At 48.8% G+C, this 57671-nt stretch carries 34 protein-coding genes (2 of these 34 only partly in view); 21 read left to right on the top strand and 13 right to left on the bottom strand.

Annotated features, from left to right (window positions below; translation table 11 throughout):
• Nucleotides 1-441 carry part of the coding region annotated (locus tag L4D19_RS11820; RefSeq protein WP_428452639.1) for a hypothetical protein on the top strand (this coding region is incomplete at its 5' end). 478 nt of the annotated region lie to the left of the window's left edge, so 441 of the 919 annotated nt are shown.
• Nucleotides 442-775: 334 nt separating this feature from the next.
• Here the strand turns inward: L4D19_RS11820 and L4D19_RS11815 are convergent.
• Entirely contained in the window at nucleotides 776-1450 is a 675-nt protein-coding gene (locus L4D19_RS11815) for a fructose-6-phosphate aldolase (RefSeq protein ID WP_428452638.1), read from the bottom strand.
• A 154-nt stretch (nucleotides 1451-1604) separates the two neighbouring features.
• Between L4D19_RS11815 and L4D19_RS11810 the strand changes: the two genes are divergently transcribed.
• The 5 genes from L4D19_RS11810 (at nucleotide 1605) to L4D19_RS11790 (ending at nucleotide 7663) form a co-directional block, all read left to right on the top strand.
• Nucleotides 1605-2504 (top strand): glycyl-radical enzyme activating protein, encoded by a 900-nt coding sequence (locus L4D19_RS11810; protein WP_428452637.1) that lies wholly within the window; start codon nucleotides 1605-1607, stop codon nucleotides 2502-2504.
• Between the two features lie 2 nt (nucleotides 2505-2506).
• Entirely contained in the window at nucleotides 2507-4930 is a 2424-nt protein-coding gene (locus tag L4D19_RS11805; protein ID WP_428452636.1) for a formate C-acetyltransferase/glycerol dehydratase family glycyl radical enzyme, read from the top strand.
• Nucleotides 4931-5016: 86 nt separating this feature from the next.
• Nucleotides 5017-5757: a DeoR family transcriptional regulator gene (locus L4D19_RS11800; protein ID WP_428452635.1), complete on the top strand. Its 741-nt coding sequence runs from the start codon at nucleotides 5017-5019 to the stop codon at nucleotides 5755-5757.
• Nucleotides 5758-5943: 186 nt separating this feature from the next.
• Complete coding sequence (locus L4D19_RS11795) at nucleotides 5944-6831, top strand: DMT family transporter (RefSeq protein ID WP_428452634.1); 888 nt, start codon at nucleotides 5944-5946, stop codon at nucleotides 6829-6831.
• A complete protein-coding gene (locus L4D19_RS11790) occupies nucleotides 6824-7663 on the top strand; it encodes a bifunctional helix-turn-helix domain-containing protein/methylated-DNA--[protein]-cysteine S-methyltransferase (protein ID WP_428452633.1) in 840 nt (279 codons plus the stop codon). The genes L4D19_RS11795 and L4D19_RS11790 overlap by 8 nt, the downstream gene beginning before the upstream one ends.
• A gap of 79 nt (nucleotides 7664-7742) precedes the next feature.
• Here L4D19_RS11790 and L4D19_RS11785 read toward each other — a convergent pair whose 3' ends face one another.
• A complete protein-coding gene (locus L4D19_RS11785; RefSeq protein ID WP_428452632.1) occupies nucleotides 7743-9119 on the bottom strand; it encodes an L-serine ammonia-lyase in 1377 nt (458 codons plus the stop codon).
• Between the two features lie 266 nt (nucleotides 9120-9385).
• Between L4D19_RS11785 and L4D19_RS11780 the strand changes: the two genes are divergently transcribed.
• Both L4D19_RS11780 and L4D19_RS11775 read left to right on the top strand, forming a co-directional pair.
• Nucleotides 9386-10009: a DJ-1/PfpI family protein gene (locus L4D19_RS11780; protein ID WP_428452631.1), complete on the top strand. Its 624-nt coding sequence runs from the start codon at nucleotides 9386-9388 to the stop codon at nucleotides 10007-10009.
• A complete protein-coding gene (locus L4D19_RS11775; RefSeq protein ID WP_428452630.1) occupies nucleotides 10006-10443 on the top strand; it encodes a MarR family winged helix-turn-helix transcriptional regulator in 438 nt (145 codons plus the stop codon). The genes L4D19_RS11780 and L4D19_RS11775 overlap by 4 nt, the downstream gene beginning before the upstream one ends.
• On the opposite strand, the gene L4D19_RS11770 is transcribed toward L4D19_RS11775, so the two are convergent.
• The gene (locus L4D19_RS11770) at nucleotides 10440-11408 is read right to left on the bottom strand and encodes a helix-turn-helix domain-containing protein (RefSeq protein WP_428452629.1); all 969 of its coding nucleotides are present in this window, start codon (nucleotides 11406-11408) and stop codon (nucleotides 10440-10442) included. The genes L4D19_RS11775 and L4D19_RS11770 overlap by 4 nt on opposite strands.
• 117 nt (nucleotides 11409-11525) lie before the next feature.
• On the opposite strand from L4D19_RS11770, the gene L4D19_RS11765 reads away from it, so the two are divergent.
• Nucleotides 11526-13532 carry a TonB-dependent siderophore receptor gene (locus tag L4D19_RS11765; protein WP_428452628.1) on the top strand — a complete coding sequence of 669 codons (2007 nt, stop codon included), beginning with the start codon at nucleotides 11526-11528 and terminating at the stop codon, nucleotides 13530-13532.
• Nucleotides 13533-13776: 244 nt separating this feature from the next.
• The gene (locus L4D19_RS11760) at nucleotides 13777-14826 is read left to right on the top strand and encodes an alpha/beta hydrolase family protein (protein WP_428452627.1); all 1050 of its coding nucleotides are present in this window, start codon (nucleotides 13777-13779) and stop codon (nucleotides 14824-14826) included.
• A 4-nt stretch (nucleotides 14827-14830) separates the two neighbouring features.
• On the opposite strand, the gene L4D19_RS11755 is transcribed toward L4D19_RS11760, so the two are convergent.
• Nucleotides 14831-15871, bottom strand: a complete 1041-nt coding sequence (locus tag L4D19_RS11755; RefSeq protein WP_428452626.1) for a helix-turn-helix domain-containing protein — start codon at nucleotides 15869-15871, stop codon at nucleotides 14831-14833.
• 224 nt (nucleotides 15872-16095) lie between these two features.
• On the opposite strand from L4D19_RS11755, the gene L4D19_RS11750 reads away from it, so the two are divergent.
• The 6 genes from L4D19_RS11750 to L4D19_RS11725 all read left to right on the top strand — a co-directional run bounded on the left by L4D19_RS11750 (nucleotide 16096) and on the right by L4D19_RS11725 (nucleotide 28703).
• Nucleotides 16096-17961, top strand: coding sequence for an MFS transporter (locus tag L4D19_RS11750; RefSeq protein WP_428452625.1), 1866 nt, complete (start codon nucleotides 16096-16098; stop codon nucleotides 17959-17961).
• A gap of 737 nt (nucleotides 17962-18698) precedes the next feature.
• Nucleotides 18699-19553, top strand: a complete 855-nt coding sequence (locus L4D19_RS11745; RefSeq protein ID WP_428452624.1) for a hypothetical protein — start codon at nucleotides 18699-18701, stop codon at nucleotides 19551-19553.
• A 27-nt stretch (nucleotides 19554-19580) separates the two neighbouring features.
• A complete protein-coding gene (locus L4D19_RS11740) occupies nucleotides 19581-23294 on the top strand; it encodes a zinc-dependent metalloprotease (RefSeq protein WP_428452654.1) in 3714 nt (1237 codons plus the stop codon).
• Between the two features lie 351 nt (nucleotides 23295-23645).
• Nucleotides 23646-25877, top strand: coding sequence for a M9 family metallopeptidase (locus L4D19_RS11735; protein ID WP_428452623.1), 2232 nt, complete (start codon nucleotides 23646-23648; stop codon nucleotides 25875-25877).
• 228 nt (nucleotides 25878-26105) lie between these two features.
• Nucleotides 26106-26918: a GGDEF domain-containing protein gene (locus L4D19_RS11730; protein WP_428452622.1), complete on the top strand. Its 813-nt coding sequence runs from the start codon at nucleotides 26106-26108 to the stop codon at nucleotides 26916-26918.
• Nucleotides 26919-27326: 408 nt separating this feature from the next.
• Nucleotides 27327-28703, top strand: a complete 1377-nt coding sequence (locus tag L4D19_RS11725) for a hypothetical protein (RefSeq protein ID WP_428452621.1) — start codon at nucleotides 27327-27329, stop codon at nucleotides 28701-28703.
• 107 nt (nucleotides 28704-28810) lie between these two features.
• On the opposite strand, the gene pfaD is transcribed toward L4D19_RS11725, so the two are convergent.
• The 5 genes from pfaD to L4D19_RS11700 form a co-directional block, all read right to left on the bottom strand.
• Complete coding sequence (gene pfaD / locus L4D19_RS11720) at nucleotides 28811-30448, bottom strand: eicosapentaenoate synthase subunit PfaD (RefSeq protein WP_428452620.1); 1638 nt, start codon at nucleotides 30446-30448, stop codon at nucleotides 28811-28813.
• 16 nt (nucleotides 30449-30464) lie between these two features.
• Nucleotides 30465-36290, bottom strand: a complete 5826-nt coding sequence (locus L4D19_RS11715; RefSeq protein ID WP_428452619.1) for a hotdog fold thioesterase — start codon at nucleotides 36288-36290, stop codon at nucleotides 30465-30467.
• Nucleotides 36287-38377 (bottom strand): PfaB family protein, encoded by a 2091-nt coding sequence (locus L4D19_RS11710; protein WP_428452618.1) that lies wholly within the window; start codon nucleotides 38375-38377, stop codon nucleotides 36287-36289. Before L4D19_RS11710 ends, L4D19_RS11715 begins: the two co-directional genes overlap by 4 nt.
• Nucleotides 38377-46251: a phosphopantetheine-binding protein gene (locus L4D19_RS11705; RefSeq protein WP_428452617.1), complete on the bottom strand. Its 7875-nt coding sequence runs from the start codon at nucleotides 46249-46251 to the stop codon at nucleotides 38377-38379. Before L4D19_RS11705 ends, L4D19_RS11710 begins: the two co-directional genes overlap by 1 nt.
• Nucleotides 46252-46832: 581 nt before the next feature.
• Entirely contained in the window at nucleotides 46833-47234 is a 402-nt protein-coding gene (locus L4D19_RS11700; protein ID WP_428452616.1) for a thioesterase family protein, read from the bottom strand.
• Nucleotides 47235-47496: 262 nt separating this feature from the next.
• On the opposite strand from L4D19_RS11700, the gene L4D19_RS11695 reads away from it, so the two are divergent.
• From L4D19_RS11695 to oleD, 4 genes are read left to right on the top strand one after another with little or no spacing between them, the layout of a single operon-like run.
• Nucleotides 47497-48546: a 3-oxoacyl-ACP synthase III gene (locus tag L4D19_RS11695; RefSeq protein WP_428452615.1), complete on the top strand. Its 1050-nt coding sequence runs from the start codon at nucleotides 47497-47499 to the stop codon at nucleotides 48544-48546.
• Nucleotides 48547-48585: 39 nt separating this feature from the next.
• Nucleotides 48586-49476 carry an alpha/beta fold hydrolase gene (locus tag L4D19_RS11690; RefSeq protein WP_428452614.1) on the top strand — a complete coding sequence of 297 codons (891 nt, stop codon included), beginning with the start codon at nucleotides 48586-48588 and terminating at the stop codon, nucleotides 49474-49476.
• A gap of 5 nt (nucleotides 49477-49481) precedes the next feature.
• On the top strand, nucleotides 49482-51254 hold the full coding sequence (gene oleC / locus L4D19_RS11685) for an olefin beta-lactone synthetase (protein ID WP_428452613.1): 1773 nt from the start codon (nucleotides 49482-49484) through the stop codon (nucleotides 51252-51254).
• A 21-nt stretch (nucleotides 51255-51275) separates the two neighbouring features.
• On the top strand, nucleotides 51276-52361 hold the full coding sequence (oleD, locus tag L4D19_RS11680; RefSeq protein ID WP_428452612.1) for a 2-alkyl-3-oxoalkanoate reductase: 1086 nt from the start codon (nucleotides 51276-51278) through the stop codon (nucleotides 52359-52361).
• Between the two features lie 40 nt (nucleotides 52362-52401).
• On the opposite strand, the gene L4D19_RS11675 is transcribed toward oleD, so the two are convergent.
• The 3 genes from L4D19_RS11675 to yccS form a co-directional block, all read right to left on the bottom strand.
• On the bottom strand, nucleotides 52402-52668 hold the full coding sequence (locus tag L4D19_RS11675) for a GNAT family N-acetyltransferase (protein WP_428452611.1): 267 nt from the start codon (nucleotides 52666-52668) through the stop codon (nucleotides 52402-52404).
• 15 nt (nucleotides 52669-52683) lie between these two features.
• Complete coding sequence (locus L4D19_RS11670) at nucleotides 52684-53001, bottom strand: antibiotic biosynthesis monooxygenase family protein (RefSeq protein WP_428452610.1); 318 nt, start codon at nucleotides 52999-53001, stop codon at nucleotides 52684-52686.
• Nucleotides 53002-53086: 85 nt separating this feature from the next.
• Nucleotides 53087-55258: a YccS family putative transporter gene (gene yccS / locus L4D19_RS11665; protein WP_428452609.1), complete on the bottom strand. Its 2172-nt coding sequence runs from the start codon at nucleotides 55256-55258 to the stop codon at nucleotides 53087-53089.
• 191 nt (nucleotides 55259-55449) lie between these two features.
• Between yccS and helD the strand changes: the two genes are divergently transcribed.
• Nucleotides 55450-57540, top strand: coding sequence for a DNA helicase IV (helD, locus tag L4D19_RS11660; protein ID WP_428452608.1), 2091 nt, complete (start codon nucleotides 55450-55452; stop codon nucleotides 57538-57540).
• A gap of 59 nt (nucleotides 57541-57599) precedes the next feature.
• Here the strand turns inward: helD and L4D19_RS11655 are convergent, their stop codons facing one another.
• A protein-coding gene (locus L4D19_RS11655; protein ID WP_428452607.1) for an alcohol dehydrogenase catalytic domain-containing protein crosses the window boundary here: on the bottom strand, nucleotides 57600-57671 show its 3' portion. The gene runs 909 nt beyond the window's last position; only the last 72 of its 981 coding nucleotides appear in the window; the start codon falls outside the window, past its right edge; it ends in the stop codon at nucleotides 57600-57602.

Genomic DNA, 57671 nt, shown 5'->3' with positions numbered 1-57671 from the left:
GAGGATGTTAATTCGTATATCTCTTATTTTGGTGATAAGAATGTAAAGTCAAGAAAGATGCTTTTAGTCCATATTGAAAGAGGGGGAAAGGTGCAAGACTATTACCCTTGCCCTCAGGAGTCAGTCATCGAATTACAAAGAATATATCATAGTGAATTACATAGAAAATTATTCGATTTTATTGAGGAAGAAATAATTTCTAGTCAAATGGATGAAGAATCTCCATCGATGAAGGAAGATTTTATAAGAGAACTAGGAGTAAAAGAAGGGACTAAAAAGTATAATGAGTTTATGAGGGAAATATCTATGCCTCCTCATGTGTTTGAAACTTGGAATAACAATTTGACTTATGATGACCCACAAAGCGCCAAGAAGGCTAAAATTGAAAAAGTAAAAAAAATAAGAAGATTAGGTTTATTCAATTACATATCTATATCATGAAAATTGGTAACCTGGTTGCTTTAGAAACATAACAAGGCTAGCCGAGAGCCCAGAAGCCTTTTCATGAATAAACGCTTCATATAATTGACCGAGTAATTTAAACAACTGCGCTTGGACTGCACCACCAAAACTAGAAAGTTACTTAAGCGACTTTGCAATACCTAAAGTTATTCATGATTTGCTAAATTAGCAAAGTCGCTGGCTCGGTTCTGTCCAATTCCACGTTAGCCATATACTAAAAAGGTCTCGATAGTCGCATTCTATAGTCGCACACCAAAAGCCACAATAACTGTTTTTAGTAGTTATCGTGGCTTTTGTTTATTCAAATTTTCAATTAACTTTCAAATGAAAGCTTGTCGCCAAACGTGCCTTTCCAGTCTTGATCAAACTGATCCACAGCTGGTTGTACTGCCGGGTGGGCGAACATCTGAGCGGCAATATCGACAGGCAGTGTGATGGCCTCGATACCTAGCTTCATCACTTCCATCGCTTGTTGGGTATTCTTAAAGCTAGCGGCCAGGATCTTGGCCGGTAACTGGTTCTGATCAAGCAGCAGTTGAAGATCGGCAACCACTTCCACACCGTTACCATTCATGGCATCGATGCGGTTTACATACGGGGCGAGGTAGTCAGCGCCGCAAAGTGCCGCCAGAAAACCTTGCTGAGCGGAGTAAATTGCCGTAGCTAGTACCTGAATACCTTCTTTTTTCATCAGCTTAATAGCGGCAAGGCCGACTTCTGTTGCCGGTACTTTTACCACCATATCATAAGGCATTTCATTGAGTTGGCGTGCTTCTTCAACCATTCCCTCTACATCTGTACTGACTACCTGGGCGTGAAACCTTGGTGTTGTACTTAATGCTTCACTCATTCCTTTTAGGGTTTCGTTAAGCCCTTGCTTCGACTTGGCCAGAATGCTCGGGTTGGTTGTTACCCCTTTCAGTGGCAGGCAGCTATCAAAACGCTTTACTTCTTCAATATCGGCAGTGTCTAGGTAGAGTTCGATCATGGGTATAGGTCTCGTTTCTGTTGATAGACAAACTATAGATCCCGCTAGTTGTTTAGATCTTGATTAAGATCAATTGAACTTTCATTTGAAAGTATAATAATTTCATTTAATGAAGGTGTCGCGGTTATCCAATAGACCGACAGCGAGGAATAGGATGTATTTTAATATTCAACGATTTTCGACTCATGACGGGGACGGCATTCGCTCTATCTTGTTTTTGAAAGGCTGCAGCCTGGCTTGTCCTTGGTGTCAAAACCCTGAAAGTCGCAGTGAAAAGCACTCTGTCTTGTTTGACGAGCGAAGCTGTATGGCTGATTGCAACCTATGCGTCGGTGCTAGCCAGGGCATTGAGCGTGATGGTGATACGCTTGTCATCAATCGCAAGCAGATCAGGGACGACGAGCTAATCGCACTGAAAAGAGTTTGCCCGACTGAGGCGTTAACCGTGTGTGGGAAAGAAGCAGAAAGTGACTATCTATTCGATACCCTAATGAAAGATAAGCCCTTTTATGACCAAAGCGGTGGTGGGGTGACTTTCTCGGGCGGCGAGCCGCTTATGCAGCCAGACTTGGTGACCGAGCTAGCAATGCGTTTGCACGATGCTGATGTTCCTACGGCGATTGAATCATGCATGCATGTGCCCTGGAAGAATATCGAGAAAGCGGCACCTCATATCGATTGCTGGCTGGCCGATCTCAAACATACCGATGAAGAGAAGTTTCTGAGCTGGGCCAAGGGTTCGCTCAAGCGCATCAAAGATAACTTCCGCAAGCTGGCGCCTATTGCCAAACGTATTGTGATCCGTGTGCCAGTCGTACCGGGCTTTAACGATACAGACCAAGAGCTTCAACAAATTATTGATTTTGCAGCTTCACTTGAAAGCTGCAAAGAGCTTCATCTGCTGCCGTACCACACACTCGGCATCAACAAATATCGCTTGCTCGATATGCCCTACGAATGTTCGGACCAACCGCTGAATAATCCGGAGCTGCTCCAGAGAGTACAGCAATACGCGAGCAACAATACCCAACTTAACGTGACCATCAGAGGTTAATCATGGACTTAAATTTTCTGCCTGAGCGCATCAAAGCACACAAAGCTGAGCTGGTAAATATTGTCACCCCGCCGATTTGTACTGAACGTGCAGAGGCATATACCAAGGCTTATCAAGCCAATGAAGACAAGCCTGTGATTGTTCAGCGTGCACTGGCGCTAGAGGAGCACCTGCGTACACGTACTATCTGGATCAAACACGATGAACTGGTGATCGGTAATCAGGCAAGTAAAGTGCGTGCTGCACCTATATTCCCTGAATACACGGTTCGTTGGATTGAGGCCGAGATTGATGAGCTGGCTGACCGCCCGGGGGCGGGGTTTGCGGTAACCGAACAAGACAAGCAGATTATTCACCGTCTGACACCTTACTGGCGTGGTAAGACGGTACAAGATCGCTGTTATGGCCTGTTTACCGACGAGCAGCAGGACATTCTGGCAACCACCATCATCAAGGCCGAAGGCAATATGACCTCAGGCGATGCTCACCTTGCGGTGGATAACGAGAAGATCCTCGAGCTGGGTATGAACGGCCTGATTGAGGAAGTTCGCCAGTACCGTGCAACCAATGATGTGTCTACGTTTGAGGGACTGAAGAAAGAGCAGTTCTATAAGTCGGTCGAGATTGTGTTGCTGGCGATCCAGGCGCACATGGTGCGCTATGCCGAGCTTGCCGAGTCAATGGCAAAAGACGAAGCGCGTCCGGCTCGTAAGGCAGAGCTTGAAATGATTGCGGCGAACTGCCGTCATGTGTCCACCGATGCCCCAGAGACTTTCTGGCAAGCATTGCAGTTGAGCTACTTTGTTCAGCTGATGCTGCAAATTGAATCAAATGGTCACTCGGTGTCGTTTGGCCGGATGGATCAGTTCCTGAATGATTACTACGTGCGTGACCTTGAGAGCGGCACTATTGAGAAGGGTTTTGCACTCGAACTGCTTCAAAGCTGCTGGCTTAAGCTGCTGGAAGTAAACAAGATCCGCTCGGGGGCACACTCTAAAGCATCGGCAGGTTCACCGCTGTATCAAAACGTCTGTATTGGTGGTCAGACGCTGAATGAAGACGGGACGCCGGAAGATGCGGTCAATCCTCTGTCGTGGGCGATTTTGGAATCTTGCGGCCAGCTGCGTTCTACCCAGCCAAACCTGAGTGTTCGTTATCACGAAGGGTTAGACCAAGCGTTTTTAATGGGCTGTATTGAGGTGATCAAATGCGGCTTTGGTATGCCGGCATTTAACAACGATGAAATCGTGATCCCTGAGTTCATCAAGCTGGGGGTGGAGAAAGAAGACGCCTATAACTACGCCTCGATCGGCTGTATCGAAACGGCGGTGCCGGGCAAATGGGGCTACCGTTGTACTGGTATGAGCTTTATCAACTTTGCCCGTATCTTGCTGGCAGCACTCAATGAAGGTGTGGATGCCACATCGGGTAAAGCCTTCCTGCCACATGACAAATCGCTGGGGAAAGGAAATTTTGCGAACTTCGCTGAAGTGATGCAATCCTGGCGTGATCAGGTACGTTACTACACACGTAAGTCGATTGAGATTGATACCGTGGTCGATACAGTGCTGGAGCAGCAGGCGCAGGATATCTTCTGTTCGTCATTGGTCGATAGTTGCCTTGAGCGTGGTCAAACCGTCAAAGAGGGTGGGGCAAAATACGACTGGGTTTCTGGTCTGCAGGTCGGTATTGCCAACCTGGGCAACAGTCTGGCAGCGGTTAAACACCTAGTGTTTGATGAGGCGCAAATCAGCCAGCCTGAACTGGCAAAAGCATTGGCAGACGATTTTGCCGGCAGCGAGAACGAACAGCTTCGCCAGCGCCTGATTAACTTCGCGCCGAAATACGGTAACGATGATGATGCTGTTGACAGCCTGTTGGCGGAAGCATACCAGGCCTATATTGATGAGCTTGCCCAGTTTGTGAATACTCGCTACGGCCGTGGCCCAATTGGTGGCGGTTACTACGCAGGCACGTCGAGCATTTCAGCCAACGTGCCATTCGGGGCGTCCACCATGGCGACGCCAGATGGTCGCAAGGCAACCACACCTTTGGCGGAAGGCGCAAGCCCGTCATCAGGCTCGGACCGTCTGGGGCCGACGGCGGTTTATAACTCGGTCGGCAAAATTCAGGTGAATCAGATTTTGGGCGGTGTGCTGCTGAACCAGAAGCTGTCACCGGCTGCGGTTGCCTCGGAAGGGGACAAACTGAAGCTGTCTATGTTGATCCGTACTTTCTTTAACCATCACAAGGGCTGGCACGTGCAGTACAACATCGTATCGCGTGATACCTTGCTGGCGGCGAAGAAGAACCCTGAGCAATATCGTGATCTGGTGGTGCGGGTTGCCGGCTACTCGGCATTCTTTACGGCGCTGTCGCCAGATGCGCAGGACGATATCATTGCCCGTACCGAGCATGACTTGTAAGTAGACTTTCAACTACGCGCTTACAGTAGTTTCAAATGAAAGAAGGCTGAGTTACACTGACTCGGCCTTTTTTATGGAGAAACACTGTGAATTCAAGACAAAACGAGATCTTACAAATCGTCAACGAACGCAAGCGGGTACAGGTTACCGACTTGTCTGATTTAGTGGGTGTCTCGGGGGTAACCATCCGCCAGGATCTTAATTTTCTTGAGCAGCAGGGTTATCTGAAACGTGTTCATGGTGCCGCGATGGCGCTTCAGAGTGATGATGTGAATGCACGTCTTGAAGTCCGATTCGATATCAAACAGCAGCTTGCCAATAAAGCGGCCGAGCTGGTGGCACCGAACGAAACGGTGTTGATTGAAGGGGGCAGTGCCAATGCACTGTTGGCCCGAACACTGGCTGAGCGCGGCGATGTGACGATCATTACGCCTTCTGCCTATATTGCTCATCTTATTCGCAACTCCGCTGCCAATATTATCTTGCTTGGCGGCGTATACCAGCATCAGGGGGAGAGCCTGGTTGGCCCGTTAACCAAGCTGTGTATTCAGAATATTCATTTCAGCACCGCCTTTCTGGGCATTGACGGCTACCACCAGGATACCGGCTTTACCAGTCGGGATATGATGCGGGCAGAAATTGCCGAAACGATCATCGGCAAGAACCGCCGCAATATTGTGTTGACCGACTCCAGCAAGTTTGGTCAGATTTATCCGTCTTCAATCGGCAAAACCAGTGAAATATCAATTTTGCTGACCGATGATGCTGCACCTAAAGATGATATCGACGCTCTGAAAAGCCAGGGTGTGGACGTGTTGTGTGGCTAGCCAACTATGCATGGCAGCCAGTGTTAGCAGTTTGAGTAATGGGCTTTTGTTTTAGCTGGCGATGTATTCCTGTTTATGGAATTCGGAGATTGCACATCGTTTTAGAAAGATAGCAAGAATCGGGTTGAGCAAAACGTTGTATTCATTCAAAGTGTCAAAAGTTAACAGCACTTTTGGATTATGAATATGACAAGCTTTCTCAGACTTCTTACCTTAGCTGCAATCTGGGGTGGGTCATTCCTTTTTATGCGCATTGCCGCAACCCCTCTCGGCCCGGCAGTCCTGATTGAAGCCAGGGTAGCATTTGCGGCGATTACCTTGCTCGCGGTTTCTTTTTACCTAAAGAAGAACCTCCAGTTTGTTGCCAACGCTAAACACTATTTTATCCTGGGGCTGTTCAATACTGCTTTGCCATTTTTGCTGTTCGCCTATTCTGCGCAGACGTTGAACGCTTCGTCTCTTTCGATTCTGAACTCTACTGCGCCTATCTGGGGGGCGATAATAGGTGCGATTTGGACCAAGACGGCCCTGTCTAAACGTGTCTTACTCGGGTTATGCATGGGTATTGTCGGGGTGAGTGTGTTGGTTGGTTGGGAAGCTGCCAATATCGGCGAGAATGCCATTCTTCCTATAACCGCCGCGATAATGGCGGCGTTTTGTTATGGTATTGCCTCTAACTACGCCAAGAATGCACCGAAAATTGAGTCGTTCAACAATGCGCATGGCAGTATGTGGGCTGCGGTCCTTATCGTTGTGCCTTTCCTGCCGTTTGTACCAGTTCGGGAAGATCCTAATCTTAATATTGCTCTGGCGGTCTTCTTGCTCGGTGTGGTGTGTACAGGTATCGCGTATTTAATCTATTTCCGATTGATCGTTGATCTAGGGGCGTCTTCCGCGCTCTCGGTAACCTTCCTGATACCTGTGTTCGGTATTTTTTGGGGACACCTTTTCCTCGATGAAGAGATCGGTATGAACACTTTGGTCGGTTCGGTGCTCGTCGTAGTGGGAACTATGTTTGTAACAGGCTTTTCTCCCAAGCAGCTCCTCAGGCAGAAGGCAATTGCGAATGGATAATATTGAATCGCATCGTCATTATCGTGTTGTAGAAGAGGCGATACACTACATTCACCAACACTTTGATAGACAGCCGACTCTGGCCGAGATTGCGACTGCCGTGCATATGAGTGAGCACCACCTGCAAAGAGTATTTTCCGAGTGGGCGGGTATTTCTCCCAAGCGTTTTCTACAGTTTGTCACCAAGCAAGCGGCAATAGATGCATTAAGGGATACGAGCAACCTTATTGAAGCAAGTCATAATGTCGGGCTATCAGGCACAAGTCGGCTTCATGATCTTATGGTGACATGCGAGGCGATGACACCGGGTGAAATGAAGAAGGCTGGCGAGGGAGTCTCTGTTCAGTATGGTGTGGCTTCTACACCGTTTGGTGAAGCAGTATTGGGGTGGACAGGACGAGGTATATGCTACCTTCAGTTTATCGATAATCAACGACAAGTTATTGTTAGCGACCTGTATAGCCAATGGCCAAAGGCGAGCTTTACCTTAAACAACACAGAAGCTCAGCTATTAAGTCAGAAGATATTTGCCTCGCCGCTAGAGCGAGGCAAGATTCACTTGGTACTCAAGGGGACAAACTTTCAGGTTAAGGTCTGGGAGGCAATGATAAATACCCATCCCGCCCAGCAGCTTTCATATTCTCAGGTGTCACAATTAATTGGTTCCCCAAGGGCATCAAGAGCCGTTGGTACCGCATTGGCGAATAATACTATTGGCTACTTAATACCTTGTCATCGGGTGATAAAGAATAACGGTGATATTGGTAACTACCGCTGGGGAACCGACCGCAAATCTGCCATTCTTGGCTGGGAAAATGCTGCGTTAAAGTAGAGATCTTTAGAAAACATCGAAGAATGAAATAACCTCCGGTCAAACCGGAGGTTATTGGTGTAGCGGAAGTTAGGCGATATCAGCAGGCAGTGACATTTATCGCCAGTCCGCCGAGAGAGGTTTCCTTGTAATGATTCATCATGTCCAGCCCGGTTTGGTGCATGGTTTTGACGACATCATCCAAAGAAACATGGTGGGAGCCGTCACCGCTCAGGGCTAATCGGCAGGCATTAATGGCCTTTACCGCTCCCATGGTATTACGCTCGATGCATGGCACCTGAACCAGGCCGTCGATAGGATCGCACGTCAGCCCGAGGTTATGTTCCATGGCAATTTCTGCTGCGTTTTCTACCTGCTCCGGGGTGCCCCCCATCACTTCTGTCAGGCCAGCGGCGGCCATAGAGCAGGCCACACCGATCTCTCCCTGACAGCCGACTTCGGCCGCTGAAATCGAAGCATTGGTTTTGTACAGTGAGCCGATGGCTGCTGATGTTGCCAGGAAATCATGGATGCCTTTTTGTACGTTGTCCTGATTTTTGGGGGCGACAAACTGGATGTAGTAGGCCAGAACAGCAGGGATCACGCCAGCCGCGCCGTTAGTCGGGGCCGTTACGACTTTGCCTCCGGCCGCATTTTCCTCGTTGACGGCCATGGCATACAAGTTGACCCATTCCTGAGAGTCTACCTGCTCGCCACGTTCTTCTCTTGCCGTCAGATCCTGGTGGATTTTGTTAGCACGACGCTTGAGCTTGAGGCTGCCGGGCAGTACCCCTGTTTGTGCTACTCCGCGCTTAATACATTGATCCATTACTGACCAGACGTGATCCAGACGAGCGGTTGGATCCTCGTCATTACGTGCCTGTTCGTTGGCGTGCATGATTTCGGCAATGGTTAGCTGGTGCTCCTTGCACAGTGCCAGGAGTTTGTTTCCGGAGCGGAATGGGTAAGGAAGAGGCGATGTTGAAGCCGCTTCTTGTTCTGCGTCACCTTTGGCGACAATGGCTCCGCCACCGATAGAAAAGTAGGTTTTTTCGGCTACGATCTTGCCTTCTTGATCGTATACCGTACAAGTCATGCCGTTAGGGTGCTCCGGAAGGAAAGTATCGTTGTGGAACACGATATCTTTTGACCAGTCGAAAGGAACAAAACGCTTGCCGGCTAATGGGAGATCGCGGGAGCCTTTAACCATACTGACCATGGTAGGGATGTCATCGGCTTCTATCGTTTCAGGGAGTTCTCCCATCAGCCCCATGACACAGGCAATGTCGGTGGCATGCCCAAGGCCGGTTAAGGCGAGCGAGCCGTAGAGGTCAACCTTCACAGAAAATGTTTGGTCAAGCAGCTCTTGCTCAACTAAGAAAGTGGCAAAGCCTGCAGCCGCTGCCATCGGTCCTACAGTATGGGAGCTGGAAGGGCCGACTCCAACCTTGAATAGCTCAAAAATACTATGTGGCATTTACCTGTCTCCATGCTTTTCTAACGGGCGAGGACTGCTGCGCTCGCCATGTTTCTTAACAATTGCGAAACATATTAGACAAATTCCACCGTAGTGAACAAAGGTTTCTTTTAGGAAACTTAATCTACATCACACCTCTGAGAAAAATAGCTATAAGGAATAGATGATAAGAAATGGCAGATCTGATCCTTAGAATTAACAGTAAAATTGACAGCGCACTGTCAAAGTGTAAGCATGCTGTCATATTCATGAGGGAAGGGTTACATATGAAGAAGGCAACAATTCACCTGGCAGTGTATGACACGATGGCCGACTGGGAGTATGGCTATGTCGTTGCTCATATCAACTCACCAGAATTTCAGAAATCACCGGGACATTTTGAGATCAGGACTGTCGGTGAGACGCTTGAGCCGGTCACGACCAAGGGTGGGATCAGTATCCTCCCAGATCTTAGTCTGGATAGGTTGGAGCCAAATGACAGCCAACTATTGATTTTGCCTGGTGCGGATACTGCAGCAGATGGTGGTATTGAACTTTTCGTTGATATGGCTGCACGTTTTCTGAGTGCTGATGTTCCTGTTGCCGCAATATGTGGTGCGACCGCTGCGTTGGCAAAACGAGGCTTGCTTGATGAGCTGCCACATACCAGCAATGCCAAGGAATTTCTGCAAATGACAGGCTACAAGGGGAGTGACTGTTATATCGATAAACCTGCTGTAACGGGTGGGAACCTGATTACGGCAAGCGGGGTCGCGCCGGTAGCCTTTGCGGCAGAGATTTTTCGTAAACTTGGCCTTTATGCAGACAATACGCTGGAGGCCTGGTGGCAGTTATTTGAACATAAGGATCCGGCAGGTTTTTATCAATTGATGGAGGAACATTCAAAGTGAGTGATCGTCAAGACAGGTTGAGTTCAATGGCACTGACAGTGTTTGCGCTCAATGGTCGTTTTTTGAAAATTGCTGAGCAGCTTGCTGAGCCTGCAGGGCTGACGGCAACACGATGGCAGGTATTGGGCGCGGTCCTCAACGAACCATTAACCCAGGCGGAAATAGCACGTCGTATGGGCATAACACGACAGAGTGTTCAGAGAACCAGCACCCAGTTGATAGAAGACAGAATGATTCAGTTCATGCCGAACCCGTCTCATCGTAAAGCCATGCTGTTAACACCGACGGATAAAGGATTGGAGGCCATCGGAAAAATCGGCCCGCAACATGCTGATTACGCAAAACGGCTTGAAGCGGAGCTCGGCAAAGAGCGAATGGCCGAGTTGTCAGAAGCGCTTACTCAACTGCAATATGCACTAGACGCTATTGATTAAGCCCTGGCGATGGCATGTGGCGGAACTCCGAAAGTACGCTTGAAGGCATTGGTGAAATTTGAGGGATGGTGGTAACCAGCCTCATAAGCTGCCTCGGTAATGCCGATCAAACCCGATTCCAGATGTTGCTTGGCGATCTCCAGTCTACGGTAGCGGATATATCCCTTTATGGTCAGGTTTAGTGAATGTTTGAAGCGGCGTTGGAGGTTCGAGACACTCATCGAAAAGGTCTTTGCTAACTGCTCTAGGCTTAGGTCCTGGTCGAGGTGGGTTTCGATATAGCTGACGATATCCTCGATTTGAGTGTAATCAGTTGGCGGTGCCAGACTTTTTGGGGGTTTTGGCATATCAGCCAGTTGCTCGAAGACATCACCAATCAACTGATGCGCCAGGCACTCAAGTTTCAGTTTGTTATTGATACTTTGCGGTGTATGACAGGCAATAATCTCTGTCGCCAGTTCGAGCATTTCTTCAGTTAGCTTGATGGGAAAGCTCGTTTTGTGGCTGGCGATAAAGTCGCTGATGGGGCAGTCTTCGGAAATTTTGTCTTTAATCCAGTTCGGTTGAATGGAAATGTTGAGTTTGGCCACCTGGTTGTTTTCAAGCAATGTGCGTCGAAAATTTGCGGGCTTGGCGAGGTTAACCACAACGGCGCATGGTTCTTGCGAGGCATCGAAGTCAAATTCCATATCATCGAAGCCGAAACTGAGTTTGCCTTTGAGCAAAATGATAATGATCAGCGTGCTCGGCGCCGTTGAAATGATATTGGAATCGGTCAGTTCTGTACTATTACCGCCATGGAGAGAGATGGCATTAGCGTAGCTATAGGATATAAAGTGCCCCTCAGCCAGTGATGTTTTTCGGGCTTGCCCTTTGGTGACAATAAACTGCTTTTCGGTCTCTTCGACTTTTTCAGTTAAAGCAATCTTCTGCAGCTTTTTGCGCTTCTCTGTTGTGAGCACCATCTTGACCATTCCTAATAACGTTTATGCGTTTTCGCATAAGCTAATCAGCTTTGTATTGATAGGAATGAAACTTATCATAGTTGCGAATTATTATCATTTACATTCGGGAAAACTTTCATGGAAAGGCAGCAGCGCTCTATCATTAAACATTCCACTTTATGCTTAGCCATTGGCATCGCTTTGTCAGGCAACGTACTAGCCCAGGAAGAGACCTCTCACCTGGAAGAAGTCTTGGTATGGGGAACCAAAGTGACCAGTAGCAGCGAATCGATGCTGTCTGAGGATATGTCACTGAAGCAGGCCGATCACATGTCTGATCTTTTGCGTGATATCCCGGGTGTGGACGTTGGTGGTACGCACTCTGTTAACCAGCGTATTACGATTCGCGGTTTGGGCGAAACCGATCTTGATATTCGTTTAGATGGTGCTTCGCAGCATGCCAATATGTTTCACCACATTGGTAACCTGACGCTGAACCCAGATATTCTAAAGTCTGTTGATATTCAGGTTGGTAACAACTCAGTGACTCAGAGTGGCCTGGGTGGCGCCGTATACTTTGAAACCAAAGATGCCAAAGAGCTGCTGCGCTACGATGAAGAGTTTGGCGTACGTGTATTTGGCGGTTATGCGTCGAATGATAGTCAGCAAGGTTCAATCACTCTGTATGGATTACTGGGTGAAAAGCTTGATGCCATGGTTTACGGCCATTATGTAAACCGAGAGAACTTTGAAGACGGCAATGGCGATACCACCTTTGGTGCTGCGGGTGATGTTTACAACATTCTTACCAAATTGGGTTATGAGCTGAGCGATGAGCACCGTTTTGAACTTGCCTACGATATGTATCGCGACAGTGGTGACTATAACCCACGACCTGATATGGCAGGCGAGGCGAACCAGAGCCTATCTAAGGACAAGCTGATCCCGACAGATTACGACCGTGATACGGTGACTCTGAGTTATGAGTTAAGAGGTGATACCACGCGGGGTAAGGTGTCTGTTTACTCCTCTGAAACGGAAATTGTCCGTGACGAGAGCGTGATGGCACCACGCTGGCCGTCATCTCGTTTGTCGATGAATACAGCGAAAAACGAAAATGTCGGTGTGAATGTCAAGTTCCAGTCTGACTACAGTCTGGCTTCGCTAGAGAATGTCGCGACATACGGTGCTGACTATATCGATAAAAACTCATCCAGCTCCTATGGCGGTAACCAATTTATGGATGAGACGGCAATTTCTAGTGCGGTATTCTTCGAGGATCAGATCTTCTTTACTGACAGATTCTCTATTACTGCCGGTATTCGTTTTGACGATTATGAGCGTAAAGCCATGACTGGAACGAAAGATTTTGATGACGTAACCTGGGCACTTGCAACAGAGTGGGGCGTTACGGAAGACATTACGCTGTTTGCCAGTACGCGTAGCCTGTTTAAAGGTCCTGAGCTGATGGAAACCTTCATCCGTTACCAGGATGTGGCTTTCCTTGCCGATGATATTAAGCCGGAAACCGGTCTGAATACTCAGGGTGGTGTGCGTTTCAATAAGTATGTCGAAGAGCACTTCTTCGGTGCAGATCTGACCCTGTTCCAGACTGATATTGACAATTATATTGTGGAAACTTATCAGAGAGCGACTAGATCTTACCTGATCTCTAACTTGGGTGATGTAGAAATCAAAGGCTTTGAGGCTTCTGTTTCTTACGGTTATGACGCCTTTAACAGTAAGCTTTCTTACTCTAAGTCAGATATGGAAGATAAGACTAATGGCGGTCCGGTTATTGGCGGTAATGGTCGCAGCATGGACGTCGGTGACAGCATCGCCTTGACGCTGGATTACCAGGCTGACTCGCTGGATACCATCTTCGGCTGGTCATCAATTCTGGTTCGTGACGAAGATAACGTTCAGGCTGGCCAGCCAATCAAAGAGGGTTACAACGTCCATAACCTGTACGCACAATGGGTCCCTCAGACTGTTGACGGCCTAGCGGTTACCTTTGGTATCGACAATATCTTTGACGAGGCTTATGCATCTCATGCATCGCGTTCAGGTACCGCACGAGGCATTACGCTGGATGACCTGGAGCCGGGTCGTAACTTCAAACTGTCAGCGGCATATCAGTTCTAAATCGGTTGAAATAACTATGGCGGCTCTCCGTAAAGAGGGCCGCTTTTTTATTTGCCGTCTGTAAGCAATGTTTCTATCCATCATTGGTGGCTATGTAGTGTTGTTTTCCAGAGTAGAGAGCATAGCGTTATCTCTGGTAGCAAATCTGTATTTTGTACGTACTAAATCGTGTTTTAGGTCTTTTAAATTAGCAGGTTAACGAAAATATAGACTGATTTGATAGTACCGTGAGGAAATGATGTTTATGATAAAAAGATGGCGACTCACCGCCTTGTTGCTGCTTGTATTTTCGATGCCTGCCTGGTCTTGGCAAGTGGGGTGGAAGATGACCGAGGTGGACGAGGCCAATCCTGATCGTCCTTTGCAGGTCGCACTTTGGTACCCTACTACAGAGTCATCATCTGAGGCTGAGCTGATTGGTGACAACACCGCGTTTAATGGTGTCTATGCGATTAAGTCAGCGTCTCCTATCGCCCAAACTCCAAAACCGCTTGTGTTACTTTCTCATGGTTATCGGGGGAACTGGCGCAATATGAGCTGGCTGGCAGCTCGGTTGGCAGAAGCTGGCTATCTCGTTGCTGCCCCGAACCACCCTGGAACCACAACGTTTAACACGGATCCTGTTGCGGCTTCTCAATGGTATGAACGTCCACGAGATCTGAGCCGTATCATCGATAAACTGACTGCTAATCCCGAGATTGCCGGTGCTGTTGATCTAAATCGAATAGCAGCCATTGGTCATTCTCTTGGTGGTTGGACGGTCATGAATATTGCCGGTGCGACAACAGATATTCACCATTTAGTGGAGAAGTGTCGGGACATCCGTCTAAAAAGGGGCTGTAGTATTACTAGAGAGCTGGGCTTAACAGTTACAGGCGATACCAATGTTCAGCACCAAGGTCTTAATGTTCATGATACCCGCATTTCAGCGGTGGTGAGCTTAGATCTCGGATTGGCGCATAGCTTTCTACCTGCCACCTTGAAAAAGATAACGACGCCAGTTCTGATTATCGCTGCCGGAACCGACACTATCGGTCTGCCATATTCGCTTGAATCGGGTTATTTAGCGAAGAACCTGCCCATTTCGCCCGGAGATTATCAGGTGTATCAGCAAGCCAGTCACTTCAGCTTTATTCAGCGATGCAAGCCGAGTGCTCAGCAGCTTATTGAAGCGGAGTCTCCCGGTGATGGTATTGTGTGTGTGGACGGCACAAAGAAGACTCGTGAGCAGTTACATGCGACATTCACTAAACGGATAATGACCTTTCTTGAAGAAAACTTCACCGCTATTTAGCTATCTAGGTACCTTGGGCCGAGCGGCGATAGTCGCTCGGTGTCATTCCTGTTTGACGTAAGAATTCACGGTTAAAGTTTGATTTGGTATTAAAACCTACCATGCCGTAGATCTCCGTGACACTGTGGCGAGTTTGAACTAGCAGTGTTTGGGCTTTATCTATGCGATAAGTATTGATGAGCTGCGAGACATTCTGTTCATTCATTTGATTGACCGCAGCTGAAATTTTCCGACTCGGGATACCTGCCTTACGCGCCAGACGAGCCAAGTTTAAATCAGGGTCGCAGAATAGTTCTTGTTTTTCCAGGAGGGTAACGACTGTGTTTAGCACCGTCAGATTATCTTCCTGAGAGGCTTGATTTATAGATGGCTCAGTCTTCTGCTCTGGAACTTCTGTAGAGTTATTATCATCTTTGAGCTGGTGGCTGATTGTTAACGTCACAGTCAGAGTCGCCGTTAACAGGACGACGATTGCACTGTGTGAGATGGAGAGAATGGCGGGCGTATAATCTCCGTTGAAGTGTGTGAGATCAATTAGAATGAGCATGTCTATCATAAATGCCGCTAGCAATACGACTGAAGCCATATAGCACAGGTGGCTAGCCTTTTTCAGTGAGTGAAACCGGACAAAACTGAAGCCATCGGAATTGCTGGTTCCCAGCTTGATCAGCCATATGGCATATCCGAAATAAACGCTGAGGATGAATGGATCGAGAAGCGGCTTTAAGGGCGAAATAAGAAACATGAGTCCGGCAGATATGGGGATGGTTACCCCCAGGAGTTGACTGCGGGAAGTGAGTCCCAAGGTTGCAGACAGGCTCCATGCCAATAATGGAGGAAGGCTGGCAGCGGCAATAGGTTGAGCAAAGCGCAGATCATCTAATCCATATCCCCACCTTAATCCAACCAGTAGGGTACTAATTGCACTGACGAGTAAAAAGCTGATGATAGGCAATATACGCTGTCGTTTCTGGCGAAATAAGAGCATAGCCAGAGTACATAGTATCAGGGAGACGATTATAGGAACCGGAAGTGCCAGCATCATTGTCCTTTCAAAACTCTATAAAAGAAACAACATGATAGAGGTTGCATGAGTGGTTTCCAAGCTGTTGTAATTCCTGGCTCATATTCAAAGCATCAAGCTGTATTCTCTTGCTTTACCGAAGATCGTTCAAAAATACTTCAAAATATAATTGTACAGTGTTCGATTGTGGTGTAGATTAGCATCATCAAGGGAAATCAAAGATCGAATACAGCAAGGGGCAGGTCATGAATCAGTTTTCATTGTTGGGGAAGAAACGTTTTCTTCCCTTCTTCGGTACACAGGCATTAGGGGCGTTTAACGACAATCTATTTAAGAATGTGTTGCTGCTGTTTATTGCGTTCTCCGGGATATACAGTCAGACAGAAAGCACTTCGTTGATTAACCTGGCTGCCGGATTGTTTATCCTGCCATTCTTCTTGCTCTCACCAATCGGCGGACAGCTTGCCGACAAGTACGAGAAGTCTGCGCTGATCCGTAAGATTAAACTGGCCGAAATTGTCATTATGTCTGCAGGGGCGATTGCCCTGTGGTTTAACTATGTACCGGCACTGCTGGCTATCCTGTTCCTGATGGGAGCCCAGTCTGCGTTGTTTGGACCGGTAAAGTTTGCCCTGATGCCACAGCACCTGAGCGATCGTGAGCTGGTAGGGGGTAATGCGGTTGTTGAAATGGGGACGTTTGTGGCGATTCTCGGCGGTACGGTTGCTGCCGGTTTGCTATTTACCACCGAGAATTCAACGCTATTGGTGACGGTATCGGTGCTGGCGCTTTCGGTGTTGGGGTATCTGAGCAGCCGTTTCATACCTCACGCCAAGGCGAATGACCCGTCGCTGGTGGTGAACTGGAACCCCTTCACCCAGTTGGTCAGAACAGTTAATCATGCTCGTAAAGATCGCACTATCTTCCTGTCAATTCTGGCTATTAGTTGGTTTTGGTTTATTGGCGCGACATATTTAACCCAACTGCCGAACTTTGCCCGTGATTATCTGGGGGGCAATCCTCAGTTGGTGACTGTGTTGCTGACCGTCTTTTCTGTTGGCATTGCTGTCGGATCGCTGCTTTGCGAAAAGCTATCCGGCGGTCAGGTTGAGCTGGGGATCATTCCGATTGGCGCCATTGGTATTAGTGTGTTCGGTTTTGATCTGTATTTTGCCAGTCAGCAGGTTGTCGTTGAGTCGGGTATTACAGCCAGTGAATTCGTTACTTATGGCGAAAATCTTCGGATGTTGTTTGATTTGGCTATGGTGAGTGCCTTTGGTGGGATTTTTGTTGTTCCTCTGAATGCCTTGATCCAACAACGAAGTGAAGCCAAAAGTCGTGCCCAGACCATTGCTGCCAATAACGTGATGAATGCCTTGTTCATGGTACTGAGCGCTGCTGTGGCCGTTCTCTTGTTGAACGTTTTCGAGCTGACAATTCTTGAGCTGTTCCTGGTACTGTCAATCGGCAATGTGCTGGTGGCTATCTATGTATTCTCGCAGGTCCATGAGTTCATGCTCCGTTTTATGGTCTGGCTGCTGACGCATACTGTGTATCGTATTAATCACAAAGGCTTGGATAATATTCCCGAAGAAGGGGCAGCGGTATTGGTTTGTAATCATGTCAGCTATGTCGATGCATTGCTGATAGCCGGGGCCTCCCGCCGCCCGGTAAGGTTTGTGATGGATAAAGACATTGCCAATATGCCGGTGGTTAAGTATTTCTTCAAATGGATCAAGGCCATTCCTATCTGTGCTCAGGGGAAGTCACCCAAAATCTATCAACAGGCCTTTGACCGGATTAGTGAGGAGCTCACTGCTGGGGAAATAGTATGTATTTTCCCTGAAGGAAAGTTGACCAGAACTGGTGAGATGAATGAGTTTAAGAAAGGGATAGAGAAAATTATCAGCCGTAATCCGGTGCCGGTTGTTCCTTTAGGCTTGATTGGCGTATGGGGCTCGTTCTTTAGTCATGAAAAAGGGCGTGCGTTTACGACTTTGCCATCTCGTTTCTGGTCAAAAGTAGAGATTGTTGCCGGCAAGGCAGTCGAACCGGAGCAGGTGTCGGCGAAAGATCTTCAGGAGAAAGTACAGCAATTAATAGCCAGCTAAGAGCTCGAATCACATAGTCACTACTCGCTCAACCTGCTTTTCATAGGCAGGTTGGGCTTTATTGCAAGCAAAAAAGTATCACTATATGAGACTTCCGGTTCCATTTATTACTTCAAAAAAAAACTTTGATACAACTGTTGCATAATATATTGGACTTGATTAGATTTTTTACTCTAGATGGATTTTTACACAGCCCTTGAAGCACGGATAATAAATGGATTTTAAAATGGACTTTATAACTCACATAGCCCCTCCGGATACCTACTCCACTGCATTGATTGGACTCAAATCATAAAAGCTATTCAGGCTTGGTTTCTGATTCAAGTTAGATGAATGAACAGTTGATTCGTATCGTTATTAAATTTTGGCAACTAACTAGTTAGTTTTCTTGATTAGTTGTGAATTTAATAATAGTTGATATTTGGTAGTCATTAATCACTTAAATGTGTGGTTTAACGTGTTACCTTGAGCCTGATTTAATAGTTATTTTATGACCGTAGCAATAGTCAGGGTTTAAAAATTAGCCTATCAGCTAGTTTGATGGGTAGGGAATGCTATTGTTTTATATTAACTCATTAATTTAAAATGGAAATATTGAGGAGGATATTAGGCAACAAGATTATTAGGTCGTCAAGATATTGTAATTAGATTACTTCAGGCTCAGATCTTTATGCTGAGTTAATAAATAATAACGACAACCATCAATATCTTGAATTATATTTTTACAGGATAATAGTATGCAGAACACACACTCTTATTGTGTTCGGATAGCAGCGCTGGCTATTTCTTCACTGTTTTCTTTGTCATCAATGGCAGCAGAAAACCCAGAACAGATGACTGAAGGAATCAGTAAAAATAACACGGAAGTAGTTGGGTACAAGTTAGGTGGTAGCTTAAGCTTTGGCTATGATTCAAATATCTATGATAAAGACGATCACCGTTCGGTACGTAATTTATCATGGGATTTGTCACTCAACTCACCAATTAACAAGCAGTATAAAGTGTATTTTGTAACTGGCGCATACCGAGCACTCGAAGATGAAACAGGAGACTTTTGGAATGACTCTTTAATCAAATTAAAGCGTTATTCTATATATGACTTTGGAGAAAGCGGAACCATTGACCTATCAGGTCAACTGACTATTCCTACTTCAGAAGCCTCCCGGGATGATGATCTACAAACCGCTTTGCGTATTGATCTTCCGGTCGGTTTTAAAGTATGGGAAGCGGATATATCCGTTTCACCCAGAATAAGGAAAAACTTTCACCAATATAAAACTGCCGGAGGGCGTTCCCTGACAGAATGGATATATAGCTTATCCATGGCTGCTGATTATTCCCGAAACAAGTTTTCGACGGGAGTTTCGGCTTTGGCCGGAAATACCGTTAGTTATCAGGGGACCCGCCGTGACACTTTTGATTATGGAGCATCTGCCTATGTGGAATACCAGTTTACAGATGTTTTGTCCGGCTCGCTTAGCGCATCAACATCAGGGTTTTATACCGATGCCGAGCGAGGAAACCTGGGTGATCTCGAGTTATTTGACAGCGACAAGGCAATATTTGGCGCAAATATAAGTCTCTCGTTTTAAGGATGAAAAATGAGAAAGGAAAAACATATTTTATTTAGGAAGCTGGCGTTGGTGTCAGCTATAGCAACAGCATTGGTTGGTTGTGGTGCCGATGATCAGGCATACGATACACTGGCAAAGCCGGATAACCTAGTAAGTAAGACTCAGATTAAGACGGATCAAGTCTATCTGTATATGCCGTCAATGGCCAAAGCACCGGATTACGCTGTGAGTATGGCTCCGTTCACTCAGGGTAAGGAAAAGCTGGTGACCCTGAAGTTTGAGGGCGATGTTGACAGTAATGAAAGCGGTAGTCTGCAGGTGCGAATGATCAGCCCAGATATCATCAGCCAGGATGAAATCGATCAAAACAAACTCGGCCGCTGGACTGACGTTCAATCGAATCAGCGCCCGATTATGACGATTCCGGGGGATTTCGTTGATTATCAGTGTAGCGAGGATGACTACGGAGACTGTACCAACAAGGAAGAAGAGGTCGACAATAATGAAGTGTCATGGCAAGAGCGCCGTTTCTTTGTGCCCGATTTTTCCGAAGTCGAAGTACATGAAAAGAGCTGGGATGATGTCTTTACCTATTCCTCCGGTTGTTATACCAAATCCGGTGATTCTCGCCTGGCCAGGGATCCTGACTCAAACTGGAAAGGGTACGAAATTACCCAGGATGGTGTGATCAACTTTGAGATTGAGCAAGAGTACAGTATTGCCAATAATTTCAGCTGCCTTATCAATGCACTGGATCGTGCCTCATTTGATATCAGCAACCTGACGTTTACTGTCTCGCATTTCTACTCATTGGTACCGCTGGACATGGTGCGTTCGCCGTCACTCAGCTCAAATATGACAGATGCTTACGAGCCGATTGTCTACCAAAAGGGTGACGAGGACACCTTCGGTTTCTTTGCCAACGAACAGGGCAGGCCGGATGTTTCCTATGTGGGGGATCAGTTTGATCAGAAGTTTAATTATTTGCATCGGTTTAACCCCAAGCTGGAAACGATTGACTATCATCTGTCCAACAGCTTTGACCTGAACGAAAATACGCGCTTTTTCAAGCAAATCACCAAAGATGTGATCGCGAATATTAACCCACAGCTTGAACGTGTGGGTGTACCTCGAATCAATCTGATTGAGCCGTCTGGCAAACAGCCTGGAGACCTGCGCTACAACGTGATTAACCTGATAGACGAGCCATTAAAAAATGGCCTGGCAGGTTACGGTCCGTCTGCCGTGAACCCGTTGACTGGCGAGATTGTCCATGCCCACGTCAATCAGTACTCCGGCGTTTTACAGTCTATTTCTGATTGGCTGTGGGACAAGGCGGTTATTGACTATAACAAAGGCCGTGTCGGACAAGTTGCAGTAACAAAACAAAAACAGGCCGCATCGGCTGATCAAGATGTTGCTGCCAATACCACCAATGCCACCAACGCTAGCAACCAGACAGCTGAAGTGCTCGACGGACTGAATAACGCGGCAATGCCTATTGTCGGCGGCGAGTATGCGAAACAGCAGCTAGAGTCCGAGCCGATGGCTTACGAATCGATGATGCAAGCTTTGAAAGCATTCCAGGAGCAAAAAGGCCTGAATGCTGACTACCAACCATCAGTGAGTCAGTTGGCTGCTTTGGAAAGCCTTGAGAAGCGTTATTGGTCAGAAAATAATATGTATTCGGTCGATAATTTACGAGCCGGAGCGACATTTAAATCGCTACCGACGAAAGTTGGGGATCGGACTTTTGACTATAAGAATCCTGACATGTGGCGGGATGGCAAGGTTGGAGAGCCAGGGTATCTGAAAAAATGGCGTGAGCTACCGACAAGTGTTCGTGATGAGCTAGGTATCTTCATTGCCGGGGCGTACTATACCAAGACATTGGTACACGAGCTTGGCCATAACCTTGGTTTGCGTCATAACTTCAAAGGCAGTAATGATGAGCACAACTACTTCAGTCAAGATGAATTGGCCCAACACGGATTAAAAACCGTACCTGGCTATTCATCAATTATGGATTATAACCCTTCAATGCTGAATGCATTGCCTGTCTATGGTCCTTATGATTTGGCTGCATTGCGTTTTGGTTATTCACGTAAGCTGGAAACTAACCAGAAAGTGATTGCTCCTGACGGCAAAGGAAAAACTGCTGTTAAAGTGAGCTATTTCGATGTGTCGGATCTGGATAATAAACTTAGGGCGGAAACCTTCCGTGATAGCAGCAGACTGTCTTCTGATATCTATGACGGTGTTGTGAAGGCGGCCGAGCAGAAACTGGGTGACGGTGGCTCAGCAGATACCAAACTGAGAGAGTTCATGTTCTGTACCGATGGCAATGTGTCATTGAACGAAGACTGTAACCGACATGATGAAGGTCGAAACCGTGGTGAAATTGCAGCCTTCAAACTGGAAAGTTACGATGATCTCTATTATCAGCGAACTATTCGTGGTCTGAAAGCCAACTTTTCGGAAGAAACCATTGTTAAATATGCCAATGGCCGTATCAGTACCTTTATGGATTGGCGAAACAGTATCCATAACTTTGATCGCTGGAGAGATTTCGTTCAGGACAACTTTAAGGATGACTTGCTCCGGATCTACCTGTCGAAGGTAAACCCGCTGTGTACTGATCCGAAGGAAGATCAGACTGATTTCGTGCTCGATTTGTATTGTGGTTCGCCTAGAGCTGTTGATAGTGTCCGGGATAAATTTGTAAAGATCCTGGCGACCCCGGATCATACCTGTGAGCTGAAAGATGAAGCCACAGACCAATATAGCTATCGCAGCCTGGCTGAAATAATTGATGACTATAATTATCGTAATAATTTCGCTATCAACTATGTGCCGCAATCGTGTTTCGACCCTGCCGTGGTTAAAAGTCTGGCTGAGGGGGATAGCCCACGTCTGGTAACTGGTGAAGCTGGTAAATACCTGAACAGCGGTAGTGCACCACGACCTGCTCCGGTGAATAATTACTCCAATTACATCGACTATATTGGTCACTGGCCGGATCGGCTGGCTGCGGCAGCTGCGTTGGTGGAACGTATTGGTGAGCGTCGTACCACTGATCGATCAACGATGGCGCTGTTTGACTTGTTGGATGTCGAGGTGGTTAACGGTCAGCCGTTGATATCTAATCCAAAGGTAGCCGTGCTTGATACCATCATCAAAGGGGAAAAACACCTGAGTGTAAGCTTTAATGATGAAAAAGGTGTTTACCATCAGCCTCATGGTGATTTTGAACCATGGTCATGGTCGCAGAAGCTTGAGCGTATGCCATACTATGGCAGCTACTCAATCCGGGATTACTTTGGCCTGCCGAAGTATGAAGAAGTGTCACTGATTAAGGCTATCTTGACGGCTATGGTCAAACATTCGGCCGGAAATATGACAGATCAACGTGATGAGGTATTTGCTCGATCAATTACCATGCGCAGCGAACCAGGCTGGCAGGTTGATCCACTGACCTATGTTCGCAGTAATGGTAAAACTTATTATGCAGCGGCAGATAACACTTATGCTCAGGATATGATCAAATTTGTTCGTGATTTTGATGCCTTGTCTGCAGCAGAGAAAAGTGGCGCTGATTTGTCTGCTGTTCAGTTAAGCATGATTGCACTTGCTGACTACCAGGATGAAACCAAGAAGGCCTTGTTAGCTAAGCAATATGCTTATCAGAAACAAAGCCTGGAAAATCTGCCTGTCTATAATACGACTGCGACACTTGTGAGTGATTTGCTAAACCACTAATTGAGTGCTTTATCAAGTTTCGCAACATAAATGAAGGCCCCGGCTCTATATGCCGGGGCATTTTTTATCAAGATACGTTAGGGCTTGTTTTTGCTAGAATTTGCGCCGGGCATTTCGGTGTAACTTTTGCTGTTGAATATCAGGGATATCTTGGAACAAATATCTAATAATGAAAGTAAAATATAGATTTATCTATGGCGAGTGATTCTTATCTCAAATTTCATATGCACTGATATTTATACTTTTCCACGCAGTTGGTTCGAATAAAACAGAAAAGACAAAGGCTACTCATGTACTCCTTCATGAGAGGTATTGCTTTTGATTAATAATAACCAAGGAAAAGGAAACATTATGGCTATCAGGAAAAGATGGTTATCACTACTCATTACTTCATTATTAACTAGCTACTCAGTATTTGCAGAAGATAATAATACCAATGTTCAGTTTTCCCCAGATGGTGAAACAACACGCGGTTATAATGAACCGCTAAGAGAATACAGTGAATCGGAGACTATTATTGCTCCTATCACTATTCCTGCACCGACAGTATCAGAGCGTCGGCACCGGGATGTTGAATTATTCAATGACAGTGCGGGTTGCTCTGACTATCGTCAGTTTTCAGCACTTACTGGCGATGATCTGTTCAGGTTTATAGCCGATACATCTACAGAGTGTATTAGTGAATTGTATCGCCGCAATGACAGTGTTTCACTTGCTACATACCAAGCTGAAAATGTTATTGATATTGCCAGGCGTGCAGCCGTGATAGCCGCGGATTATAATTCATCCACTGGTGATGACCTTTATAATCTGTTTTATTATCTGCGGGGTGCGTTTTATATAGAGTACAACAATGAGCAGCTGAAATATCAAGACCAACGACCTCATCAAGCATTACTATCTTTACTTGAAACCTATCGAAATAACCCCTTTATATCTGAAGTGACCGATATTCAGGGTAATACAATGGCTGAGTACTTTACAGCTTGGGATAGCAGTAAAAACTACATCCAGAGTGTTACATCCATTACCCGGTATTTGAATGAGTTTAGCCCGGCACACCTCGCACAATGGTCACACCGTAGTGCGTTAACCAAGGCGCTAACGACGCTCTATCGCGGAAGTTGGGATGAAACCTATACGAAATCAGCCGAGCAACAAACAGCCTTGCGAGCAGCTTTACTTAAGGTTGCAACCTCAGAATATATTTACAATTCTGAGTACAGCTATGAGTCGACTGATGCGCTAAATGAATATGCCCGTTTTCTTGAATATCAGAAATACTGGGGGCTCTCGGATAGCCTGAAACAGGAAGTCAATCAGGGCATCGTCAGTTTCATGTCCCACTTCGAGCGCAACACCAAGGCGTGGGCTACTGCAGCCGGGGCATTGGAACGCTATAACCCGGGAGAGTGTGAAAAGTTCGGTATTTGCGGCTGGAAGGAAGATCTCAAAGATGCTGTGCTGAGTATCCATCATTCTTGTAGTGATACGATAAAGATTCGTGCCCAGAGCATGACGCAGTCCGAGCTTCAGCAATCTTGTGCGTTGCTGGCGGAGGAAGAAACGCTATTTCATCAGGTATTAAATACCAATAACCAGCCTGTGAATGATGACTATAATACCAACCTCGAAGTGAATATTTTCGATTCGACTGAAGATTATAAATCATTCGCCGGTACCATCTTTGGTATTAGTACTGATAACGGGGGCATGTACCTAGAAGGAGATCCTTCGGTTGAAGGAAATCAGGCTCGATTTATTGCTCACGAGGCAACGTGGCGAGACGACATTTTGGTCTGGAACCTACGCCACGAGTATATTCATTATCTCGACGGCCGATTTAACATGTATGGCCCGTTTAATTACTTCAGTATCGACAAGGACAAATCCGTTTGGTGGTCTGAAGGACTGGCTGAGTATATTTCTCATCAAAATCGCTATGACGAGGCGGTAGAGATTGGCCGTCAGCAGCGATACCGCTTTAGTGAAATACTGAATAACACCTATAACAGCGGTGACGAACGTGTTTATCGTTGGGGCTATCTGGCAGTTCGTTTCCTATTTGAAACGTCCCCAGAACTCGTTGAGCAATTAATGCAATATGCCCGTGCCGGTGATGTGCAAGGGTGGGTTAATTTCCTCAACACCTCGATTGGCACTTCCCTAGACTATCAATGGTATAACTGGTTGCAGGTGGTGCAAAGTGATGACTCTCCAATCGGTGGGCAGGGGCCAGCTCTAATACCTGATAGTTGTAAAGTCCAGGGACCATACGGTTATGGCCAGATTTATGATGGCAATACTGTCTGTATCAGTAGCGGTAAGGCATATTACTACTTTTATGTAGACGCAGATGTCAGCCGTATTGATATTAATACTGGCCACGGCGAGGGCAATGTTGACTTGTTCTATAGTTCGTCGAGCTGGGCTGAGAGCAACAACTACGTGTTGAGCTCAACCGAGCCGGGCAATGTGGAGTCACTTACTATCAATAACCCTGCAAGTGGCTGGCAATATGTGACAGCGCTAAGTAATCCGTCAAGCAACGGGGCCAGTCTAAAAATCGAGATGACAAAGTAACAGAAATGACTTGATGATAAAGGCCTTCCTCCATGACCTGGAGGAAGGCTTTTTTGTTGACTTAAGTCAGAGAATAACTGTTTTTACCGTACTGCTGCTGTTAACTGGAGTGAAGCTTTTCTATTATAGATGACGTGTCGTTAGTGCCATTAGCCATACTAGAAATTATGTGTTTAACAGCATGGTTTAATAGTGGATGAGCTCGTTCTTTGGATGAGAGTGCTAGTAATGAAACGAATATTGTCGCTTTTTATTTCAGTTGGACTTCTACTATTAGCGGTTATCGTAAATATTGATAGTTTAGTCTTTAATTCTAAAGTTGAGTTTGTCTTTGAGTACTTTAGTTTTATGGTAATCATCGCTATAGCAATTACAGGATTTACTTCATTTAAGTCTGAACCGTATGCGATTGGCGGTATGACGATGTTTATCTTGCAGGCTATATACCGTACCGTTGTTGAAATTGAGTCTGTTGATAGTGAATTTGAGAAGCTTCCTGAAAGTGTCCTGGTTTTACTTGATGATGGGGTATTGTTGTTAGGTATTTCTTTTATTGCCATTGGTATCAAGCGCGTTCTCGAACGTTATGAATTGTCTGAATGTATCGATGAGCTTACTTCGGCCTATAACCGTAAAGTGTTTAATCGAATTCGGTTACGAAAGTTCGACCTGATTTTTTTTGACTTGGATGCTTTTAAAGTACTGAATGACAGTAAAGGCCATAAATATGGTGATACGGTATTAATTAATTTCTGCCATACATTAAAAAAACATGTCAAAGCTAAGGAAGTGATAATCCGATTCGGAGGAGATGAGTTTATCGCGATACTACAAGTATCCAGGGCTCAACATTTTCTAAACAGAATAGAGCCCGATCTTGACTCAATGGGAATTCGTTATAGTTTTGGTATTGAGCATAATGCTGACAGAAGGCACTTACGAACAAGTATTAACAGGGCGGATGAAGCGTTGTATAAAATGAAAATGGCTAAGAAAAGACACACTTCTAATGCAAGTTTGTCCATCCGTCTGCAAAGTTAGAGCAGTATATGGCTTTGCGCATGGCTTATGGTAACCACAGATATCTCAAGTAAAATAGTTGCATATCATATTGTTATGAAAGTCTAGTAATTATTAGATTTGTTACTCTAATTTTGTGAGCCATCATTAGCTTTTATATAAATCGCATTTCAATGCAATCCAGTTTATATATTATGAGCTCGAAAACGATACTGTTCAGGTTCTGTACAGATTTGGTCGGATTCGGCTGTAGGTGAGAGCTGTGTAATGTATGGATGCTGAGAGTATCGTTTTTGACATGAAGACAGACAATGTCAGGCAAGGGAGAATGAAATGTTCTTAACAAAAACAGAATCGATGCTGCTCTATAAGGGTCAGCGCTTAATGAATGATTTCCCTTGATACTTTATTTCTACTTCCGGAGTAAATATGGCTTTTAAAACGAAACTCTCAGTACTTTGTATTGCAATATCGGCTTTAGCCGCAACAGGATGTAATGATAGCTCAACAAGTTCATCTACAGCCGGTGCGGGACAAACAGCACCTCAATTGAACAGCTATTCCTTTATTGATGAGCCAGTAAAAGGACTGTATTACAAGTCAGAAAACAACACAGGCTGTACAGATGAGAGCGGCACATACTCAGCAGTAGAAGGTGAGAGTGTTTCATTTTATCTCGGTAAATGTGATGAGAATAATAAAGCAACCTTGAGCGATGAGAACTTAATCCAGATTGGCTTTGTTCCTCAACCATCCAGCATCACAACGCCTTACGATCTAAAAGTGGGCAATATCAACAATAATGCTGATCCAATTACAATTGCGACCATTTTAAAATCATTTAACCGAAGTTCGGACGCGACTAGCCTTGATTTGACCGGGTTGAAATTTAATAACAACGGTGAAGATGTTACCAATGATCTTCAAACATTAATTAACGATCCGACTGTAGATTCTGCAGCTAGAGCCGCGGTACTGAAAAAAGAACTGCTTGATAAGGTTAAGCTTGCTAACCGTGATAGCAATATGAACTTTAAGCATGATGACTTTCTTGCGGAAGCCACCGTTCAGTCTGAACTTCAGTCAACACTTGAAAAGGTCAGTGTAAATACGGCTTTCTCTGCGAGTGATGTATCTGATAAGTATCTAATTCTTGCCGATGACCTTGTTCTTCATTTAGATCAGGCATTTAATCAGTCTACCCGAGATTACTACAGCGTTGAAGGCGAGGGCGAAGCATTTGCCAAGTCTGTTGATGAAAGTGGCTCGGTTCAGACGTGGGGAATTTTGAATAAACCATTTGGAACTGATGGTGATAAAGGTAAGGCGGGGCATTTATATTTAATGTTTGGACCTGCTGGTCGTACGAACAGTTTCACTCTGAATCCGGTTAACATTTCCGGTAATGAGTGGACAGTGCTTGTTAATGAATTTAGCAATCCTCCTACAGCCGACCTGAAAAAAATTGTTACTGGTGTGAAGCTAGATAGCTTATCAAAGCTAAATGGTAAGTATAAATCTAAGCTTTCTACTGAGTTTGATTACAAGTTTGAAATCACTGTTGATGATTCTACCCTGACGATTAAACAGCCAAATGGAAAGGGTGATAATGGTGTTGGGACAATTATCACAGATCAAACTATTAATACGGCGTCTGTTTCACTTGCGAAATCTTATGTCAAGTTGGATGGGGAAGTGTTGGACTTTACAATTATTCCGACTAAATCTGATGCGAGCGAAATTGTGCTGATGCATACCAATGTCGATAATGTAACTTCGCTTATTGGTTACTTAGTTAAAGAGTAATAGTTGTTAAACTGATACTGTTAGCCTCTATGTGCTTAATAAAAATCGGCCTTCATCTGAAGGCCGATTTTATTGGTTTTCTATAAAACGACTGGCTGCTGATGCAGTTAAGCCATTTTTTGTTCTGGCTTCCAGCGGGCCAGATCTGCAGGTAGCCGGATACCTTGTGAAGCCAGTAGGTTAATACGTGCCAGATAGGCGGCGCCATGCATCAGGTGCTTGGCAAGATCAACGGCGCGGCGATCCTGATAGTTATCCAAGTAGCTGCCTTTTGCCCATGCATTGAAGGCGCCAAGTGCCGGGCCTGCCCAGATTTGATAGTCCATCTCACGGCCTGCTTCGCCAGTGTTAGACCAGCGGCTTGAAAGGCCAAGATACCAACGGAAGATCAGAGCCATCTTACGCTTGGGATTATCTTGTGCACGCTCAATTTGTTTCGGATCACGCTCGTTAAAGTGTGCCACGGTACCGGCCCAGATTTCGTCAAGTGTTGAACGAAATACTTGTGTCTCGAGCTTGTGGCGCTCATCGGCCGGGATCGCTTCTATTGAATCGTAGCGGGTGTAGATCTCATACAGTTTGTTGGCACGCATCGGGAACAGAGTGCCGCGTTTGACTACCTGCAGTTTGACGCCCATTTCGAACATATCGGCGGCGGGTGCCATAGTGACATCGGCCATCTCAGCTGTTGCCAGCAGTTTACGAGTATGCTCACTCGCGCCTGCCTCGATACAGGCCTGGTTGATTGAGCCGGTGACGATATAGGCCGCTCCCATGTTGAACGCCGCCAGTGCGGCATCGGGGGTACCGATACCACCACCAGAACCAACACGCAGCGGAGTCTTGAACTGGTATTTCGCCTGGATCTCTTCTTTGAGTGCCAGAATTGTCGGCAGTAGCGTTACCAGCGGACGATTATCGGTATGACCGCCAGAGTCGGCCTCCGCGGTAATATCATCAGCCATCGGAACGAGCTGAGCCAGCTCCATTTGTTCGGCTGTAATACGGCCTTCATCAACCAGTTTCTGCAGGATTTTGGCCGGTGCCGGTTCCATAAACTTGCGGGCAACTTCAGTCCGGCTGACTTTTGCTATTACCTTATTGGCAATTTGGATTTCGCCTTGAGCATCGCGGCTAAGGCCTGCTGCACGGTATTGAACAATTTGTGGTGTTAGCCCCAAGAATGCCGATGCTTCAACAGTGCGCACCCCATGCTTGAGGAACAGCTCGACACTGCCACGCTCCAGTGCCGGTTCGCTCGGGCTGTGGATCAGGTTAAAGGCATAAGGGCCGTTTGGCAGGGCTGCCTGAATACGGTGAATAGCTTGTTCGACACGTGACGGGATCAGTCCTGCAGCACCAAAGGAGCACAGAATACCAGCCTGGCCCAGTGCGATAACCAGTTCTTCCGAAGAGATACCGTTCGCCATTGCACCAGCGTAATAGGCGTATTTCACGCCATGCACGCGACGGAAATCGCTGTCACCCAGGCTTTGCGTACCGAGAGCTGGTGCAAAGGCACTGACCGGGTGACTCGTATTGGCACTGGCACATTCGCCAGAGGTCAGCTCGGCTTGCTGGCTGATCCCCAGGCCCTTTTCTGGGTGATTGATCACGTAGCACCCGAAGCTCAAGTCTTTAAGGGCTTGTGCCATTGCATTGGTATCGAAGTGGGTAGCATTTTCATCAACTTGCCATGGCCACGGAGATAGCTTTTCGTTATTCATGGTTGTTTGTGTTGTCATAGTATTCGTTCCTAACTCAAGCTTCTTCAATACAGATGGCAATGTCTTTGACTTCGTAAATTCGCAGGCCGTCTTTGCTCAGGTTGGCATCACCAATGATGATGCGTTTACCGTCTTCGTCTTTAATCGCAGTGATGTGGACATCCAGTGACATTTGCTTGTTCAGCGGGTTGATTTGGCCACGGTATTTCCATTTCACTTCAGATTGGATCTGGCCGAACTTCGGCGAACGGAAACCGGCCCCTAAATCTTTGTTCAGGGCGTAAGTTTGCATCAGTTCGATAATTGCTTCTACACCCAGAGAGCCCGGCATGACAGGATCTTGGTGGAAATGGAACTGGAAGAACCAATCGCTTGGATCAATCGTTCGCTCTGCATACAGGTAACCTAAGCCTGATTTACCACCATCACTGGTTATTTCAACTTTATCGATGAAATTCAGTCGTCCGCCAGCCAGCTGGTAATGTGGACGTGTTTCGCCTGTTGCTGACAGCGGGGCATTGAAGTAGCGGCTTTGCTTATCAAGCAGGTCGATAGTGACATCAGGCGTGCGATTATTTTCGATGTGCCAAGGTTGTGTCACTTTACCATTATCCAGTCCCAGCTGATCTTTCAGTGCTTCACCTTTGAAGTAACCAAATACCGCGGTACCTTCATAGAAAGGTACGCCGTCAGTACTTAGCTCGAAGCTGAAGCTTTGCACGATGTTGGTACCCATCATAACGGTTGAAAGCAGACGGGAATCATTAACAATCGTTTTGCCGCGCAGGTCAACATTGCGCAGCATCTTGCCGCTGCCATCAAGGTTACGGAAAAACAGCTCTTGGCCAGGGAAGCCCAGGGTAGTGCCCATATAGCCTGAAATAAAGCCATTTGGCTGAAGCGAAATTTCCATTAATACCGAATAAGGCATGAGGGCGCTGTGGCTGTTTTCGTTGAAGTACCAGGCATTTTCCGGCACTTCATATTCAGCAATACATGACGACGGTGTTTTAAAGTCGCCACGGGTGCCGTTGACTTCGATGACACGGGTGGTCAGCTGTAGGTCACCACACGGGGTACGTGGCGGGATCATGCCGCGATAGATAGTGAAGTCGGGGCCGAAACATTTCTCGATATCACCGGTTGCAAACTCAAACATATGGTACGGCGTGAACGGTACTGTGTCTGGTGTGCGGTTCGGGTAGTCGGGTGTTATTGGTGCTTCAACGTGCTGTAGCGGAATAACGCCTTTGTTCGGTGCCGTATTCAAATCGGGAATTTGCGCCATCAGCGGTGCATTGGCAGAGGCTGGCTGGTTTATTGCTTGTGCTGCCGTCTGTACTGCTTTCACTTCAGCAACAACATTTTCAGCAATATGGTCTTCAGCAATATAGCCTTCAGCAATATAGTCTGATGAACCGATATAGCGAGTACATTCGGCTTCTTCTTTGATCATCACGCCCAAGTTCTGGAAGTCGACCACAACTTTGCCATCGAGCAGAATATCGATATTGGCTTTTGCATAAGGACGAGGGCTCAGGCCAATTTCCGTGACTTCCATCCGGTAAGTCAGCATGGCCGATTGCGGCAGTACCTGACCGCGGCAGCGAACTTTTTGCGGTGCGCTTTCAAGAGGCTGGAAGCGACCACTCTGGACCTGAGTATGCATACCCAAATACATCATAAAGAACTGCAGCAACTGGCCACAGCCCTCAGCCATCAATGAGCCGGCCATGACGGAGTCATCTTTAAAGTGGCAAGGGAAATACCAGTGCTCAGGTTCAAGCTGTTTGTGGCCTTCGACCAAGCCGAGTCCCCATGCACCGCCATGCGGATCAACGTGGCTGACTTGTTCAATCATCATGAATTTTTCTGAGCTGAAACACAGCGATGGCTGAACCCGGTCAGAAATATGACTGTCACCAAAACAACCGGCAATATTGGCATTCAACAGGTTATGCAAGGTGTGATAGTCGAACTGGGTCTTCTGGCAGTGCAGGATTGGGTTAAAACGCTGCTTAACTGCCAGGTTACGTGCTTTGAGTTCTTCTTCGGTACGGATAACCCCTTTGCCGTCTGCCAGCTCTTCATCGGTGAAGAAGCCTGCGCAGCCGTTATCCATCTTCAGGATCATCTTGTCGCCGACGAAACATTCGTAGGAGAAGAAGAACAGCAGGGTATCGCCGTTACGGGCAAAGTTGTTGATGGAGATATCGTATCGCAGGGTATCGCCACCACGCGGCAGGTCGCCGAGGAAGGTGAGGGTACAATCTAGCAGACGATAAACCCGCTCGCCCTTGTTTTCGAAATCGATGCCGAGGTAGCTAATGAGCATTAGGTCACACTGACCAGACTCTACGGCTACCGCCCAAGGGATCTGACCGTCGACCAAGTAAGGGGCATCTACAGGAATGTCGTATTCCGTGGTCATGGTGCTTGGCTTGAATTCCAGCATTTGGGCATCAAGTTTAGTCACTCGCGATACCAGCAGATAGTCGGTGGTCGGTAATCTTACCCGGCGTGAATAGTTGTCGATAATCGCGTAATCAGGACCAAATACATTAGCGATGTCACCTTCGGCATATTCTACCAAGTCTTCATAGTCCCAAATGCAGGGCTTACGGATTGGTTTTGCGATAGCCGTTTCTGCTGGTGCAGCCATTACGTTTTGTGCTGGTGAAAACTGCTCTGAAACTGCGTCAGGCTGGTGATTAAATATCTGGCCCGTGCCCGCATTCATTTGCGCGGTAACTTCGTTAAGCTGCGCCTTCAACAGAGCGTCAGCCATTTTCAACCCTTGCTCGCGATTTTGCAGGAAGGCTTGATGGATCTGCTGTGCCAGCTGTTGATTTTCGACAAATGAAGCGCTCTGTAATGAGCTTGAATCACTCTGTTTATTAGCGGATAAGACGTTGGTCATATTGCTCTGAATACCTGTGATCGGAGTCTGGCTTGGCGTTGCCAGAGTCGGGGATACTGATGGTGCTGCCGCGATGGACTTGGCTAAGTTCGCCTCAGCCTTAGTGTTAGCTACGGCTTGTACACGCGGTTTCGCGTTAGCGACTTTTTGCTTGATCTGCTGAAGTTCAGAAAGATCTGCTGTCACAATATGCTGGTAGATATCACGCCCGCCTAGGGTAACTTGTTTGATTAGCTGGCGTGGTGAGTCGGCGGGCAATTCACTGTCAAGGCGTGCAGTCAGGGATTGTGTTTCTGTACTCGTTTGCGTAACGAGAAGCTGCGAACACTGGCCTTCACTGATATTCGCGACGATGGCCGCTTTCGCCTCGGCGTGGGAAGCCGTGTGGTTTAGGCTCAATAGTCCGTGGAGGATACTCGCCATACCGGATGCTGCAAAACAGTGACCCATGCGACGGCTGGCCTGAGTTTGCGTTGCTCGAGACAGTGGGAAAGCCGTAATATCAGTGCTTTCTGGCGCTTGGTTAAGCTCCAGCAAGCTAATATTGTCCGCAGCTATACCGGTTTCAGTCAGAAGACGGTTGGTAACCGACTGGCTCTGGTCGACGGAGCTAAAACCGAGCGCATTGACTGTGCCATAGCTGTGGCTAACGGCTACTTCTTGGTCATCGACAAGAACAATTGCCCCGGCCCCTTCACCGACTTGCCAACCACTGTCTTGTGTCGTCGAGGCGACGGGAGTAATGCTGTTTTTGAGAATCACCTGCTCGGCACTGCCGCTGAGATCGACGGCGGCGATGACGACGGCATCTAAAGATTCTTGTGCCATCAGGTTCTGGGCGACATCAATACAGCGGGCAACAGACTGCTCTGCCGCAGAAATGGTAAATGCCGGGCCATTGAAATCCCACAGCGAGGCAATACGCGACGCCATGATATTGCCGATAAAGCTGGTGTACTGGTTGAGCTTGGCGGCATCCAATACACTGTCCATGGCGATAGCTTCAAGCGACTGATATTCGCTGTCAGTCAGGGTGATCCCCATGTTGTCCAGGCTATCGGCAAGCTGGGTATGTAGGTTAACGCGACCGCGGAACTGGTGCATTTCCAGCTCGGTTTCCATTGCCACCAGAACGGCAACCTTTTGTCCTGCTGCAAGCTTGGCATCCCGAATCGCTTCGTCAGCAACTTTCATGAGTAGCAGTTGCTGGGAGATCAGACGATCATCTTCGTTCGGCGGTACTTTGAAGCGCAAGAAATCCAGCTCAAACTGATCTATGTAGGCACCGTGCGGAACGGTGTGCAAACCGAATTGGCTTAATAGCTCAGGGTGCTGATCCAGCCCTTTCCAGCGCTTCTTCGGTAGAGCGACAAAGGCATCTGCCCCCGTTTCGATGGCATGGATCAATGCATTAATGGTTTTCAATGAACCGAAGTGCGAGGCTAACCCTGTGATCTTCAGTGGTGCGGCTACCGCAGGCTTCAGTTTATTAATCGAAGCGGCAGGTGTCGAAACGGCTTGTTCTGAGCGAGAAGAATAGGCTTCCAGCAGCAGGTGTGCGTTACAGCCACCAAAACCAAACACCGAAACACCCGCACGTCGCTCGGGATTTCCGGCTTTGTCAGGCCATGGTTGAACCTGGGTCGGCAATGTATGCGAACCGAACAACCCATCAGGTGAAGACAGCGGGGTCGATAGATTAATGCTTGGAGGAAGTACACCTTCTTTCATGGCGAAGATCATTTTCATGATCCCGGGCATACCCGCTGCCGTAAGCAAGTGACCAAGGTTGGATTTTGCCGAGCCGATAAGCGGTGCCTGAGTACCATTTAGCTTATCGGCAAAGAAGCGCTCCATGGATGTCATTTCGACTTTATCACCCAGCGGTGTACCGGTGGCGTGACACTCAATCACCTCGATGCTCTCTGGTGCCAGATCGCTAGCGTTATAGGCGCGCTCGAATGCCTGAACCTGTCCTTTGCTGTTCGGGCTAAGGACAAACTGGCCACGTCCGTCATTGGACAGGCCGATCCCGCTGACGACGGCATAGATATGGTCGCCGTCGCGCTCTGCATCTTCGAGCCGTTTCAGTACCAGTACGCCAGCCCCTTCGCCGGCAAACAGGCCTTTGCTGTTGCTATCGAACGGTACCGAGACGCCGTGATCCGGATAGGCGTGGAAGATTGAGAAGCCCATGTTGATGAAGAACGGGTCGGCACCGGAAACGGCACCTGCCAGCATCATATCGGCCTTGCCGGTATTGAGGTAGTCACAGGCCAGTTTTAGCGAGTAGACCGAACTGGCACAGGCTGCATCGAGGCTTAACTGTGCACTACCCAGGCCGAGTGCGTCTGCAACTAGCTTGGAAGCATTATGTGCTGCAGCACCGTTGGCCGGATTAGAGTCTCGTGTCACGGTATTGGATGGGCTGAGCGAAAAGTGCTCGTTCGCCAGTTTTTCCTGCAGTGCTTTCTCTACCGCAGAGTGATATAGCGGTAGGAATAAATCATTGGAGCGCGTCGTCGGGAATGACAATGCGCCCATGATCACGCCAGTCCGTTCTAATACTGAGGCATTTAACGGGATCCCGGCATCTGCCAGCGCTTTGCGGCTGGTATCGAGCGCCCAGAGAAAACTGTCGTCAAGGCCTTCGAACTTCTCGGCAGATAAGCGGTATCCGCTGGCATCGAAGGTGAAGTTCTGGATGTAACCGCCTTTATCACAGTAAAAACGGTCGGACTCTCCCTGTTGGCCCTGATAACTGTCGGGATTGGCGCCGAGTTTTTCAGCGCTCAATGTACTGCGAGAGTCTTTCTTGTCCAGCAGGTTTTGCCAAAATGCTTTTGGCGTATCCGCATCGGGATACTGGTTAGCTAAACCAACAATGGCAATTTTCTTGCTGGTGCTATGCGCGTTGGTTGTGTTGTGTTGAGAACTCAAACTGGCTCTCCTTGTATTTTGTTCGCCGACAAAGAATCATTTTCTTCCGACGAGGCATTCATTTGCTGCTGTTCAAGCCCTAGTAACAAAGGCTCCAGCGACAGTGGGATTTGGTGTGTGATGAGCTGAGCCAGACATTTGAGCAGGGTGAGAATATCTTCCCCACCTTTGGCATTTGCCGCGATGGTGCAACTTTCGGTTGTCACTTCATCGGCACGGTTGATCTTGTCGATGAGCGTGCAGGTTTGTCTGTCAGCACCCACTTCGATAAATAGTCGGGCTCCCTGCTCACGAGCGCTGCGGATCAGCGCCGTAAAATCCAAGGTCGAGCAGAAAGTATCGGCGATGGAGTCTGCGATACTCTGGCTATCAATCTGAACCGGCTTATTAGGGTTACCTGTCTTACTTTGATTCTTGGGCAAGAGACCGGCTGCACTGATAAAGCGAATATGCTCTGGCAGCTGATCACAAAGTGGCTGACAGTAAAACTCAGTGACCTGCTGGTGCTGGCTCATTGCAGGTGGTGTGTGCATTGCGGTAACCCGGTTCGCTGTAATTCCGCGCTTGCCTAGCTTTTTGAGCAGGGCGCGGCAGTCACTCTCACAGCCGGCTAATACACAGGTATCACCTTGAATAATGGCCAGGTAAGCATGCGGAAATTCAGGCAGCAGAGCTTGAATGGCTCCCGGCTCACTACGAACGACAAAGCTATTCCAGGTGATCGAATCGTTGTCACCTAACTGCCACGCTTCACGAACAGCAGTGAGCTTACCGGAGATCGCCGTGGTGAAGATCGGGCTGGTCTGGGTCATCTCGATCAGGGCATGCGGGTTTTTCCATACGCCCAAGCTGGCCCACATTGATGCTTCACCCTTGGAGTAGCCGAGGGCAAAATCAGGCTTCACCGCAAACTCTTCACATAGCAGCTGTGTTAGCAGGTAGCTGCTACCGACACCGGCAATGGCAAGTTCGCCCAACGTCATGTCAGCAGGATCTGCGCCGTATGTTTTCTCGGCCTGCAGCATTTCTTTGAGATTGCCTTCACGCTCAAGACGAGCATAAAGTGCCGGGAAATAGCGATGTAATTCGCGGAACATGCCCGGATATACCGTTCCGACACCGGGGTAAACAAATGCGACACCGCCACGGCTGTTTGGTGATGGCGAGAAACAGCTGCCAGCCGGTGTCTTGTAGTGGCTGTGCTCGGCCATCACCTTGGGAAGGGCACTGCGGAGGGCAGAGATTTCCTGCTGCATGGCAGCCACGGAAGCCCCCTGAAGCACAATGACCTGTTGTGATTGCGGATTCGTTGAATCAGGCTTACTGGCCGTCTCGGCCAGGTAGTGTCTGATGTTTTCGCTCATCAGACGGAGCAGGGCATCTGGTTCACAGTTACTATCAGTCAGACGGTTCAGGTTCTGGCCGAGCTGCTCCAGCTTTGCCTGTAGCTCGGCTTCATTCAGCCCGGAGACGATAAACAGCAGTCGAGCAGAGTTTAACAGTGAGCGAGGCGCTTGCAGGCCTGTCGCCTGAGTCAATACGACACTGCTTTGCTGACTGAACGTAAGGCTGGCGACTCGTGCTTTGTGCGGCTCGGTAAACCAGTAATGGTCTGAAAGCGAACGCCCGGCAATATCTTCAACCAATTGCCAGAACGCCGCGAACTTCTGAGCGGCTGTCAGCGTGTCAAAATCTTGCTGGTGAGTGATATCTCCGGCTGGACGGCGCGACTGGGCAATAGCTTGCTCGAGAGTATCAGCGAAACCTGAAAGATAAGCATGAGGGTGAATTTTGTTCTGGGCCGCAGTTAACCCTGCCAGCATCAGGACTGTTGGCTGCGAATTCCTCTGCTCGGTATTTGCGATGAGTCGAACGAGCTTACCCTGATTGACGGCCTCAACGGCAGCTTGTAGCGCTTGTTCAAAAGCACTTTTCTCCACAATCGTGGTTTCCGAAAAGTCAGAAATCGAGATTGTCTCAGCGGCTGGGAGCGAAGGAAAACAATCGGTAGAAAGCCCAGCTGCATTAGCTGGCCGGGCTAAAAGAGCGATGCGCAACGGCATCGCTTTATTAGAAGAGTCAGTCACTATGACAGAAGCTCCTTTTCTGGCTCGGACTTCACCAAGAATGCCTCGTTGAGGTCCTTGCTGATCGTCACTTTGGCACCTTTCATGATGGCACTCAGCCGACCATCCTGATGGTAGAGCGCGATGTTGGCTTGTAGAGAGCGGGAGGTGGTTTTAATGACCTCTAGTTCTAGCCAGCCTTTGTCGCCTGCCTGCATCGGTTGGTAAGAAACAAACTCACCAATCGCAGATGGCAGACTCGCTGCGCCGTATTTTAACCTTGCCCAAACCAGCATTGCCTGAAGCAGGTAGTCTTCCGCGAACGGCTGGCACCCACCGGTATGCAGGGTGGCGACAAACGATCCGCAGTCGGTATCGGCAACCGCCGGTAGCTGACACGTTGCCAGCAAACCTGATTCATCGAATTGCTCGATAGCCTGGATACCTTGCAATCTCGGGCCATGGAACAGGGTTCCGTTGCTGTATAGCGCTTCAGAAGTTGTCACCGGTTCGCTTGCACTCGCTGCAAAGGTTTTTCCTTGCGGTTGCTCTTCCGGGTCAGTGACTGTTTTTGTAACCAGCATCGCCTGATATTGAGGTCGGCCCTGGCAGCTGATCAAGGCTTTGATTTGACCATATGCCTTAGTACCCGGCTTTGCTTCCGGTGTCAGGGTCAATGTCAGGGTCTGCACATCGTCCGTTTCAAATATCACGCCTTTAAGCAGTTTGTAGTTGCGAACAGTGACGTTCGCACCTAACAGTTTTTCTGCTGTTTCGCGCATCCACTGGATGGCACACACTGTCGGTAACACAGGGTTACCGGCAATGCAGTGATCCTTGATGAAAGGCATTGCTTTCGGGTCAAGGTCGCGAGTTACAGTGATGTTTGTTGTCAGCGGACTCTTTGCTACCAGCACAGACTCCGCATCAGGCTTTTTTACAGCGTCTTCCTTGCTTTCAGCGCCTTGCATGCTTGAACCGATAAGCAGCTGAATACCAGTTTCGCTCAGAAGCTGAGTGCTGAATAGTTCGGCACCAGCTTGCAGAGGGATCACGTATACCCCGCGGTCGGTGAACATTTTCTTCAGCGCAGGATTAACCATACCGCCATCCCAAGGCCCCCAGTTGAAGCTCATGACTTTCGCTTCCGGATGACGAGCTGAGAATTGCAGCGCAGCCTTGTTCAGGATTTCGTTGGACATCGCGTAATCGCTCTGACCCGTGTTACCGTAGAAACCTGCTGCAGACGAGAACATCGCAACCAGTTTCAGTTTGCTGCAATCTAGCGCGCTTAATACCGCCTCCAGACCACCGACTTTGGTGCCATAAACAAGGTTTAGTTCATCCAGGGTTTTGTCTTGGATGTGTCTGTCTGCCAGTACACCTGCTCCATGGATTAGGCCGGTGATATCACCGCCCAGAGACAGGCTTGCTAATGTTTTGCCAACATACTCACTGTTGGATACATCCAGGCTGAGGTATTCAGCACTTGCCCCTACGTTGGCAAATGCGGCCAGTGCAGCATTGATCTCAAGGCTGCTTAATACCGGTTTTAACAGGGCATCGACTTTCTTCGGTGTCGGTTTGTCGCCGGATGCTTGAAGATGGGCAATTGCCGCAGGTTTTAGCTCATTTTCTTGCTTGCCCTGTGCCCACGTTGGCAACTCGCTGGCCGAAGCATGCTTACTGCGCCCGGCTAAAATGAAGTGCGATTTGCACTGTTTTGCCAGAGTTAGCGCACATTCGAAAGTAACACCTTTAGCACCGCCAGTAACCAGGACTTTGTCTGTACTGGTTAGTTTTGCTGCTGTGTTCTTTGTTATCGCTGCTCCTGCCTCTACTGCCGTTAAGGTTGCTCGACCCGATTCTCCGTTATTGGGTTCATAAAAGCCGATTTCGACTGTTTGAGTATCAATATCAAATAGTTCAGCAGTGATGGCTTCTGCAAGGTGACGCGCATCAACAGCAGGAGCAATATCTAAAGCTCGACAGAACACGTTCGGCCACTCGTGGCTTAATGTTTTTGTCAGGCCAGACAATGCTGCCTGGTTCAGTTCTGCCTTGGCTAGCTGCTCAGCATCATGGTAGCCAAAACCACCATCGATGCGGCTTGCAGTAAAGAAGCAGTGACGGCCTGATGTTGACGAACTGTTCAACTGAGTATGAAGCAATTTGGCAAACAAGAACGCGACTGAAATGCTGTGTTTTGCATCGCCGTTCAAGGCAATTTCTGAGCTGTCGGTTTGAGCTTCTGCTGTAACCGGCTGAAGGTGAATGAATCCACCAATTGCTTTGTGTTTGCTTTCAATTTCTGCGATGACGGCTTTTACGCCGGCTTCATCAACACTGGCTAACGGGTAGCTGGCAATTTCGCTATTCAGTGGTGAAGCGGCAGATAGAGGACTACGTACTACGGCGACTTGAAGGCCATGAGCACTGAGCTTTTCTGCCAGAACGCCAGCATTGTGACCGTCATCGGTGATCACGATACATGCGTCTTTGGAAAAACAGTCTGTTAGTTTATCTACCGCTGGTAACTTTTTTAGCGCCACCTCATTGTGAGGTGGAAGCTCTACGTTTGCCGCTTCAGTTCCTGTTTCAACAATGGCTTCAACCACCGGGGCGGATGTTGCGGCTGCAGTACCTGATAGCTTGCTTTGCATATAGGTAACGATCTCGCCCAGTGTCCGGCACTCTGCCAAATCTTCAGGGTTAAGCTCCGGCAGTGTCGGCAGCTGGTCTTGAACCGTACCTAAGATTTCTACACGCTTGATGGAATCGATGCCTAGGTCAGCTTCCATGTCCATTGCCAAGTCGAGCATTTCTGCCGGGTAGCCGGTTTTGTCTGCAACAACATCGAGCATGGTGCTTTGCACATGTGCTGCATCCAGGCCGTTTGCTGAACCTGTTGCTGTATTTGGTGTTGCAATTGGAGCTGCAACTGACGCTGGCGTTTCTACCGTTGCTGTTGTCGATACAGGCGCTGCCGACAGTTTGCTGTTCATGTAGTCAACGATTTCGCCCAGTGTGCGACACTCGGCCAGATCTTCAGGGTTCAGCTCCGGAAGAGCTGGTAGCTGGTCTTGAACGGTACCCAGGATCTCAACCCGTTTGATGGAATCGATGCCGAGATCGGCTTCCATGTCCATCGCCAAATCGAGCATCTCTGATGGGTAGCCAGTTTTGTCTGCAACAACGTCTAGCATGGTGCTCTGAATCTGGGCTGCATCCAGACCGCTTGCAGCAGGTGCTGATACAGGTGCAGTTGCTGTAGCCGAGACTGTTGACACAGACGCTGCAGATACTGCCACTGCAGGTAGCTTGCTGTTCATGTAGTCAACGATTTCGCCAAGCGTACGGCACTCAGCTAGATCTTCCGGGTTTAGCTCAGGAAGCGTTGGCAGTTGATCTTGAACGGTACCTAAGATCTCAACACGCTTGATGGAATCGATGCCGAGATCGGCTTCCATATCCATCGCTAGGTCAAGCATCTCGGTTGGGTAGCCAGTCTTGTCTGCGACAACCTCTAGCATGGTGCTCTGAACTTGAGCCGCATCCAGGCCACTTGGTGCAGCTGCTGTTACTGGTGTTGTTACAGGTGCAATGGCCGTTGCTGGTACAGAAGCCGGTAGCTTGCTGTTCATGTAGGTGACGATTTCACCTAGGGTACGGCATTCGGCCAGATCTTCCGGGTTTAGCTCAGGCAGAGTAGGCAGCTGATCTTGAACTGTACCTAGGATCTCAACGCGTTTGATGGAATCGATACCCAGGTCGGCCTCCATATCCATCTCTAGATCCAGCATTTCGGTCGGGTAACCAGTCTTGTCTGCGACAACCTCCAGCATGGTGGTTTGAACTTGCGTTGCATCAAGGCCATTTGATGCTGGCGAGGCTGCTGGTGTTGGTTGAGCTGCAGAAGAGACCGCTGGTGCCGATACAGCGCCCGTCGGAAACTTGCTGTTCATGTAGGTGACAATTTCGCGCAGTGTCCGACACTCAGCCAAATCTTCAGGGTTCAGTTCCGGCAGGCTAGGAAGCTGCTCTTGTACCGTGCCCAGGATCTCAACACGCTTGATGGAATCGATGCCCAGATCTGCTTCCATATCCATATCAAGATCGAGCATTTCTGTTGGATAACCGGTTTTTTCTGCCACGACGTCCAGCATGACGTTTTCAGCATTGGCAGTTTGTCCAGTTGCTGCAGCTTCAGATACAGGCTGAGCTGTGGCTTGAACTGGAGCAGGTGCAGGCGCTACCGGTTGTGATGGTGTCGCTGCTTGCACAGGTTGTTGAACGGGTGCGATGGCCTGTACTGGCTCTGGTGCAGTTGCCGGAACTGGAGTAGCTGCGACAGTTTGTGGTGCCTGAGTAACAGGTGCCGCAGGGGTAGTTGGAGCGTGCTGTACCGGCGTTGAAACAGGTCTTGAAACAGGCGCTGATACAGGAGCTATGGCCGTTGGCGCAGCAGCTGGCTGTGACGTAGGCTGTGAAGATAGCAATCCTAGCGCAGAGTTATTGCTCTTTGCCTGAAGCTCAAGGTAATGCGCGTGGGCTTTTAGTGTTTCAGCTTGATGCTGGTGGAACATTTCCATTGAGCGCTGCAGGCTCTCTGGGATAGTCATACCAGAAGCAGCCATCTTCGCCTGTTCTGTCATCAAGGCTGTGAAGGTATCACCATATTGCTGCGGAATAGCCAAAAATTGCTGGTGAAGTTCAGCGGCCTGCTGTTGTGCTGCAAAGAATGCATGCAATGATGCATCGCCAACGGCAAGCGGTGATGCTGCCTGGTTGACTTGCTGTGCCGGTGCTGGCGTTTGTACAGGTGCTGTTGCAGAAGCTTCAACGGGTTGCGCTGCGGCAACCGGTACTTCGCGGATTTCGGTTTTAATCACTTCTTTTTCCACAATTTTCTCAACGACTTTTTCGACAATTTCAGTTTCAGGACTTACCGTTCCTGTAGCCAATGACTTGGCCATTTTGGTTCGGGTTGCAACACTGATGTAATTGGTCGCATTGAGTTTGATATTCATTGGTGATGTTGCGCTTGGCTGGGCGATGTCGGCCTGATACGGGTCGATATTGTCTAGCGTAATACCCGCAACAGCGAGCTGAACGGCGGCTAGGCGGAGTTGCTGATCACTATCACCTTTCGGGTTCGGGTTGATGCTAATCGTACAAAGCTCTGTTGCCTGCTCGCCCGAGATTTTCTCAGCGAGGGTTTTCTCAACCAGCTTCTGCAAAATATTCTTCGGGCCAAACTCGATAAAGACCCGGGCACCGGCATCGTACATCGCTTCAACCTGAGTGCTGAAACGCACAGACTGCAGCATGTGCTGCTTGAATGCCTTCTTGATAGCTTTACCGTCACTCTTATACAGCTCGCCGGTTGCATTGGAATAAAGCGGCAGAGCCGGGGCACTGAATGTCGCTTTATCAATGGCGGCAGCAAATGGTTTCTGCGCGTGGGCAACCAATGGGGTGTGGAAGGCTCCGGACACCGGTAGAGGGATGGCCTTGAAGCCTTGCTCTGTCAGCGCTTTTGCGGCCAGTTGAGCTTTGTCTGTCGGACCTGCAATGACCAGCTGTGTCGGTGCATTGTAGTTGGCGATGCTTACACCATCGAACTCGCCGATGCAGGTTTCGACGGCGGCTAGCTGATCTGCCTCGAGAATCACGGCATACATGGTACCGCTATCCCCTTCGGCAGGTTTGGCAGCCATGGCATTGCCACGCTGGAACGCTAGCTGGTAGTAATCTTCCTGGGAAATAACACCTGATGCGCATAGTGCGCTGAGCTCACCAAAGCTGTGGCCTGCGACCATGTCGGCTTTGAAACCAGCCTGGGCCATCAACTGATACTGACCCATAGAAACCACACCAATTGCACTTTGCGCATTGGCGGTATTGGTTAACAGGGCTTCCTGAGCAGCCGTGTCTTGCTTGTTGAAAGCCGGGATAGGGAAAAGCACCTGTGACAACGGTGTTTTTTTATTCTGGCCGAATACCTGATCGGCGCTTGCGAGTTGCTGTCGCATTTCTGGGTAATGACAAGCCAGCTCACGCCCCATATTGAGGTATTGTGAGCCCTGGCCGGCAAAGAGCGCAGCGACTTTCGCCGAACCTTGCTCAGAGACAAGCGCTGATTCACGGTAGCTGATCCCGTTTGGTAGCTGCCAGTGTGCTTTTGTCTGCTTCTCAAGCGTTGAAATAGCCTGACCTAACAGAGCCTGGAGGTCTTGATCGGATTTAGCGACAAGGCCTAAACGTGCATGAGTGCTGTCAATGCTACGTAACCCATGAGCTTTAGCCAATGCCTCGAGATCGGTGTTGTTGCTCGCGATATTTGCGGCCGTTTCTTTCAGGCTCGCAAGCAATGCATCACGAGATGTTGCGCTGAACAGCAATGTTTGGGCAACTTCACGTTGGCGGTATTTGTCACCCCGGGCATGTTCCTGGGTGTACTCTTCCAATACGACATGGAAGTTGGTACCGCCAAAACCAAATGAGCTGATACCCGCACGACGCGGAGTACCATCAACACGCTGCATCCATGGACGCGTCTGGGTGTTGAGGTAGAAAGGCGAATCTTCAATTTCTAGTTTCGGATTCGGGCTGGTGACATTGATTGTCGGCGGCAGCACTTTGTGGTGCAGTGCCAGTGCAGCCTTGATCAGGCCCGCTGTTCCCGCTGTCGATTTGGTATGGCCAATCTGCGATTTTACCGAGCCCAGTGCAATGTGTTGCTTCTCGTCATTATCTTCGCTGAATACTGAACTCAGACCCTTGAACTCTGCAACGTCACCTGCAGCAGTTCCGGTACCGTGGGCCTCTAGCAGGCCAAGGGTATGAGGGGCGAACCCTGCATCATCATAGGCACGCTTGAGGGCTTTGGCCTGACCTTCAGGGCGTGGAGCGTAGATACTCTTGAACTTACCGTCCGAAGAGGCGCCGACACCTTTGATAACCGAGTAGATACGGTCGCCATCGCGTTCAGCATCTTCCAGGCGCTTCAGGGCGATCATACCGATGCCTTCACCAATCATCATCCCCTTTGAATCTATATCAAACGGCTGAATGGTTTCGTTGGTAGTGAATGCCGGTGTTTTGGAGAAACTCATGTACATGGTCGGCGAGTTGTCGGTGCAGACGCCGCCGGTGATCATCATCTCGCTGCGGCCGTCGACCAATTCTCCCAGTGCCATGCGAAGCGCGGCAAGGGAGCCGGCACAGGCTGCGTCGACGACACAGTTGATACCGCCAAGATCAAAGCGGTTCGCGATACGACCCGCGATAACGTTGCCCAGCGAACCCGGGAATGAGTTCTCTTCCCAGTGAATGTACTGATCTTGGAACTTTTTGATCAGCATCTCGCTGTCTTCGTCACTTATCCCGCTGTTTTTGAATACTTTCTTCAGAACAGGGTACTGAAGGCGGGCATTCAGGCTCTGGCTGATCTTCTGGCCGCCACCAACACCGAGCGTAATACCGATCTTATCGCGGTCATAATCTGCCGGCAATTTTGCATCAGCCAAAACTTCTTTAGCTACGATTAGTGAAAGAAGCTGTGAGGTATCTGTTAATTCAAGAATATTTGGCGGTAGACCAAACTCCATTGGGTTGAAGTCCACTTCCGGCATGAAGCCACCACGTTTGCAGTAAGATTTATCCGGGGTGCTCTTATTTGCATCGTAGTAGTCTTCCGGACGCCAGTGTGTTTCAGGCACTTCAGTGATCGCGTCAATCTTTTCGCTGATCAGATCCCAGAATTTGTTCAGGTAGCGTGAGTTTGCAAAGATACTTGCCATACCAACAATAGCGATTGGCATGTCTTTCAGACGCTTGTTGAGTCGCTTGTCTTCTTGCGATTCAGGCGTGTTGTTTGGGGTTTGGCTCATTCTGAGTCTCCACTGAACACCCGAAAATCGGGTGCAAAATATTCGGTGCGGGTGTTGCGCGCAGGCAACGGGTACAAAGCAAGTCGGTAGAAGTGTAATAAAAATGGCAATAACCGGTGTGAAAATACACCAGTTAGGAAGTGATTGGCGGTAGCAATGCTCCGGAATGTGTTAGGAATGGAAAAGTGCATATCAGCAGTAGCATATTCCTGACATTCGACGGTTTGCGGTAGTGCTTTCATCCATATAAGTCGTATCCATCATAATTCTGCTGCGATTATCAGAAAAGGAGGTACTTACCATCCAGTATGAAAGCCAGCTACGTCCGTTAATGGTTCAGCAGCCTACCCGAGGTCGCTTTTCGTTACAATCGCCTGAATGGGGAGGTAGGATCTCTTCAGACCAGTTAAAAAATCGAAAACCTGTTTTATTGTATTATCAATACTTATAAATATTTGAATTTAAAAGATTAGCTGCGTGATTTTAGTGTAAATACTCAGGTTTTCACAAAAACTTGACCTATGCCTCATTTTTGCAAATAAGCATGGTTGAAAGGTGACAGGAATGCGTGAAACCGTGGGTCATTCGCCCATCATGGAGCGCAGGATTTCTTCGGGAACAGGCTGCAAACGCTTTTCTTTATCCAAGCAGACCATTTCGATATCGCCGATAACGGCTGCCCGGGTGGCACCCGGTCGCCAGACTTCCTGACGCCACAGGGTCTTGTATTTGCCGTCTAGGGTGAATGTGGTGCGAATATCGCAAATCTCCGCAAACTCAACACCATCTTGGAAGGTCATATTAGCCTTGTAGACTGCAAACCCTAGTCCATGTTCGTTCCACAGCCGCGCCAACTTGTCACTATCAATGACATGTTCACGTGCGCGTTCGAAATATTTGAGAAAGTTAGGGTGGTATACCACGCCTGAGTGGTCAGTATCTTCGTAATAAATTTGTACCGGGTGGTGATATACCTTGCTCATCTTGGTTTCTGTCTCTCAAATCAATAAGGTGTTCTATACTTTTCTGCCGGAGCAAGAATAAGTATCACGAGTGGCACTCTACATGAGGTTTGCCTTTGACATAATATCTTTTGTACTGGTCATATGAGCCAGCCTACATCTCGTTATCTGGCAGTTTTTATTGAATCCTCGTTCTTTTCTTGCTCCAATGTCGCGCAAGTAAGCATAAATAATGACGATCGGTGCCGTTTTGACCGAGATAGTGAGCAGTTACAATAGTTGAATGAAATATTCCCGCGTTTTTATCAATAGTCTGGCTTACGAGCTAGCACCACAAGTGGTCACAAGTTCAGAGCTTGAATCCCGTTTAGCTCCTTTGTATCAGAAATTCCGAATCCCGATGGGGCAGCTTGCCGCGTTAACCGGGATCGAAGAGCGTCGCTGGTGGCCGAAGGGACATGTACTGTCTGATGGCGCACTTGCCGCAGCCCGTAAATCGATTGATGAAACGGGTGTCAAAGTCGAGGATCTGGGTGCTGTTATTTATACCGGCGTATGCCGCGATCAGCATGAACCGGCTACCGCCTGTCGAATTGCCTCTGAGCTGGGTGTGTCGAACAATACCGCCATTTACGATATCAGCAACGCCTGTCTTGGCGTGCTCTCCGGCATTCTTGATATCGCCAACCGTATCGAGTTGGGACAGATCAAAGCCGGTCTGGTGGTTTCTTGTGAGTCAGCCCGCCACATTGTCGACATTACCATTGATCATATGCTGGCCGAACCGACCATGCAGAACTTTGCGCAGTCGCTGGCAACACTGACCGGCGGCTCGGGAGCTGTTGCTGTGTTGCTGACTGACGGTAGTCTCCCGCTTCGCAATACGCGCCAGCACCAATTGTTGGGTGCTAGCCATCTGTCGGCACCGGAGCATCATGATCTTTGCCAGTGGGGCCTGCAGGAAGTGGGGCCGCAGTTGTTCCGCGAGTATATGCGTACCGACGGTGTGAGCCTGCTTAAGGAAGGGGTTCAGCTGGCGCGTGATACCTGGCAGCATTTTCTCGAGCAGCGTGATTGGGTTGTCGATCAGGTCGACAAGGTTATTTGTCACCAAGTCGGAGCATCTAACCGGAAACAGGTGCTAAATGCGTTGAACATTCCTGTTGGTAAAGAATTCCCGACCTATCGTCTGATGGGAAACATGGGCAGTGTTTCTTTGCCTGTTACCGCCGCGATGGCGCATGATCACGGCTTTTTGAAACCGGGCAACAATGTGAGCTTCCTGGGTATAGGGAGCGGGCTTAACTGCATGATGTTGGGTCTTAAGTGGTAGCGGTCGGTAACTACCAAACAGTACATAATAAGGATGGTCATGTTAGACACATTGTTTCCCTTTAAGCGCAACTTTCTTGATCGCAACGGTCATAAGCTCCACTACCTCAATGAGGGGCAGGGCGAGCCTGTTGTGATGGTTCATGGTAATCCCAGCTGGTCGTTCTATTACCGTAATCTGGTAACAGCATTAAGCGATAACCATCAGTGTATCGTGCCGGATCATATTGGCTGCGGTTTGTCCGACAAGCCGGATGATGATGGATATGATTATACTCTGAGCAACCGTATCGACGATCTTGAGGCGTTGCTGGAACACTTGGATGTACGGGAAAATATCACTCTGGTGGTTCATGACTGGGGCGGAATGATCGGCATGGGGTATGCTGCTCGCTACCCTGATCGGATCAAGCGTCTGGTGGTCTTGAACACCGGTGCATTTCACCTGCCTGAATCAAAGCCTTTTCCGTGGGCGCTGTGGATTTGCCGCAATACGTTACTAGGTACCGGGCTGGTACGTGGCTTCAATGCGTTTTCGTCAATTGCATCTTATGTGGGGGTAAAACGTAAACCGATGAGCCCGGAAGTGCGCAAAGCCTATGTTGCGCCGTTTGATTCATGGGCAAACCGGATTTCTACCTTGCGTTTTGTTCAGGATATTCCGCTGCGCGAAGGCGACAGAAACTATCAGCTCGTCTCTGATATTGCCGCCAGCCTACCGGGCTTCTCACAAGTGCCGACGTTAATCTGCTGGGGGCTGAAAGACTTTGTCTTTGACAAGCATTTCTTGGCTGAGTGGCGTGAGAGGATGCCGCATGCAACGGTGCATGAGTTTGCTGACTGCGGCCACTATATTCTCGAAGATGCGAGTGACGAAGTTGTCCCGCTGATCACGGATTTTCTTAATAATACGCCGTCGAGCGAGGTATAGCCCACATGGCTGAACAGCATCAGGCCAATATCTGTCGTCACCTGAAGCGAGCTGCGGAAGAAACGCCAGGCGCGCTTGCTGTCGCGGTGCAAAAGCGGTTGCTGACTGGCAGGTTCCGCTATCAGGAACTGAACTTTGCAGAGCTTGATGCCGAGAGTGATCGTATTGCCCTGGTACTTGCTGAGTATGGCATTACCCGCGGCATGAAAGCGGTGCTGATGGTAACACCTAGCCTGGATTTCTTTGCCCTGACGTTTGCCCTGTTCAAAGCCGGTGTGATCCCGATCCTTGTTGATCCGGGCATGGGGATAAAGAATCTCAGGCAGTGTTTCGCCGAGGCCGAGCCCGATGCGTTCATCGGGATCCCGAAAGCCCATATGGCGCGCTGTTTATTTGGTTGGGGCAAGCCGAGTGTCCGTCGTTTGTTGACTGTCGGCGGCAGTGAGCTATTTGCCAAAGCCTTTGGCGGTACAAGCCTTAAGGCCTTGCTGAAAGTCGATGCAAACTCTCAATCCTCACACGAGAATAACGAGACGCCAATAACCCACAATATGGCATTGCTCGGCAATGATGAAATGGCCGCGATTTTGTTCACCAGTGGTAGCACCGGAACGCCCAAAGGGGTGGTGTATACCCATGCCATGTTTGAGGCACAAATCAATGTGCTGAAAAACGATTACGGCATTGTTCCTGGTGAGCGCGATCTTGCCACTTTCCCGTTGTTCTCCCTTTTCGGACCTGCGCTTGGGATGGCATCGATTGTGCCTGATATGGATGCCAGCAAACCGATCACCGCTAACCCTGACAACCTCTTTGCTGCAATCGAGCAATATCAATGCAGCAATATGTTTGTCAATCCGGCCCTTATTGAGCGGCTGGGGCAAGCCGGAACAACGACTACAAGAACTACAAAAACGAGTCCACATACCTTGCCCAGCATTCGACGGGTGATTTCTGCCGGCGCGCCGGCGACGATTTCATCGATTGCCCGTTTTAGCAAGATGCTGAAAGACGGTGTCGAGGTATTAAATTCATATGGTGCGACAGAGTCCTTGCCGCTGACGATGATCGGGAGTGAGAAGCTCCTTAATACAACCGATATTACTGATAGCGGTGGAGGCATATGCGTCGGGAGGCCAGTTGATGGGGTTGATGTGGCGATCATTGCGATCACAGAAGATCCAATCACTGATTGGGACGAGGCATTGCGACTACCGGTAGGTACGATTGGTGAAATTGTCGTGAAAGGACCGATGGTCAGCCACTCTTATTACCGTCGTGCCAGTGCGACTGAACAAGCCAAGATCATAGACATTGCTGATGGCTCGGCTGAGCACAGTGTTCGCCACCGTATGGGAGATTTAGGTTATCTCGACCAGCATGGCCAATTGTGGATGTGTGGTCGTAAAGCCCACCGGGTCGAGGCCAATCGTGCAGGTTCGACATTCGATGATGAGCCTTATTTTTCGATCCCATGTGAGCGTATCTTCAATACTCACCCAAAAGTCAGACGTACTGCGCTAGTCGGTGTAGAAATCAGGGGCGAGACTGCGCCGTTGTTGTGTGTAGAGCTTGAAAAAGGGGTTGAGTTAGAAAAGTCAGAATCAGCGGTAGAGCATTTTTATGACGAGCTCAGAGCTATAGGTGAGAAACATCGCCAAACCGCAGGCATTGCTGATTTCCTGATCCATCCTGACTTCCCTGTTGATATTCGCCACAATGCGAAAATCTTCCGAGAGAAACTCGCCGTTTGGGCACAAGACAGTATTTCTAAATAACGAACATACAAAAGGCACTCGATGGTAAGCGATCTAACTATCTCCGGTAGCACGGTTAATCACGAACTCCTGCCTGAAGAATCAAAGGCACTGCAGGCGCTGGCGCTGAAGGTTAGCCATGCGTTTGTAACTGGAGCAGGAGGCTTTCTGGGTAAGGCCATTTGTCGCTACCTGCGGGCAGCGGGGATTGAGGTGACGGGCTTTGCTCGGGGGAGTTATCCGGATCTTGAGCTGATGGGCGTCAGGATGGTCAAGGGTGACATCTGTGACAAACCGGCATTACTGGCTGCGATGCAAGGGTGTGATGTGGTCTTCCATGTTGCCTCGAAAGCGGGTGTCTGGGGCGAAAAGGACGCTTATTTCCGCCCAAACGTGGATGGTGCGCGTAACATCATTGAGGCGTGCCAGGTGCTCGATATAGATAAGCTGGTGTACACCAGCACACCGAGTGTGACATTTGCAGGAAGGGATGAAGCGGGAATTGACGAGTCTGCTCCTTATGCTGACAACTACCTTAACTACTATGCAGAGTCGAAGGCCATTGCTGAGCAGCTGATCCTTGAGGCAAACTATAGTAGTTTGAGTACTGTTGCTCTGCGTCCCCACCTCATCTGGGGCCCGGGTGATCCCCATCTCGTACCGCGGGTGATTGAGCGTGCCAGAGCGGGTCGCTTAAAGCTTGTCGGCAGGGAAGATAAACTGGTTGATACGATTTACGTTGATAATGCCGCCTATGCCCATATATTGGCTGCTATTGGCCTGTCTGGGGATGAAAAAGCGTGTGCCGGCAAGGCGTATTTTCTCAGCAACGACGAGCCTATTACGATGGCGGCGATGCTAAACAAGATACTGGCAAGCGCCGACTTACCCGAAGTTAACAAGCGGGTGCCTGCTGGCTTGGCCTATTGTGTCGGCTCGTTTTTGGAGTGGGTATACGGGGCGTTGGGCAAAAAAGAAGAACCGGTTATGACTCGCTTTGTGGCAAGGCAACTGTCGACGAGCCATTATTTTGATATCACCGCCGCCAAACGCGACTTGGGATATACGCCGTTGGTCAGCATTGATAGCGGTATGAAGAAACTGAAAGCGTCGCTTTCGGACGCTTAATTATAGTTCCAGACGCTAAATTATAGTTTCAGGTACCTAGTTATAATTCCACGGCATAAAGTCCGAGAGCCGGTGCGGCTTCGGGCTCTTCGATATTTTCAACAAAATGTAACCCCAGTTTGTTCAGCAGTTTGATACAGCGTTGATTGTCAGCTGTGGTAATGGCGACGAGCTTTTTCATTTTGAGTTCCCGTCGACCATACTCCATGACCGCCTGCGCTGACTCATAACCAAACCCCTGACCGAAATAGTCCGGCAGGAAGCCATAGCCAAGGTCGACATCATCCAGTGAGTCGCGCTTAATCAACCCGCAAATACCGTGCTAGATACCATAGTCTCGTTCGACTTTGGATATCCTGACCTTGAACGTTGAATACCATTCTTTGCGGCCTTTTTTCTGTGCTATTTGGTGCTCTGCATTTGCCTTCCAGGCTTTGATTGCTGCTAAGTCGCGCCAGTAGGAAACGGTAATACCGACGCCCTCTCTTGCAGATTCGATACCCAGAAAGCCGGGCTGTATACTGGCAAGTTCGACCATTTTATCGGCCATGATCCCATAGCCGTTGTCACCTTCGGTGCGTTCGGAGGTAAAGATAACGGCGTAATAAGGTGGTTCAGGTGTATTGGCAATCCCGGACATACTGATTCCTTTCAGTGTGGTGTTCAATTTGCAGTGACTTGAAGCGGCAGGTTATCACAGTCCGGCTTCAAGTCACTTTTTTGCGCTAGGCCGTTTGTTTGCTGGTTCTGGCTGCAAGTTTGTTGGCCAGCGAGTGTAGCTCTGGCAGCATTCGCTGGATCAGGTGAAGCTGCTGCAGGACCATACGGACGGACTTACAGTCTTCGTCCCGCCACTGGGCAAGTTGTTGCTCTAGATCGGTATCCGAACTTGGTGCCTGACTGCATTGGTTGCCGTCGAGTTGTTCCGCCAGGCAATCAAGGTGCGCGTGGATCTGGCGGTGTGCCTTGGCGACCAGGTGATGGGTTTGCTCATCATCGAGCTGGGTCCTGTGAGCACCTAAGGCCGAGATATAGCTCAGCATCGCATGATTAAGCGTCAGAAAGCGGAAGCTCTCGTCGGTTGCCATTCGGTAGCGGCCGGGCTCGGCCAGCATATTACTGATGGCAGTACTTAGCTGGGCGTCGGTATTGTGGGCGTCACGGCGGGCAATGCGGTAGTTCAGGCTGTCTTTTTTGCCGATTCGGTACTGGCCGATGATTTGACCGAGGTAGTCGCGGTTAGTGGTAATGGCCGAGGCCATGACCTTGTGCAGTCGGTTTGCCTGCCAGTCAGGCAAAATAAAGCTAACAGCCAGCACGGCCAGCAAGCAGCCGAGCAAGGTATCTCCTAAACGCGGCAGGATCACTGCGTACCCTTCGCCAAGCTGATTGAAGCAGAATAGCACTAGCAAGGTAATAAACGCGGTTGCCAGCCCATAGCGCACGGTGCGGAACGCAAAGAACAATACCCCGGCTAACACCATGAGCACCAGTTGTCCTTCCTGACCAGGGAATAAGTAAAGCAGAGGGATACCGGCCAGCAGGCCGCCCAGCGTACCGATGACTCGCTGGACCAGCTTCTGGCGTGTAGCGCTGTAGTTAGGCTGGCAGACAAACAGGGTGGTAAGCAGGATCCAGTAGCCTCGTTCCAGCTCCAGAGCCTGAATGACGCCGTAACCGACGGTCAGGGCGATAGCCATCCGCAAGGCGTGGCGAAATAGCATAGAGTCCGGTGTGAACTGGCTGGTAATACGTTGCCAGCGTGCTTTCATATTGCGTGCTTCGTTGTCGGCCAGCTCTATATCATTGCCTGTCTGGGCGACATCGGGGTTGCTCACATTTGAAAGTTGGCGTTCTACTGTCGCAAGGTTGTTGAACAGGTACTCGAGCTGGATCAGATAGGTTCGCCACTTCGGGTTGTGCTGGTTTTTCAGATACAGTAGCGACTCTTGAAGCTCGTCGAGCGCTCTGACACTGTCTGCACCATGCCGGTAGGGTTTGCCCATTGCCAGCGCATGCGAAACTTCTCGACAGGCCTTGGCCTGACTGGTCAGTAATCGCTGAAAACGAAACAGAACATCGCTGCGCTGGAACGCGGCTGCCAGGTCTTGGTAGCGGTAGTGCGAAGAGCTTGCCCGCTCATGAATATCCTGGGCCAGGAAGTAGATCTTGAGGAACTTGTCGCCGGTATCGTTCGGTCGGCCACGACGGGCGCGGTTGAGTAAAGTGGCTTTGGCACCGTTAAGGGCTGCGACGACCCGGGCATTCTGTCCGGCAGCCTCTAGCCGCAAGGGTTGCGGTACCATGTTGTTAACAGGCTCGAAAAGCTTGCTTTTACTGTCGAGGTAGTGGGCAAATTCGGTAAAAACGGCAGCCAGGCTTTGCTGTACCGGTTGGTTGGGCCACAAGACCTGCCATGTCAGAGAGAGCAGGCCATACCAAGACGCACCGGCCAGCAGCAACATCGGCTGATACCAGAGATTCACGCTATGATCGGCACCGAGCATGGTATAGACCGCCAGCAACAATGATGCAAAAGCGATGCTGGCATAACGCGCCCCCATTGCGCCCAGCATAATAAAACCGAAGGTCGAGCTAAACAGACCGATTGCAAACAGAACTGGGTAGTCAAACAGAATTTCGATCGAAAACGCCGCAATAAGAAAGCAGGCCAGGGTCATCACCAGGGCTTTGATCCGTCCGGTCAGGTTATCGTCGGTTTCGGCAAGAGCGGCGGCAATAATCCCCAAAACCAGCGGTGTGACTTCGGTTGTAGCGTCCAGATACCAGCAGGGGAATGCGATCCCGACCAGCGCAATAAGAACTCGAATACTGTAGTTAATTCTGTCGTTCGCCCAGTAGCGGCGAAAAGCAAGTTTTAAGCGGCTGGTTTGCATGTTGGCTCAGTTAGTTAGGTGGAGCGGTAAAGATACCAAAGTTCATATCTCAAAGGGTATATACCCCTTGTAAAAATAGTGGCTAATGCATTTATTAGCAGAAATTTTACTCAAATGGCTGTTCTGGTGCTATGGCCTAACCGGAGTTCTTGCTACTCTTTACCTGTTTTTGGAAAGCTTTGGGTGACAGCATGCGTTTAACAGCCAGTTGGCTAGCACAGTGGTTGGTTCAGGGAGACTATTGCAGCATTGAATTGGCTGAGAATAGCCTGATCCTGGATAGTCAGACCGAGTCGGAGGAAATCCCTTTTGATGACTGGGATGGTGCGATTGCTGTGCATCGTGGTGTGATTTGGGGATCAATGGAAATCACCTCGGCCGATCAGGAATACTGCTGGACGGTACACGGGCTACCTTGGAGCCAGTGCAAACAGTTTGCCGAGATATTGCTCGAAGCCTATCGAAGCTGGGCGCAGGGTCGGGTTGAGAAACTCGATAGCGTGCTGCCTGACATGCTGAGCCGGATAGATGACTTTGCCGGTCAGACAAGCTATTTGCGCCAGTCTGAACATCAGTGCCTTAACCATTTTCTGCAACAATCGCTGGCAATGACGGGGCTGTCTCATGAACTGGCTACATCGTTTCGCCCTATGGCGTTTGAGAAAGTCACGCCCTGGCTGGAAGATAATGCTACATGGGTGGAGGAAACCAATAAGCAATGGCTGAAACAAGAAGCGGACAAGTGGTCATCCTGGTTTGATAAATTTGAGTCTTCTCCCCTCAACGAATCGCAACGTGAAGCGGTGTTAATTAACCAAGATCATAACTTAGTATTGGCGGGAGCAGGTACCGGTAAAACCAGTGTGCTGGTTGCGCGTGCAGGTTATCTGGTTGCCAATCAGGTTGCACAGCCAGAAGAGATCTTGATGCTGGCATTTGGCCGTAAGGCTGCCGAGGAAATGGGCGAGCGTCTCGGCCAGAAAGTGAACAGCAACATTAAGGTCGCCACTTTCCACAGTCTGGGTACCCAGATCATCAAATCTGTTGAAGGCGAGCAGCCGAATGTTTCTCCCTTGGCATTGGATGAAAAAGCCCGCGCCAGCTGGATTGCCGGGATGCTGACCGAGCAATGGCAGACAGCGGCGTCCGCGAAACGTTGGCAAAAGCACCTGACCCAGTGGCGGATCCCTGGGTTCAAGGCTGATAACTCGATGGAGAAGCAGGCCAAAAGCGAGCAGCTGGCCGCCTGGATCTGGCGTCATATCGAGCTTATCGGTCAGCGGGGGGCAAATAAGTCGGAGCTGAGCCAGAGTATTGAGACCAGTGAAGGCAATGCTTCGCATGCGAGGATGAAGAGTGAGCTGGCCTTGTTGTGGCCATGTTTCCGCGCTTATCAGCAATACATGAAAGCTAATAAGCAAATTGACTTCAACACCATGATCCAAAAAGCGACGGAATATGTCGTTGAAGGAAAGTACGTACCGGAATGGCGCTTTATTATGGTGGATGAGTATCAGGATATCTCGCCACACCGTTTGGCGTTGATTGAGGCACTTTGCAAGTCGTCACAGGAAGGAAAGAGCCACCCGACGTTGTTTGCCGTCGGTGATGACTGGCAGGCAATTTACCGTTTTGCCGGTGCTGATGTTAACCTGACGACCGGTTTTGAAGAGCGCTTTGGCTCGAGCCATATTACCGAGCTAGGCACTACCTATCGATTTAACAGCATGATCGGCGAAGTTGCCAACGTGTTTATTCAGCAAAACCCTCAGCAGCTGAAGAAGAACCTGACTAGCTTCAAGAAGCAAAAACGCAAGGCGGTGACGCTTTTGTGTCAGGATTTGCTGGAACAAGAGTTGGTACAGCTGGCTTCGCAAAATAGCAAACCAACCTCGGTGTTGCTTCTAGGACGCAATAACAATCAGCGCCCTGAAAAGCTTAAAGAGTGGCAGAGCCAGTGGCCGCAGCTGTCGCTGGACTTCATGACTTGCCATGCAAGTAAAGGGCGGGAAGCGGATTACGTGTTCATTCTGGATGTGAACAAGGGGACCTTCCCGGCACCTGATCGTGAAACTGGGCTGGCTGGTTGTCTTCAGGCCCGTAATGAAGCCTTCAGCGATGCCGAAGAGCGTCGCTTGTTTTATGTTTCGCTGACGCGGGCGAAAAAACATGTATGGGTGTGCGCAGATCCAGAAAAGACTTCGCCGTTTATCAATGAGCTGATTGATGAAAAATACCCGGTTATGAATAAAATAAAACGGATGAAAGCTGCCAGAAGCTAATGACGACGGGCAACTGGCAATTGGTATCAACAATGACACCAAGTTCAATATGAGCAGGCTTATCCGACAGTAACAACCAGTTTACCACTGTGTTGTTGCTGTTTGAGCTTGTCTAGCCCGTCAGTGAGTTT

This window comes from Photobacterium kasasachensis (genome assembly GCF_050336885.1).
GTDB lineage: Bacteria > Pseudomonadota > Gammaproteobacteria > Enterobacterales > Vibrionaceae > Photobacterium > Photobacterium kasasachensis.
Note: the sequence above shows the minus strand (reverse complement) of the source record. Positions and strands in the feature narration are given on the sequence as shown.

Bases quoted from the DNA above. Each gene is read 5' to 3' on its own strand.
- L4D19_RS11815 (WP_428452638.1), bottom strand. From the start codon at position 1,450: ATGATCGAACTCTACCTAGACACTGCCGATATTGAAGAAGTAAAGCGT.
- L4D19_RS11810 (WP_428452637.1), top strand. From the start codon at position 1,605: ATGTATTTTAATATTCAACGATTTTCGACTCATGACGGGGACGGCATT.
- L4D19_RS11805 (WP_428452636.1), top strand. From the start codon at position 2,507: ATGGACTTAAATTTTCTGCCTGAGCGCATCAAAGCACACAAAGCTGAG.
- L4D19_RS11795 (WP_428452634.1), top strand. From the start codon at position 5,944: ATGACAAGCTTTCTCAGACTTCTTACCTTAGCTGCAATCTGGGGTGGG.
- L4D19_RS11790 (WP_428452633.1), top strand. From the start codon at position 6,824: ATGGATAATATTGAATCGCATCGTCATTATCGTGTTGTAGAAGAGGCG.
- L4D19_RS11785 (WP_428452632.1), bottom strand. From the start codon at position 9,119: ATGCCACATAGTATTTTTGAGCTATTCAAGGTTGGAGTCGGCCCTTCC.
- L4D19_RS11780 (WP_428452631.1), top strand. From the start codon at position 9,386: ATGAAGAAGGCAACAATTCACCTGGCAGTGTATGACACGATGGCCGAC.
- L4D19_RS11770 (WP_428452629.1), bottom strand. From the start codon at position 11,408: ATGGTGCTCACAACAGAGAAGCGCAAAAAGCTGCAGAAGATTGCTTTA.
- L4D19_RS11765 (WP_428452628.1), top strand. From the start codon at position 11,526: ATGGAAAGGCAGCAGCGCTCTATCATTAAACATTCCACTTTATGCTTA.
- L4D19_RS11760 (WP_428452627.1), top strand. From the start codon at position 13,777: ATGATAAAAAGATGGCGACTCACCGCCTTGTTGCTGCTTGTATTTTCG.
- L4D19_RS11755 (WP_428452626.1), bottom strand. From the start codon at position 15,871: ATGATGCTGGCACTTCCGGTTCCTATAATCGTCTCCCTGATACTATGT.
- L4D19_RS11750 (WP_428452625.1), top strand. From the start codon at position 16,096: ATGAATCAGTTTTCATTGTTGGGGAAGAAACGTTTTCTTCCCTTCTTC.
- L4D19_RS11745 (WP_428452624.1), top strand. From the start codon at position 18,699: ATGCAGAACACACACTCTTATTGTGTTCGGATAGCAGCGCTGGCTATT.
- L4D19_RS11735 (WP_428452623.1), top strand. From the start codon at position 23,646: ATGGCTATCAGGAAAAGATGGTTATCACTACTCATTACTTCATTATTA.
- L4D19_RS11730 (WP_428452622.1), top strand. From the start codon at position 26,106: ATGAAACGAATATTGTCGCTTTTTATTTCAGTTGGACTTCTACTATTA.
- L4D19_RS11725 (WP_428452621.1), top strand. From the start codon at position 27,327: ATGGCTTTTAAAACGAAACTCTCAGTACTTTGTATTGCAATATCGGCT.
- pfaD (WP_428452620.1), bottom strand. From the start codon at position 30,448: ATGACAACACAAACAACCATGAATAACGAAAAGCTATCTCCGTGGCCA.
- L4D19_RS11705 (WP_428452617.1), bottom strand. From the start codon at position 46,251: ATGAGCCAAACCCCAAACAACACGCCTGAATCGCAAGAAGACAAGCGA.
- L4D19_RS11700 (WP_428452616.1), bottom strand. From the start codon at position 47,234: ATGAGCAAGGTATATCACCACCCGGTACAAATTTATTACGAAGATACT.
- L4D19_RS11695 (WP_428452615.1), top strand. From the start codon at position 47,497: ATGAAATATTCCCGCGTTTTTATCAATAGTCTGGCTTACGAGCTAGCA.
- L4D19_RS11690 (WP_428452614.1), top strand. From the start codon at position 48,586: ATGTTAGACACATTGTTTCCCTTTAAGCGCAACTTTCTTGATCGCAAC.
- oleC (WP_428452613.1), top strand. From the start codon at position 49,482: ATGGCTGAACAGCATCAGGCCAATATCTGTCGTCACCTGAAGCGAGCT.
- oleD (WP_428452612.1), top strand. From the start codon at position 51,276: ATGGTAAGCGATCTAACTATCTCCGGTAGCACGGTTAATCACGAACTC.
- L4D19_RS11670 (WP_428452610.1), bottom strand. From the start codon at position 53,001: ATGTCCGGGATTGCCAATACACCTGAACCACCTTATTACGCCGTTATC.
- yccS (WP_428452609.1), bottom strand. From the start codon at position 55,258: ATGCAAACCAGCCGCTTAAAACTTGCTTTTCGCCGCTACTGGGCGAAC.
- helD (WP_428452608.1), top strand. From the start codon at position 55,450: ATGCGTTTAACAGCCAGTTGGCTAGCACAGTGGTTGGTTCAGGGAGAC.